This is a genomic window from Chryseobacterium fluminis (assembly GCF_026314945.1).
Lineage (GTDB): Bacteria > Bacteroidota > Bacteroidia > Flavobacteriales > Weeksellaceae > Chryseobacterium > Chryseobacterium fluminis.
This window is the reverse complement of record NZ_CP111121.1, coordinates 4440711-4498381: the sequence shown is the minus strand read 5'-3', so window position 1 is coordinate 4498381 and position 57671 is coordinate 4440711. Positions and strand designations below refer to the sequence as shown.

The 57671-nt window shown below is 39.1% G+C and carries 50 protein-coding genes, 1 tRNA gene and 1 pseudogene (1 of these 52 only partly in view); 26 read left to right on the top strand and 26 right to left on the bottom strand.

The genetic code is table 11. The annotated features are described in order from the left end of the window. Nucleotides 1–48: 48 nt before the first annotated feature. Nucleotides 49–1083, top strand: a complete 1035-nt coding sequence (locus ODZ84_RS20615; RefSeq protein WP_266174291.1) for a pYEATS domain-containing protein — start codon at nucleotides 49–51, stop codon at nucleotides 1081–1083. A 122-nt stretch (nucleotides 1084–1205) separates the two neighbouring features. Then, on the top strand, nucleotides 1206–2264 hold the full coding sequence (locus tag ODZ84_RS20610) for a hypothetical protein (RefSeq protein WP_266174290.1): 1059 nt from the start codon (nucleotides 1206–1208) through the stop codon (nucleotides 2262–2264). A gap of 62 nt (nucleotides 2265–2326) precedes the next feature. Here the strand turns inward: ODZ84_RS20610 and ODZ84_RS20605 are convergent, their stop codons facing one another. Further along, a complete protein-coding gene (locus ODZ84_RS20605; RefSeq protein WP_266174289.1) occupies nucleotides 2327–4588 on the bottom strand; it encodes a polyribonucleotide nucleotidyltransferase in 2262 nt (753 codons plus the stop codon). 501 nt (nucleotides 4589–5089) lie between these two features. Here ODZ84_RS20605 and ODZ84_RS20600 point away from each other — a divergent pair. After that, nucleotides 5090–6505, top strand: coding sequence for a sugar MFS transporter (locus ODZ84_RS20600; protein WP_266174288.1), 1416 nt, complete (start codon nucleotides 5090–5092; stop codon nucleotides 6503–6505). Between the two features lie 364 nt (nucleotides 6506–6869). Here the strand turns inward: ODZ84_RS20600 and rpsO are convergent, their stop codons facing one another. After that, nucleotides 6870–7139 (bottom strand): 30S ribosomal protein S15, encoded by a 270-nt coding sequence (gene rpsO, locus ODZ84_RS20595; RefSeq protein WP_259108071.1) that lies wholly within the window; start codon nucleotides 7137–7139, stop codon nucleotides 6870–6872. A 170-nt stretch (nucleotides 7140–7309) separates the two neighbouring features. On the opposite strand from rpsO, the gene ODZ84_RS20590 reads away from it, so the two are divergent. From ODZ84_RS20590 to ODZ84_RS20565, 6 genes are all read left to right on the top strand, one after another. Further along, nucleotides 7310–7861 (top strand): pyruvate decarboxylase, encoded by a 552-nt coding sequence (locus tag ODZ84_RS20590; protein WP_266174287.1) that lies wholly within the window; start codon nucleotides 7310–7312, stop codon nucleotides 7859–7861. A gap of 131 nt (nucleotides 7862–7992) precedes the next feature. Continuing rightward, on the top strand, nucleotides 7993–8139 hold the full coding sequence (locus tag ODZ84_RS20585) for a bacteriocin-like protein (protein WP_259108077.1): 147 nt from the start codon (nucleotides 7993–7995) through the stop codon (nucleotides 8137–8139). Between the two features lie 165 nt (nucleotides 8140–8304). Beyond that, nucleotides 8305–8454 carry a hypothetical protein gene (locus tag ODZ84_RS20580; protein ID WP_266174285.1) on the top strand — a complete coding sequence of 50 codons (150 nt, stop codon included), beginning with the start codon at nucleotides 8305–8307 and terminating at the stop codon, nucleotides 8452–8454. Beyond that, nucleotides 8435–8611, top strand: a complete 177-nt coding sequence (locus tag ODZ84_RS20575; protein ID WP_266174284.1) for a hypothetical protein — start codon at nucleotides 8435–8437, stop codon at nucleotides 8609–8611. Before ODZ84_RS20580 ends, ODZ84_RS20575 begins: the two co-directional genes overlap by 20 nt. A 312-nt stretch (nucleotides 8612–8923) precedes the next feature. Then, entirely contained in the window at nucleotides 8924–10246 is a 1323-nt protein-coding gene (gene mgtE, locus ODZ84_RS20570; protein WP_266174283.1) for a magnesium transporter, read from the top strand. A 26-nt stretch (nucleotides 10247–10272) separates the two neighbouring features. After that, complete coding sequence (locus ODZ84_RS20565) at nucleotides 10273–11007, top strand: ABC transporter substrate-binding protein (protein WP_266174281.1); 735 nt, start codon at nucleotides 10273–10275, stop codon at nucleotides 11005–11007. Nucleotides 11008–11217: 210 nt separating this feature from the next. Here ODZ84_RS20565 and ODZ84_RS20560 read toward each other — a convergent pair whose 3' ends face one another. After that, entirely contained in the window at nucleotides 11218–11667 is a 450-nt protein-coding gene (locus ODZ84_RS20560; RefSeq protein ID WP_266174280.1) for a GAF domain-containing protein, read from the bottom strand. A gap of 13 nt (nucleotides 11668–11680) precedes the next feature. After that, nucleotides 11681–13108, bottom strand: coding sequence for a TonB-dependent receptor (locus ODZ84_RS20555; protein WP_266174279.1), 1428 nt, complete (start codon nucleotides 13106–13108; stop codon nucleotides 11681–11683). A gap of 54 nt (nucleotides 13109–13162) precedes the next feature. On the opposite strand from ODZ84_RS20555, the gene ODZ84_RS20550 reads away from it, so the two are divergent. Together ODZ84_RS20550 and ODZ84_RS20545 are read left to right on the top strand one after the other, a co-directional pair. Beyond that, entirely contained in the window at nucleotides 13163–13930 is a 768-nt protein-coding gene (locus ODZ84_RS20550) for an MBL fold metallo-hydrolase (RefSeq protein ID WP_266174277.1), read from the top strand. Between the two features lie 74 nt (nucleotides 13931–14004). Further along, a tRNA-Leu gene (locus ODZ84_RS20545) sits at nucleotides 14005–14084 on the top strand. A gap of 218 nt (nucleotides 14085–14302) precedes the next feature. Here the strand turns inward: ODZ84_RS20545 and ODZ84_RS23770 are convergent. Genes ODZ84_RS23770 through ODZ84_RS20535 form a run of 3 tightly spaced genes read right to left on the bottom strand, consistent with a single transcriptional unit; the run spans nucleotide 14303 to nucleotide 15627 of the window. Then, nucleotides 14303–14914 carry an ISAon1 family transposase gene (locus ODZ84_RS23770; RefSeq protein ID WP_323136796.1) on the bottom strand — a complete coding sequence of 204 codons (612 nt, stop codon included), beginning with the start codon at nucleotides 14912–14914 and terminating at the stop codon, nucleotides 14303–14305. Then, nucleotides 14892–15248 (bottom strand): transposase, encoded by a 357-nt coding sequence (locus tag ODZ84_RS23765; RefSeq protein WP_323136795.1) that lies wholly within the window; start codon nucleotides 15246–15248, stop codon nucleotides 14892–14894. The genes ODZ84_RS23770 and ODZ84_RS23765 overlap by 23 nt, the downstream gene beginning before the upstream one ends. Before the next feature lie 28 nt (nucleotides 15249–15276). Continuing rightward, complete coding sequence (locus ODZ84_RS20535; RefSeq protein ID WP_266174276.1) at nucleotides 15277–15627, bottom strand: ISAon1 family transposase N-terminal region protein; 351 nt, start codon at nucleotides 15625–15627, stop codon at nucleotides 15277–15279. Nucleotides 15628–16063: 436 nt separating this feature from the next. On the opposite strand from ODZ84_RS20535, the gene ODZ84_RS20530 reads away from it, so the two are divergent. The 8 genes from ODZ84_RS20530 (at nucleotide 16064) to ODZ84_RS20495 (ending at nucleotide 31578) form a co-directional block, all read left to right on the top strand. Then, entirely contained in the window at nucleotides 16064–17299 is a 1236-nt protein-coding gene (locus ODZ84_RS20530; protein WP_266174275.1) for an exonuclease SbcCD subunit D, read from the top strand. A 1-nt stretch (nucleotide 17300) separates the two neighbouring features. After that, entirely contained in the window at nucleotides 17301–21035 is a 3735-nt protein-coding gene (locus ODZ84_RS20525) for an AAA family ATPase (RefSeq protein ID WP_266174274.1), read from the top strand. A 15-nt stretch (nucleotides 21036–21050) separates the two neighbouring features. Beyond that, nucleotides 21051–23048: an ATP-dependent nuclease gene (locus tag ODZ84_RS20520; RefSeq protein ID WP_266174273.1), complete on the top strand. Its 1998-nt coding sequence runs from the start codon at nucleotides 21051–21053 to the stop codon at nucleotides 23046–23048. Beyond that, entirely contained in the window at nucleotides 23041–24888 is a 1848-nt protein-coding gene (locus tag ODZ84_RS20515) for a UvrD-helicase domain-containing protein (RefSeq protein WP_266174272.1), read from the top strand. The genes ODZ84_RS20520 and ODZ84_RS20515 overlap by 8 nt, the downstream gene beginning before the upstream one ends. A gap of 122 nt (nucleotides 24889–25010) precedes the next feature. Next, entirely contained in the window at nucleotides 25011–26435 is a 1425-nt protein-coding gene (locus tag ODZ84_RS20510) for a DUF3375 domain-containing protein (RefSeq protein ID WP_266174271.1), read from the top strand. A 3-nt stretch (nucleotides 26436–26438) separates the two neighbouring features. Beyond that, the gene (locus ODZ84_RS20505; protein WP_266174269.1) at nucleotides 26439–27008 is read left to right on the top strand and encodes a DUF4194 domain-containing protein; all 570 of its coding nucleotides are present in this window, start codon (nucleotides 26439–26441) and stop codon (nucleotides 27006–27008) included. A gap of 8 nt (nucleotides 27009–27016) precedes the next feature. Beyond that, a complete protein-coding gene (locus tag ODZ84_RS20500; protein ID WP_266174268.1) occupies nucleotides 27017–30421 on the top strand; it encodes an ATP-binding protein in 3405 nt (1134 codons plus the stop codon). Continuing rightward, on the top strand, nucleotides 30418–31578 hold the full coding sequence (locus tag ODZ84_RS20495; protein WP_266174267.1) for a Wadjet anti-phage system protein JetD domain-containing protein: 1161 nt from the start codon (nucleotides 30418–30420) through the stop codon (nucleotides 31576–31578). The genes ODZ84_RS20500 and ODZ84_RS20495 overlap by 4 nt, the downstream gene beginning before the upstream one ends. A gap of 379 nt (nucleotides 31579–31957) precedes the next feature. On the opposite strand, the gene ODZ84_RS20490 is transcribed toward ODZ84_RS20495, so the two are convergent. The 9 genes and pseudogenes from ODZ84_RS20490 to queG form a co-directional block, all read right to left on the bottom strand. Then, on the bottom strand, nucleotides 31958–32380 hold the full coding sequence (locus ODZ84_RS20490) for a hypothetical protein (RefSeq protein ID WP_266174265.1): 423 nt from the start codon (nucleotides 32378–32380) through the stop codon (nucleotides 31958–31960). 120 nt (nucleotides 32381–32500) lie between these two features. Next, nucleotides 32501–33946, bottom strand: a complete 1446-nt coding sequence (locus ODZ84_RS20485) for a TolC family protein (protein WP_266174263.1) — start codon at nucleotides 33944–33946, stop codon at nucleotides 32501–32503. Further along, nucleotides 33927–37048: pseudogene (locus tag ODZ84_RS20480) on the bottom strand (efflux RND transporter permease subunit). The gene ODZ84_RS20485 and the pseudogene ODZ84_RS20480 overlap by 20 nt, the downstream one beginning before the upstream one ends. A gap of 27 nt (nucleotides 37049–37075) precedes the next feature. Continuing rightward, nucleotides 37076–38134, bottom strand: coding sequence for an efflux RND transporter periplasmic adaptor subunit (locus ODZ84_RS20475; protein ID WP_266174262.1), 1059 nt, complete (start codon nucleotides 38132–38134; stop codon nucleotides 37076–37078). 89 nt (nucleotides 38135–38223) lie between these two features. Next, nucleotides 38224–38559, bottom strand: a complete 336-nt coding sequence (locus ODZ84_RS20470; protein WP_266174260.1) for a hypothetical protein — start codon at nucleotides 38557–38559, stop codon at nucleotides 38224–38226. 423 nt (nucleotides 38560–38982) lie between these two features. Further along, on the bottom strand, nucleotides 38983–40272 hold the full coding sequence (locus tag ODZ84_RS20465; RefSeq protein WP_266174258.1) for a cryptochrome/photolyase family protein: 1290 nt from the start codon (nucleotides 40270–40272) through the stop codon (nucleotides 38983–38985). A 144-nt stretch (nucleotides 40273–40416) separates the two neighbouring features. Further along, nucleotides 40417–40983 (bottom strand): murein L,D-transpeptidase catalytic domain-containing protein, encoded by a 567-nt coding sequence (locus ODZ84_RS20460; protein WP_266174256.1) that lies wholly within the window; start codon nucleotides 40981–40983, stop codon nucleotides 40417–40419. Between the two features lie 82 nt (nucleotides 40984–41065). Continuing rightward, on the bottom strand, nucleotides 41066–41743 hold the full coding sequence (locus ODZ84_RS20455; protein ID WP_266174255.1) for a TIGR02117 family protein: 678 nt from the start codon (nucleotides 41741–41743) through the stop codon (nucleotides 41066–41068). Nucleotides 41744–42106: 363 nt separating this feature from the next. Next, complete coding sequence (queG, locus tag ODZ84_RS20450; protein ID WP_266174254.1) at nucleotides 42107–43051, bottom strand: tRNA epoxyqueuosine(34) reductase QueG; 945 nt, start codon at nucleotides 43049–43051, stop codon at nucleotides 42107–42109. 102 nt (nucleotides 43052–43153) lie between these two features. Between queG and ODZ84_RS20445 the strand changes: the two genes are divergently transcribed. From ODZ84_RS20445 to ODZ84_RS20435, 3 genes are all read left to right on the top strand, one after another. After that, nucleotides 43154–44362: an outer membrane beta-barrel protein gene (locus tag ODZ84_RS20445; protein WP_266174252.1), complete on the top strand. Its 1209-nt coding sequence runs from the start codon at nucleotides 43154–43156 to the stop codon at nucleotides 44360–44362. A gap of 86 nt (nucleotides 44363–44448) precedes the next feature. Further along, nucleotides 44449–44748 (top strand): rhodanese-like domain-containing protein, encoded by a 300-nt coding sequence (locus ODZ84_RS20440; RefSeq protein ID WP_266174251.1) that lies wholly within the window; start codon nucleotides 44449–44451, stop codon nucleotides 44746–44748. A 30-nt stretch (nucleotides 44749–44778) separates the two neighbouring features. Continuing rightward, complete coding sequence (locus ODZ84_RS20435; protein WP_266174250.1) at nucleotides 44779–45393, top strand: HD domain-containing protein; 615 nt, start codon at nucleotides 44779–44781, stop codon at nucleotides 45391–45393. Nucleotides 45394–45611: 218 nt separating this feature from the next. On the opposite strand, the gene ODZ84_RS20430 is transcribed toward ODZ84_RS20435, so the two are convergent. The 6 genes from ODZ84_RS20430 to ODZ84_RS20415 all read right to left on the bottom strand — a co-directional run bounded on the left by ODZ84_RS20430 (nucleotide 45612) and on the right by ODZ84_RS20415 (nucleotide 51231). Then, complete coding sequence (locus ODZ84_RS20430; RefSeq protein ID WP_266174248.1) at nucleotides 45612–47768, bottom strand: peptidase domain-containing ABC transporter; 2157 nt, start codon at nucleotides 47766–47768, stop codon at nucleotides 45612–45614. Between the two features lie 87 nt (nucleotides 47769–47855). Beyond that, nucleotides 47856–48767, bottom strand: coding sequence for an HlyD family secretion protein (locus ODZ84_RS20425; RefSeq protein ID WP_266174247.1), 912 nt, complete (start codon nucleotides 48765–48767; stop codon nucleotides 47856–47858). 554 nt (nucleotides 48768–49321) lie between these two features. Continuing rightward, entirely contained in the window at nucleotides 49322–49750 is a 429-nt protein-coding gene (locus tag ODZ84_RS23720; protein WP_408612354.1) for a CPBP family glutamic-type intramembrane protease, read from the bottom strand. 317 nt (nucleotides 49751–50067) lie between these two features. After that, complete coding sequence (locus ODZ84_RS20420; RefSeq protein ID WP_266174246.1) at nucleotides 50068–50238, bottom strand: hypothetical protein; 171 nt, start codon at nucleotides 50236–50238, stop codon at nucleotides 50068–50070. A 247-nt stretch (nucleotides 50239–50485) separates the two neighbouring features. Then, nucleotides 50486–50743, bottom strand: coding sequence for a helix-turn-helix domain-containing protein (locus tag ODZ84_RS23715; protein ID WP_408612445.1), 258 nt, complete (start codon nucleotides 50741–50743; stop codon nucleotides 50486–50488). Nucleotides 50744–50775: 32 nt separating this feature from the next. Then, a complete protein-coding gene (locus ODZ84_RS20415; protein ID WP_266174245.1) occupies nucleotides 50776–51231 on the bottom strand; it encodes a CPBP family glutamic-type intramembrane protease in 456 nt (151 codons plus the stop codon). Between the two features lie 150 nt (nucleotides 51232–51381). Here ODZ84_RS20415 and ODZ84_RS20410 point away from each other — a divergent pair. Beyond that, nucleotides 51382–52739, top strand: a protein-coding gene (locus ODZ84_RS20410) for an IS3 family transposase (RefSeq protein ID WP_408612347.1) whose coding sequence is annotated in 2 segments (ribosomal slippage) — nucleotides 51382–51717 and nucleotides 51720–52739 — 1356 coding nt in all. Because the reading frame shifts where the segments join, the coding sequence is not laid out codon by codon here. Nucleotides 52740–52753: 14 nt separating this feature from the next. Here ODZ84_RS20410 and ODZ84_RS20405 read toward each other — a convergent pair. From ODZ84_RS20405 to ODZ84_RS20395, 3 genes are all read right to left on the bottom strand, one after another. Continuing rightward, nucleotides 52754–52942 carry a bacteriocin gene (locus ODZ84_RS20405; protein ID WP_266174244.1) on the bottom strand — a complete coding sequence of 63 codons (189 nt, stop codon included), beginning with the start codon at nucleotides 52940–52942 and terminating at the stop codon, nucleotides 52754–52756. A 20-nt stretch (nucleotides 52943–52962) separates the two neighbouring features. Then, entirely contained in the window at nucleotides 52963–53145 is a 183-nt protein-coding gene (locus ODZ84_RS20400; RefSeq protein ID WP_266174243.1) for a hypothetical protein, read from the bottom strand. Nucleotides 53146–53390: 245 nt separating this feature from the next. After that, the gene (locus ODZ84_RS20395) at nucleotides 53391–55103 is read right to left on the bottom strand and encodes a helix-turn-helix domain-containing protein (RefSeq protein WP_266174242.1); all 1713 of its coding nucleotides are present in this window, start codon (nucleotides 55101–55103) and stop codon (nucleotides 53391–53393) included. A 269-nt stretch (nucleotides 55104–55372) separates the two neighbouring features. Between ODZ84_RS20395 and ODZ84_RS20390 the strand changes: the two genes are divergently transcribed. From ODZ84_RS20390 to ODZ84_RS20380, 3 genes are all read left to right on the top strand, one after another. Beyond that, nucleotides 55373–55648: a hypothetical protein gene (locus ODZ84_RS20390; RefSeq protein WP_266174241.1), complete on the top strand. Its 276-nt coding sequence runs from the start codon at nucleotides 55373–55375 to the stop codon at nucleotides 55646–55648. Nucleotides 55649–55699: 51 nt separating this feature from the next. Next, nucleotides 55700–56485: a GLPGLI family protein gene (locus tag ODZ84_RS20385; protein WP_266174240.1), complete on the top strand. Its 786-nt coding sequence runs from the start codon at nucleotides 55700–55702 to the stop codon at nucleotides 56483–56485. Nucleotides 56486–56751: 266 nt separating this feature from the next. After that, on the top strand, nucleotides 56752–57567 hold the full coding sequence (locus ODZ84_RS20380; RefSeq protein ID WP_266174239.1) for a prolyl oligopeptidase family serine peptidase: 816 nt from the start codon (nucleotides 56752–56754) through the stop codon (nucleotides 57565–57567). A gap of 88 nt (nucleotides 57568–57655) precedes the next feature. On the opposite strand, the gene ODZ84_RS20375 is transcribed toward ODZ84_RS20380, so the two are convergent. Then, nucleotides 57656–57671, bottom strand: partial view of an alpha/beta fold hydrolase gene (locus tag ODZ84_RS20375; protein WP_266174237.1) — the final stretch only. It continues 770 nt past the right edge of the window; the window shows 16 of its 786 coding nt (coding positions 771–786); its start codon lies beyond the right edge, outside the window; its stop codon occupies nucleotides 57656–57658.

Sequence of the window (57671 nt, the reverse complement as noted above, 5' to 3'; positions counted from 1 at the left end):
GAATAAAGACCTGAAAGTTGAGAAATTTGAAGGTATAAAAACGATACCATGAAAGAATTACCTTTAAAACACAAAAACCAGGATCTGAAAACGATCTGGGACTTTCTCCTGATCTCCATTATTGCAGGTCTTGCGATCTGTTTCCTGGTAGGATTGCAAAAAATCGAAACCAATCTCACCACCTATTTCGAGCTGTCCGGAATTTTCATCCTTATCGGTGGCGCCAGCTTTGGAATCGGTGGTTTATCAGGCTTTTTATTCGGCGTTCCTAAGATCCTGAATCCTGAAGGCAATCATGCTGACAAAAGAAAGATCATCAGCCAGAATGACAACCTGGTCCAGATCAGTGACTGGCTCACCAAAATAATCGTAGGTGTGGGACTGACACAGCTGAATAATATTCCGGGGTACCTGAGCAGGCTGGGAATTTACTTTTCGGGAATCCTGAAAGATAATACCGTAGGCTCCCCTGTCATCATATCCATTATTCTGTATTTTTTAATTCTTGGATTCCTATCGGTGTACTTATGGACCCGGATTCATTTTATCGGGATGGTAAAAAAGGTGGAAGATAACCTGGAAGAGAAATTGGAAGAACAGGAACAGAAAGTAAAAGCCATCGCCGAAGCCGTCAATGATACTCAGCAGAAAATGACTGACATCGGAGGCGGTAAAAGAATTACCGAAAACCTGGAAGCTTTAAGAGCCAATATCAATAAAATGGCCGGAAGTGATTCTGATGATCCTCAGAAAGGAAAATGGGGCGGACTGTCAGAAACGAATGAAAGAAAAGTGACTGCAAAAGTGGAATCCTCCGATATCTCCACCTTATATAAAGTGACCCTTGAGGTCATCAGCACCCATCCGAATTATCCCTTAACAGGATTTGTGAAATTTCACCTGCATCCGTCATTCAATAATTCAGAGCCGTTGATTGCCGTCACCGACGGAAAAGCCACTCTGGTATTAAATACGGTATATGGTGCTTTCACCGCCGGTATAGAAGCAGATGAAGGAGCAACACAACTGGAAATTGATCTAGCCGAACTTCCTGGGATTCCTGAGGAATTTAAAGACCGATAATATCCTGAATGTGAGATTAATCATCTTAATTAATTATTGCTATGATTTTCAGATACTTGAGATCATTCCACCAAGTTATTTGGCATAAAATTGGCACGCAGCAATCTGTAAAAACACATCCTATGAAATTTCTAAAAAAGCTGGTGAAAGGTATTGCCTTCACGCTGTTATTTCTTCTCGCATTACTGCTGCTTTTCATTGTTTTAATAAAAAAAATGCCTGAAAAGGAGTATAGTCAGCTGGATGCCACAGACCGAAAAATGTTTGACGAACTGACTCTTCAGTACAAAAATTTTAGAGAGAAACCTGATGCAATCTGGACTTCTTCTTACCGCTACGATCAGAAACCCCTCATTCTTATCCGGTCTCAGAAAAATAAATCGATCTGGCGGTATGTCTATTTAATCAATGCCGGCAGGTATATTGATCCTAAAAAATTCAAAAAAATTGATTTTCCGGGAAATCCCTATCTCACCGATGTATACGCTGCGACCACCCTGGGAAGTCTGTCTGCAGAATATTGGATTCCGGGAGCGTTTACTTTCAGCCTTCTTAAAGGCAAAAAAGTGCTGGCCTTCAAGTATTATCCTGAACTATTTCAAAAAGAAGGAAGCTTCCCGGATTTTAAATATTTCTCCATGCATGAAGCCTTCCATGGATATGCCCAAAAGACCTGGATGTATGATAAAGACGCAAATGACCACATCATCGATTATCCTTTTAATAAAGAACATTTCGACCTTCTGAAAAAAGAATATGTCTTACTGGATCAGGGTCTGAGAACTGATGATACGATAGAACTAAATGATATCATGAGAGCATGGGTACAGATCAGAAAAGAACGATATAAAAGATGGCCCCAGCTTATTAACGAAGCCAACAGTGAAGCTATAGAGGGAACAGCCAGATATATTGAGTATAAATATGCTGCTCTTATTGGTAAGCCAAAGCAGTTTATTACGGATCATTCGGGGAAGGTATTTTCTTTTTCACAGGGACTGGAAATGATTCTTCATGATGAAGCAAATTATTATCTGTTGACCCGATCCACCTCCTACGACAAAGGCGCTGCATTAGGCTATATTCTCGATAAACTGGATCCTTCATGGAAATACAAAATCGAGGATTCACCTTCTCATAAAGGGATGACTTTGTATGAGATTTTAAAATCACGGTACTGATGTACAGAAAAAATCCCTCAAAAAAAATTTTGAGGGATCTGTTTTATTTAGAATTGATGCTTTTACGCTTCAGTTGAAGGATTTTGATCATCCGCAGGTTTTTCCCCTTCAGGTCTTCTCTGTCCTTCCGGTCTTGCCGGTCTCTCTGGTCTCCCCTGTCCTTCTGGCCTGCCCTGACCTTCCGGTCTTGGTTTTCCTTCCGGTCTTGGAGGTCTTGGTAAAAGAACTTTTCTTGAAAGCTTCATTTTTTTACGGTCATCATAACCCATGAATTTCACTTCTACTTCATCCCCTTCTGCATACGGAACTTTATCCAAACGCGCCCACTCGATTTCAGAAATGTGAAGAAGACCTTCAGTACCTTTCGCAATCGCTACGAAAGCTCCGAAATCCATTACTTTTACTACTTTACCGCTATAAACCTCGCCTACAACAGGAACAAAAGTGATTTCGTTGATTCTGGCTACCGCAGCATTGATTTTCTCTCTGTCGGTACCTGCAATCTCAATACGTCCGATTTCACCTTGCTCTTCAATAGCAATAACCGTGTCGGTATCTTTCTGTAGCTGCTGAATGATTTTTCCGCCAGGTCCGATCACCGCACCAATGAAGTCTTTGGAGATCTCCATTACCACCATTTTCGGAGCATGAGGTTTCACATCAGCTCGCGGTTCAGAAATTGTTTCCGTGATTTTATTAAGGATATGTAATCTTCCGTCTCTTGCCTGCATCAGTGCTTTTTCCATGATATCCATAGAAAGTCCCTGAATTTTGATGTCCATCTGACACGCAGTGATCCCGTCTTCGGTTCCTGTTACTTTAAAGTCCATATCTCCCAGGTGATCTTCATCTCCTAAGATATCAGAAAGTACGGTGAATTTACCGGATTTTGCATCCGTGATCAATCCCATCGCAATACCGGAAACAGGTTTTGTAATCTGTACTCCCGCATCCATTAATGCTAACGTTCCTGCACACACTGTTGCCATAGAAGACGAACCGTTAGATTCCAGAATATCAGAAACAATTCTGATGGTGTACGGGTTTTCTTCAGGAATGACAGCCTGTAAAGCTCTCTGAGCTAAGTTTCCGTGTCCTACTTCTCTTCTTGAAGTTCCTCTGAGAGGTCTCGCTTCTCCGGTGGAGAATGGAGGGAAGTTATAGTGAAGGAAGAATTTTTCGTCATGTTGAGAAATCACGCTGTCTACCATATTGGCGTCTTTTACAGAACCTAAAGTTACGGCTGTTAAAGACTGGGTTTCTCCTCTTGTAAATACGGCAGAACCGTGTGCTCCCGGAAGGTAATCAATTTCTGACCAGATCGGACGGATCGTCTGAGGATCACGGCCATCCAGACGGATATTGTCTTCAAGGATCATCTGACGCATCGCTTCTTTCTCTACGTCGTGATAATATACTTTTACGAAAGGTGTTACTCTTTCCAGTTCTTCTGCATTATCTACATACTGAGCAAGGAATTCTTCGCGTACCGCTTTGAATTTTTCACCTCTTTCTTCTTTTCCGGAAGGCGTTCTTGCCACTTCATATACTTTATCATAAGTTTCTTTCCATACTTTCTCACGAATCGCCTCATCGTGGTTTTCGTGAGAATATTCTCTTTTAGGGAAAGATTTTCCTACTTTTTCTGCCAGTCTCTCCTGAGCTTCGATCTGCTTTTTAATTTCAGCATGACCGAATTTAATGGCTTCTAACATTTCCTGCTCAGAAATTTCCTTCATTTCCCCTTCCACCATTACGATGGAGTCTTTGGTAGCTCCCACCATAATATCCAGTTCTGAACTTTTTAAAGCTTCATAGCTCGGGTTAATGGCTAATTCTCCGTCGAATCTTACGACTCTTACCTCAGACATTGGCCCGTTGAAAGGAATATCCGTAATGGCAATCGCAGCAGAAGCCGCCAAACCTGCCAAATCATCAGGAATTGTCTGTCCGTCATAAGAAATCAATGAAATCATGACCTGAACTTCCGCGTGGAAATCTTCAGGAAAAAGCGGGCGCAGAACGCGGTCTACCAAACGCATCGTTAAGATCTCCTGATCAGAAGGCCTTGCTTCTCTTCGGAAAAAATTTCCTGGAATTCTTCCTCCTGCATAAAATTTTTCTCTGTAATCTACCGTTAATGGTAAAAAATCAACACCTGGATTGGCTTCTTTATTGGCTACCACAGTAGCTAAAAGCATGGTTCCGCCTAATTTTACGACCACAGATCCATCGGCCTGTTTCGCCAATTTCCCCGTTTCTAAAGTAACTTCTCTGCCATCTGCAAGAGTAATCGTTTCTGTAAACGCTTGAGGTATACTCATAAATTTTCGTCTCTGGTACTCCGTATTGAGTACGATTAATATTTAAACTTTTTAAATTTTCGTATGCAAAGGTAATATATTATAATGATTTTTTAAATTTTTAGTGTCAAAATATCAGGTCAAAGCATGAATTTATCCTTTAAAATACACTATTTTATAATGATTGATCCGTCTTCTAAAGTCTCACTTTGAGAAAAACAAATGATGTATCCTTTTATTATAAAGTTTTAAATACTACAGGAATTTCTTTTTAGAATACTTAAATTAATGGGGCAATAATCACCTATTCAAAAATACATGAAATAAAATTTAAGATAAAAACATCATAAAGTTTGCAAAAAAAGATGATGTTCCCCTATATTTGCCTGACTTCTTTATAAAATCATAATAAAAAGTTCGGACTTTTATTAGAGGATCCATTAAAGAGAAGATTATCAACCGGTTGTGATGACTTGAATTAAAAGGAGATCATAAATTCTCTTTTACTAAATATGTATGTATATGACTAATAATGAAGTAAAATCGCAGAGCAGGAACTATACCGTTCCGCTTATCACCATTACGCTTTTATTCTTTATGTGGGGATTCATCACGTGTATGAATGACATTTTGATTCCTTACCTGAAACAGCTTTTCAAACTCAGTTTCTTTGAGTCGATGCTGGTTCAGTTCTGTTTCTTCGGCGCTTATTTTATCGGCTCGTTAATCTATTTTTTCATTTCCATTTCCAAAGGTGACCCGATCAATAAGGTAGGGTACAAAAAAGGAATCCTGTTTGGGATTTTTCTGGCCGCATTTGGATGTATCCTGTTTTATCCTGCAGCCACATTCTCTTACTATCCTCTCTTTTTGGGAGCTTTATTCATTCTGGGATTAGGATTTACTGTTTTACAGATTACAGCCAATGCTTATGTTTCATTGCTGGGCTCGGAAGATTCTGCATCCAGCCGACTGAATATGACGCAGGCTTTTAATGCTTTCGGAACGACGATCGCACCTGTATTGGGAGGCCATCTGATCTTTGAATTCTTTTCTTCTGCCGACGGCTCATTCAGTGCTGTAGCGACAAGAATTCCCTATTTAATCTTTGCAGGAATCTTGTTACTTGTTGCTTTATTAATTTCAAGAGTAAAACTTCCGTCTTTCCAGACCCAGGAAGAAGAGATCGTGAAAGGCTGGGGAGCATTGAACTACAGCCATCTTAAATTCGGGGTTTTTGCCATGTTCTGCTACGTAGGCGGCGAGGTTGCGGTAGGAAGTTTCATTATCAGTTTCCTTGAAGAAACGATGAAATTCAATGAGGCGATCAGTAAAAATTACCTTTCATTATATTGGGGAGGTGCGATGATCGGCCGTTTTCTCGGGGCTATTTCATTGAACCATTCGATCAGTCAGGGCAAAAAAGCTCTTTTTATGTTAGGCGCTGCCGCTGTGGTTTTCCTGGTGATCTTCAGCATCGTAGACCTGACTTTTGCCCAGATCAGTTTCTTCCTTGTATTTATCGTATTGAATTTCATAGCCTTTTTCATTGGTAAAGCGGCTCCGGCAAGAACACTTTCTATCTTCGCGGGAATCAACGTTATTTTACTGATCTCCGCCATGGTAAATCAGGGAGAACTGGCGATGTACAGTATTCTGGGAATCGGGATTTTCAATTCTATTATGTTTTCCAATATTTATACGCTGGCTATCTCGGGGCTTGGAAAATACACGAGTCAGGGATCTTCACTGGTGGTGATGGCCATTTTAGGAGGAGCGATCGTACCGATCTTCCAGGGATACCTGGCAGACCAGTTTGGTGTTCAGCATTCATTCATCATTCCCGTCTTTTGTTATCTGATCATTCTGATTTTCGGTGCGTACTGCACGAAATACCTGGGTCATGTACAGGCTGCAGAATCTAAATCGGGGCACTAATTACGTTAATAACAATTTAAAAATAAAAATGAGATACTTTTCAGTGTCTCATTTTTTTTTGCTCTGATTAATGGATTGTACCGGTATCGGATAGATATTATTCTGTTAATGATCAGTCTGGTAAGTTGAGAGAACAGCTGTATAGAAACAATAATTATGCTCCCATATTGGGTTTAAGATGGATTATTGCCGGATAAAGGCATATCAGAAGAAGTCATGAAAGTTCAGAACCGCGTTAATGACTTTGTTAAAAAACAGATGTTCTTCAGATATTATACCTGCCATAGAATAACAGACATCGCCGTCAGTATAACAAAAAAAGCAACCCCTTTCGAGATTGCTTTTATTTGAAAATCTTTGTAGATTATTTTCTTAAACCTAGTTCAGCAATAATTGCTCTATATCTTGCGATATCTTTGTTTTTAAGGTAATCTAGTAAACTTTTTCTCTTACCTACCAATTTCACAAGGGATCTTTCTGTGTTGAAATCGTGACGGTTAGCCTTTAAGTGCTGAGATAAGTGATTGATTCTGAAAGTGAAAAGAGCGATTTGTCCTTCAGCACTTCCTGTGTCCTGTGCAGATTTTCCGTGTTTTGTGAAAATTTCCTGCTTTTTTTCTGTAGTTAAGTACATTCCAATATTGTTTAATGATTATTATGTAACGGCTGCAAAATTACGACTATTTTTTGATTTCACCAACATTATTGATTTCATAAATGAATTTTGATAGAAAAAAATGTTAAATATTTCTTAAAAAAATTATGCAGTACCATTAAAAGGCAGTAATTTTGCATAGGAAATAGATGATGAAAAAATTATTTACTTTTATTACGTTCGCTATTACTTTATTCATGTGTTTTTCGGCAAAAGCACAGAAAAATACCGATGACAGAATAAAAAAGATCCTCTATTTCAATCCTGAGGTAGAACCTGATATTGAAGAAATTAAAGAACCTACCAACCATGCTTTCTTCAGCGCTGTTTCCGACAACCTGAGTGAGAGGAGAAACCGGATGCTCCGTACGGAAACACAGATTTCTTTTGACAGTATTGATACGAAAACGATCACCGATTATTGCCTCAATAACGATGCAGATTTTGCCGTTGTTCCGAAAGTAAAATATTTTAAAGTCGGTATCGGGAAATATGTTTTTTCCAATCAGGTGATCGTCAGTATGAAACTCTTTGATGCTGCCGGCAATCTTCTTACAGAAGCCGATTATGACACGTACCGTAAAAATATGCGTCTGATGGGCTCTACCGTAAATTCTGTAAAAATAGGAACCAACGGCGCCATTAAAGATGTTCTCAAAAAACTCCGAAAAATAAAACCGTCTTCAGAGGTCGGATTTTAGCCCTCAGTTCCATAAGCCTGTTTTTTCATGATGATACACCCTACGCATTGAATTTCAGCGAATAAAAATCTCTATTTTGTGAATAAATTGAATATTTTTTATTAATTTAGATCAACATTAAATCTAAACCTATGAAAAATTTAAAAAAATTAACCAGAGACGTTCAAAAAGAAATCAATGGAGGCATAAGACCTCCGAGATGTGAATATCATTTTGAATGCCCGGGAGGCTCCTGCTGCCAGGGAATGTGTGTTTATTACAACTGTCCCGAAGTTTAAAAAATTTTAATTCACTCAATAATTTTCAATACCTGCCTGCTAATTCCGGCAGGTATTTTATTTATAAATCTTATAAAATTCTGGTTTCTAAATCAATATATTCATTATATAGTGAATAATATTATTTTTTTTCATTAACTTAGTATTTCATCAAAACTAAATCATATGAAAAATTCAAATCTAAAAAAGTTATCCAGAAAAGCACAACAGCTGATCAACGGCGGAGGTCTGAAGAAATGTACCGATCATTCCCAGTGCAGCATCGGCTGGTGCTGTGGAGGTACGTGTGTAGAATATGCTTGTATTGAACCTTAATTTCAAAGACTATAAAAATCTGAAAAAACTTACCCGAAAAGAACAGGCGCAGGTTGGCGGAGGTGCTATTCCCGTGAGATGCAGAAGCGACAATGACTGCCTGGGATTGTGGTGCTGCTATGACCGTTGCTCAAATATTTCCCGCCCTATCGATTAAGCTGAAAGGAGGCCACGAAATAGGTAAGCCATCAGCAGTAAAGAGAATGATTACGGCGGAAAGGATCGTGAAACGCAGTGCTGTCCAACATGGAATATCACTCTTTCCGGAGATTCCGGTCTGTACCCGTCCTTATACGATGAACTTCAATTTATTTTAAATTTAATTTTTTCAGCACCCTTTTCCCACGGGTGTTTTTTAATTTTCGGACCCGGTATTTAAAGTAATGCTTTAAATAAATCTTAATTTTGCGCCATTGCTGGTCTGTCTTAAAAATTTGAATTATTTTTGCATATCCAAAAATTTCACGTTTTGAATTCCAGAGACGAACTTATATTTAACCCTGCCGATATTGCCGAAACTCTTAGTGAACTTCCCGCTGATGAGAGGTTGCTGGCATTTTTAAAAGTTCCCAAAGAATACAAAGCGGATGTATTTTCACATCTCGAAGCTGATTTCCAGGAAGAAACGATCCGGAGTATCGGCAGTGATGAGGTTTCCGAGATCCTGAATGCGATGACTCCCGACGACCGGACTTCCCTGTTTGAGGATTTTCCGGATGAGCTCATCAAGTACTCCATCAATCATCTGAATCCGCAGGAAAGGAGAATTGCCTTAAAGCTGCTGGGATATGATTCTGATTCCATTGCCCGTCTGATGACTCCTTACTACATCCAGATCCGTAAGGAATGGACCGTGAAAAGATGCCTTCAGCAGATTAAAAAAGTCGGGAAAAGAGTGGAAACCATGAACCACCTTTATGTGGTGGATGAAAGAAACCGCCTGATCGATGATATTGCATTGGGAAGTTTACTGCTTGCCGAAGAAGATACTTTAATTTCAGATATGACCGACAATCATTTTGTAGCGATTACGACAACGACGACAAAGGAAGATGCGGTAACTTATTTTGAAAAATATGACCGGACCGCACTGCCTATTATTACGGAAGCCGGCGTTCTGGTAGGTATTGTGACCATTGATGATATCCTGGATCAGATCGAACAGCAGAATACTGAAGATATCCAGAAGTTCGGGGGTCTCGAAGCCTTAGATCTTCCGTATACGCAGACTTCTCTCATCGAAATGGTGAAAAAGAGAGGAATGTGGCTGATCATCCTTTTCTTTTCAGAAATGCTGACGGCCTCTGCAATGGGTTATTTCGAAGATGAAATTCAAAAGGCGGTGGTACTGGCACTTTTTGTACCGCTGATCATTTCCAGCGGAGGAAACTCAGGCTCACAGGCTGCGACACTGATCATCCGGGCAATGGCACTGCAGGAAATCGGTCTTAAAGACTGGTGGTATGTCATGAAAAAAGAAATTTTCACAGGTTTATTTCTTGGCGGGATTCTGGGTATCATCGGATTTCTCCGAATTATGATCTGGCATGAAGCCGGATTTTTCAACTATGGGGTTCACTGGGCATTTGTTGGCTTAAGCGTTGCGGTATCCCTGGTACTGATTGTGCTATGGGGAACACTTTCCGGCTCCATGGTTCCGTTTATCTTAAAGAAACTGAAATTAGATCCTGCCACTTCGTCTGCCCCTTTTGTAGCTACCCTGGTGGATGTTACCGGATTAATTATATACTTTTCCGTAGCCGGACTTTTCTTAACCGGTAAACTTTTGTAATTTTAGACCACCTCTAAAATATTACAATGAAAGTTGTTTCTTTAGTTCCCTCAATTACCGAGGCTTTATTTGATTTGGGTCTGACTGAGAATGAAGTGGTCGGAAGAACAAAATTCTGTATCCATCCTGAAGATCGGGTAAAGAATGTTGCTGTGATCGGCGGAACGAAAAATATTAATATTGATAAGATTAAGGCATTACAGCCGGATCTCATTTTAGCAAATAAAGAAGAAAACATCAAAGAGCAGGTGGAAAGCCTGATGCAGGATTTTAAAGTGATGGTCACAAACGTTGAAAATATCGAAGACAATTATTATCTGCTTAAAAATCTGGGTCTTCTTTTTAAGAAGGAAGAAAAAGCTCAACTGTTCAACTTAAAAATTTATGACATTCTGAATCAGATTAAAATAAATTCTACTATCAAAGTTGCTTACCTGATCTGGAAAAATCCTTATATGACGATCGGTTCTGATACTTTTATTCACAAAATCCTGTCTGAGATCGGTTTTGAAAATATCTTCCAAAACCGCACCCGGTATCCTGAGATCACTACGGAAGACCTTGCAGATGCTGAGATCATTATGCTTTCTTCAGAGCCCTTTCCTTTTCAAGAAAAGCATGTTGAGGAATTAAAAGAATTCTATCCGGATAAGAAGATCATGATCGTGGATGGGGAAGCATTTTCCTGGTACGGAACGCATATCGCAAAATGTGAAAATTATTTTAAGGAACTGATTACGGATATCGATCCTGCTCTATAAGTTTTGGCTAAAGCCAATGGATTTTAAATACTTTTTAAGCGGTTTAAAGCCCGCTCCTGTTGAATAGTAATATATTGATGTGTTCACTGAATACACCGATTTTCATTCTGTTATTTTTATAATCAGTTGAATAAGAAAACAGATTCATTAACCTTATAACAGAAAACTCCGGCTAAAGCCGGAGTTCTATTTTTCTTAAAGATATCTTTATTACAGAATTTTGGAAACTTCGTTACAAAGCCATTCCAGTAATTCTCTGTCTTCGGCAGTAAAAGGATCTACGGTATGCGAATCGATATCGATCTGACCGATATTTTTACCGTCTTTGAAGATAGGAACAACGATTTCGGCCTTCGTATCGATCGAGCAGCTTAAGTAATTGCTTTCCTGATGCACATCGGGAACCACGAATGTTTCATTGGAAACCGCAACCTGGCCACAGATTCCCTTTCCGTAAGGAATGATGTCATGATCCGTCGGTGCGCCTACATAAGGGCCTAATTTCAGCTCATCTTTATCTCCGTTCTTGAAATAAAACCCGGTCCAGTTAAAATAGGCAATTTCCTGATCCAGCAGGTGGCAAACTTTTTCAAGTTTCTCTTCTGTATTATGTTTTGGACTTTCAAGAATAGAGGAAAGTCTTTTCTTTAATTCTGACATTTTATTTTTGTTTTTAAGAGAATTGTTTAAATGAAAGTTCTTCTTTATAGCCGAACATTCCGCGCTCTTTTATCATTTCTGCAACGCCCTCCGGAACCTGGGATTCCCAGCCTTTAAGGTTACAGGAAATTTTTCGTAATATTTCCCGGGAATAAATTTCCAGGAACTCCGGATTATAGTTTTTAATGTCTACAATACGGTTGTTCAGTTTAAAATATTTGTATAGTTCCTTGAGATTTTCTTCCACCTTCAGATTTTCGGAATCCAGCAGCTCGTGGGTTTCAGGATCTTTGTAAGGATACAGATACACCCTCATCCCGTTTCTGAAAAATTTACCGAAAGCTTCCAGAATTCCACCCGACAGGTTTTTATAATATTTCTCTTCAAATACCATCAACAGGTTGTTAACGCCCATTGCGACTCCGATATTTCCTCCGGTATAGGAGGCAAAATAATCAATCAGTCGGTAATATTCTGAAAAGTTCGAAATAATCACCGTGTATCCCAGCTTTCCGAGGACGTCTACCCTGTCCAGGAAATCTCTTTCATCAATGTCTCCGTCTGCCCGGAGGTTGGAGATGGTAATTTCTATCAGAATTTCGGTTTCCTCATGCGTACAGGTGGCATCTTTCATGAACATATCGATGCCGTTTTGAAGCATATCGATGTTCACCTTCGTTACCGGTCTGAAACTGCCTCTTACGGCAAAAATATTTTTCTTATAAAGGCTGTCAGCCGGAAGCATATTACTTCCTTCCGAATTGAAAATTACGGCATCAGTCATTCCGTTTTTTACCAGCTGTAAAGACATCAAGCGATTATCCACATACGCAAAGGCCGGTCCGCTGAAATCGATCATGTCGATCTCAAGATTGTCCGTTGCCACGTCATCATACAGAGATTCTATAAGTCTTCTCGGATTATCATAGTAGGTAAATGCGCCGAAAATAAGGTTCACGCCAAGATTCCCGAGGGTTTCCTGCTGCAGCGTAGCATCATTTTCTTTGAATTTTACGTGGATGACGATTTCGTTATAATCTTCATTTTCCTTTACCTGAAAACGGATGCCAACCCAGCCGTGGCCTCTGACGGTTTTATCAAAATTAATGGTCGTTACCGTATTGGCGTAGGAAAAAAACTTTCTGTTGGGATTGTTTTCTCTGGAAATTCTTTCTTCGATCAGAGCTACTTCATAACGAAGCATTTTGCGAAGTCTGTTTTGGGTAACATACCTGTTTTTTACCTCTTTTCCATAGATCGCATCACTAAAATCTTTGTCATAAGCCGACATTGCCTTAGCAATTGTACCGGAAGCTCCCCCTGCTCTAAAAAAGTGTCGAACAGTCTCCTGCCCTGCTCCAATTTCTGCGAAAGTACCATAAATAGTAGGATCTAGATTAATGGTTAATGCTTTTTGTTTAGGAGTTAGTTTCTGATACATTAGGACATTAAATTTTTCGTAAATTTACCAAAATTAAACCAACCTCAAAAGAAAATGAAGTTGAAATTTTTAGGAACCGGAACTTCCCAGGGTGTACCCGTTATCGGCTGCACATGCGAAGTGTGTACTTCAGAAAATCCTAAGGACAGTCGATTCCGGTCTTCTGTGATGGTGACGACGGAGGAAAACAGAAAAATCCTGATCGACTGCGGTCCGGATTTCAGGCAGCAGATGCTTTTAAACCATGAGACCCATGTGGATATCGCCCTGCTTACCCATGAACATAATGACCATGTCATCGGTCTTGATGATATGCGTCCGCTGATTTTTAAAAGTGGAAAAAACATTCCCCTGTATTGTTATCCGAGAGTAGGAAACGAGGTCAAAAACCGATTTCCTTATGCATTTGCGGATGACAAATATCCCGGAGCGCCCGCCTTTGATCTGCACGAAATTGAAAATAAGCCTTTCACTGTTTTAGACACCGAAATCACTCCGGTCGAGGTGATTCATTTTAAGATTTCCGTTTTCGGATATAAATTTAAAAACATGGCCTACATTACCGATGCCGGTTTTATTTCCGATATGGAAAAAGAGAAATTAAAAGATCTCGATGTACTTATTTTAAACTGCATCCGGAAATTTGATCCGCATCCGGCTCATTTTATTCTTCCTGATGTGATCAGACTGTTTGAGGAACTGAAACCTAAACAATTATTTTTAACCCATATCAGTCACCACTTAGGTTTGCATGATATTGAAGATAAACTACTTCCACCCGGAATGCACCTTGCCTACGACGGTTTGGAGCTATCTTTTTAAAAAAATTCCCCAAAAAGCTTTTGGCGTATTATAAAAAGTTCCTATATTTGCACACCAATTTAAAACAAACATCAGCCCAGGTGGCGGAATTGGTAGACGCGCTGGTCTCAAACACCAGTTCTTAGGAGTACCGGTTCGATCCCGGTCCTGGGTACAAAAAACCTCTGAAATCATTTGATTTTCAGAGGTTTTATTTTTATCACCTCCTACTTTTTTCCCGACTTTATTTTTTTAGTCATTTTGAATCTATCCTGTACCACTTTATCACACCTCCGACTTTATAAATTATGTGGCGTAAACCGAATTTCTTAACTGCAAAATAGCCGCTACCTATTGGGAGGGAAATGTGGGATCATGAACAAAAGTTGGGGACTATGCAAAAAGTTGAGCGAGTCTGAAGAGGAAAAATGTTTTGTCTTTTACTCCTCGAAGCTGTAATCTGAAGTTTTTAATTTTAGCATTAAAAGATTCTGCTGAAGCGTTGGTACTTCTTCTGTCGAAAAAGTTTAAGATGTCGCTGTAATGATTCATTATTGTTTTCCTTAAAACTGAGAATGATTTAAAACCTGATGTTTCAACATCTCTGAACCAATGCGCTAACTTTGTCATAGCAATAGATTTGGGAATATTCTGATTGTAAATCTTTCTTAATCCATCCGATAACCCATATGCCTTCTTTAAATCAGGATATTCTGTAAATAAAATTTCAGCTCTCTGCATTTGAGAAGGCGTCCACTTTTCCCTGCTTTTGTAGAGTAAATATCTGCTTCTTGCCAGAAGCTGTTTGCGGGTATCACCGTTTTCAAACGTTTCTATCTCAATAGGCTCCCTGTTTTTCTTTGCTTCATCGAGCAGTATATTTTCCCATTCTATAGCTTCCCAACGGTAGTTGATCCTTAATTCCTGAAGGGCTTCAGTGGCGAGCTTCTGAACATGGAACCGGTCTATGACCTTAATAGCATCAGGGGAAACAGCGTTTGGCAATAAGCTTCATAGACCCTGCCATATCAAGGGTAATTTCCTTTACATTTTTGCGAAGCTTCCTGTTTATTTTCAGAAGCTGCTCAATGACCGCTTCACTCTGTGTACCTTTGATGATGGCAACAATACTGCCTTTCCTGCCTTTTGCTTTTTTGGAAGTAAGAACCGTGTATAATTCTCCCTGGGAAAGAGCCACTTCATCCAGAGACAGAGAAGAGGAGCAATTTTCCGGATAAAGAATCCAATCTTTCGCATGGGGCTTTTGGAGCCAGTCTTTGAACCCGCTTAATGATTTTTTGTATTGCCTGCGGAATGTCTTTCCCTGTACCCCATACATCTCACCGATGGTTTCTAAGGGAAGAGCTTTATCGGCTGATTTTTTTTAAGAACTCCGCAAAGTCCTTTGTCATGCGGGTTCCAACGGCGATGAGACTCCAGTCTCTCTGCAGGATCTTACCAGATTTTATATCGGTCCATCTTCTTCGTCTGATGTGAAGTTTTACAGGTTTTCCACGGAGAGGAAAGTCATTAACCGTGATTTCTTCGTGAAAACCTTTGGATTGTAGATGCAAAGAGGAAAGTTCTTTGGGAACAGTATTTTTTTCTTCAAAATAAAGATGGAGCAGTCCTTCCTTTTCTTCAAAATGGGTTATATCAAAGTATTCAACCAGATATTCCGGTAACAGTAATTTTAATAATTCTTTCTCAGATGACATCTTGTAAAATTACAATTATTAATTTTTCTCCCCAACTTTTGATACTGATCCTATAAAATTACATTCTTATTTATTGGATTCTTTTCTGTCCCAATAGCGATAGCTCTTATCAAAATAAACTTCCCAACCTTACGGTTTCCCTCACTGGGATACAGTTTGATGTGCTTAATTTTGGAGTGATACTTTATTAAAGTGTGAAAAAGGAATCATGGGTATATCAATTGTTTTTAAAACGATGATGCTGATTTTAAATTAATTATTAAATTGCGTCAACTAATAACGCCTCCTTATGAAAAAATCAAATAGACCATACCTATTGTATTCTATAATCAGCTTTACTGACAGCGTCACTTAATTTTGCCAGGATATTTTGGCTAAGTTGTTTTAAGCACCCATATTTTTATGTGGTAAATTTTTACCGTACTAAATTCCTTTTATGAAATTCTTGCATACTGCAGACTGGCATATTGGTCAGCTGTTTCATGAATATGATCGTAGCTACGAACATCAGCAATTTCTGAATTGGCTGGTGGAAACGTTGGTCGCAGAAAAAATCGAGGTGCTGCTGATCAGTGGCGATATCTTCGATAGTTCCAATCCGTCGGCAGCCTCGGTGAGGATGTTCTACCGTTTTCTGAATGAGGCAACAACAGCACTTCAGGATCTGCAAATCATCATTACGGCAGGCAACCACGACTCGGCGGCACGTTTGGAGGCGCCCAAACCATTGCTTGAGTCTTCTCATGTTCATATTATCGGACTTGTAGAAAAAGATGCCGAGGGAAATATTGATTATGAAAAACTGCTGATTAAAATACATAATGCTTCGGGAGCCATCAAAGCCTGGTGTCTGGCCGTTCCTTTCCTGCGTATGGGCGACTATCCGGCCATTGCCGATTGCGCCAATCCTTATACTGAAGGCGTGGCAGCTTTATATCAGGACGCTTTTGATTTTGCTCAAAAACATAACGCGGAAAATCAACCTATCATTGCTATGGGGCATTTGCATACCCAGCAGGCAGAGATTACTGATCTTGACAAAACCGAAAGGCTGATCATGGGCGGTGTAGAATGCATTTCAGCCACAGCTTTTCATCCCGACATCAAATATGTGGCTTTGGGACATATTCATAAAGCGCAAAAAATTGGTGGAAAGGAGCATATTCGTTACTCCGGCAGCCCCTTGCCGATGTCTTTTTCCGAAATTCATTACAAACATCAGGTCATTGTTTTTGATCTTAATCAGGAAATCAGCGATCTGAAGGCGATTGAAATTCCGGTATCTGTGCCATTGCAAAGAATTCCACATCAGCATCAGCCTTTGCATGAAGTCATTTCCCTTTTGGAACAATTGCCATCAGCCGATTCCAGTCCGGAAAAGCTTCCTTATCTACAGGTGCGTGTCTTGCTGGATGGACCAGAGCCCGCTTTGCGCCATAAAGTAGAATCCGCATTGGCTGGCAAAGGCGTCAGACTTGCAAAAATAGATGCCCAATATCCGAGTTCAATTAAAGAAACACCGGAACTGATCACACCTGAAAAACTAAATGAACTGCAGCCGCTTGATATATTCGGCAAAGTCTACCAGTCCCGATACAATAGCGAAGTTCCCAATGATTTGTTGCAGCTCTTTCAACAGGTGGTGCAGGAAGTAACTCATAAAGCCGAATAAGATGAAGATTCTCGCCATACGCATTAAAAATTTAGCTTCATTAGAAGGAGTCACCGAAATCAACTTTACGGACGAGCCCTTATGTTCTATAGGGATCTTCGCCATCACCGGTGCTACCGGAGCCGGAAAATCAACCATCCTGGATGCTTTATGTTTGGCCTTGTACGGAAAAACGCCCCGTTATCTCCAAGCCAGGGAAACAGGCGTTGAAATTCAAGATGTACTGGGAAGCACACTAAGCCAGGGCGATGTGCGGGGCATTCTGCGCGACGGCACTGCTGATGGATTTGCTGAAGTCGATTTCAGAGGAGTCGATGGGCAAAACTACCGCGCTACCTGGAGGGTGAGGCGGGCCAGGAACCGTGCCGATGGAAGCATACAATCTGATTCGGTGACGCTAAAAAACCTCAGCACCGCAGTCGATATGCCCGGCAGAAAAGCAGAAACCTTCAATGAAATCGCACGATTGGTCGGTTTGAATTTTGAGCAATTTACCCGGTCGGTGTTGCTGGCGCAGGGTGACTTTACCGCTTTTATGAAAGCCAACCGCGACGAGAAATCTTCTTTGCTTGAAAAGCTGACGGGAACCCATATTTATTCTGAAATCTCCCGGAAGATCTTTGAAAAATACAAGGCCGAAGAATTACACCTACGCGATCTCCATGTCCGTAAAGAAGGTATTGTCACCCTGAGTGATGAAGAACAGCACGCCCTATCTGCAGATCAGGAGCTGCTGGAAAGCCAGATCAAAAGCCTTGAAGCAGAGATCGAAAAATACACTGCCGGGATCGGATGGTACGAACAACTCGTCAACTTTCAACAAAGCAACGATGAAGCACAAAATGTCTTACAAGTAGCTGCTGAAACCAAAACTTCCGCTTTACCGAGAAGCCTTAAATTACATGCAGTCGAACAGGCACAGCAAACCCGAAGCTGGGCAGATGCCTTACAGCAAGCACAAGCACAACAGACCGATCAATCAGCCCTGCTGGTCTCTTTAAAGGAAACCCTGGCTTCACTGCAAGCACAACAGGAAACACTTGAAAAGCAGCTAATAGAAGCCGACCATCAGCTTTCTGCTGAACATAAAGCCCTTGCGGATGCGCAACCCTTACTGGAAAAAGCCAGAAAGCTCGATACGCTGCTGTCGGAGAAAAAAGAGCAGGTCAGCCAGCTGAAAGAAGAGGCTCAGAAAGTAAATGAAGTTAACTGGCAACATCAGGCTATACTTAAAAATAAAGAGGAAGCATTTGTTGCACTGCTGGGAGAAATAGACACCATCAGCCAATGGCAGACTGAACAGGCTTCCCGAAAGCCGGTTGCCGAAAATAAAAATCTCATCCTCTCCAAACTGGAAGATGCACAAAAACTGCTGGAAGCGCTGCAAAATGCTGCGGCAAGTTTAGCACAGTTACAGAATAAAATCCAAACCACCGAAGCCCAAAAAACAAATATTGAGCGGCAGTGGAAACAGCAGTTGCAGGCTTTCGAAAATCAACAAAAAAGCTGCAATGCCCAATCCGAAGCATTACTGCCCATTCCGATCGAAACCCTGAACCGCAATAAAACTAAAACTGACGCTCAGGTAGAAGAGCTGATCAAGGCACAGGCACAATGGCAACTGTACTATTATGCACAGACCGAATGCGAAAGTTTAAAGCAGAAGCAGGTACAGGATCAAACCGATCATCAACACAAACAGACGCTTCTACAAGAGCTTTACCAACAACTGCCGGTCATCAAGGCGGAAAGAGATACAGCTGATCAAATACTGCAACAGGCCCGGCTGGCATCGGCAGAAAATGTAGAAACGTTGAGGGAAGCACTGATCGAGCATGAACCCTGCCCGGTATGTGGCAGCACACACCATCCTTATGTGGTGGAAAACCCCCAACTCGAAAAGGTTTTGGCTCAACTCGAAAAAGCCCATCAGGAAAAAGAACAAATCTATCTGGCCAGCCATAGCAAACATCAGGCCTTAGAGCAGGAATGCCAGCGCCTGCAAACCACCATTCAACGACAGAAGGAAGATCTTCAGGTGAAACAATCCGCCCTTAAGATCCAAAGACAAGCCTGGGAACAATCGGATGCGTCGAAAAACAGTCTTTCTATAACTGATGCGGAAAAAGCATCATGGATTGACACCCAATTGCAGGCTTTTAAAGCAAAACAGGCTGATCTGATCACTCAATTGCAAACCTATGCAGACCAAAAACAAGCGTTGGAAACGGCTAAAAATATGATGGATCAACTAAAGGAAAATACCGACGGCCTGGCGAATCAAATCAAAGATATTCAAAACAACCTGTCCTTATTTCAGGAACAGCAAAACCAGATGAAACGCGAACAGGAAGTAGCTTCGACCCATCTGAAAGGAGTTGAAGCACTTCTATCGCCATATTTCTCCGCATCCGGCTGGATGGAAAACTGGAAGGCTACCCCTGCTACATTTACAGATGGCATTACAACTTTTACCGAACAATGGAAAGCCCATACCGAAAAACTGGATCAATGTACCCGAGAAAAAGCAGCACTGGAAGCGACTCTGAAAGTAATGGAACACCAGGCAAAAGCACTGGCATCAGAAGCCGAAAGGAAAACGGAAACTCATCTCTCTCAACAGGAATTTTACCTGGATCTGAGCCAACAACGTCAAGACCTTTTTGTAGGGCAGCCTGCTGATGAAAAGGAACTTCAACTGAAACAGGCCATCAGCAAAGCCCAGGAAGTATTTGACCATCTAAAAGCCATGCAACAACAGCTGGCCATCGATCGTACCAAAGCCCTTACCCGGCAGGAGGAACTCATGGCCGCGTTAAATACATTGAAAAGCACGATACAGAAAACTTCACAGCATCTGCTGGACTGGCTGGAGGAGTATAACCAAAAGAATGATCAGCCGCTCAGCCTAGAAGCACTCCATAATTTGCTGACATTGGGCAACAACTGGATAGACACCGAACGCAAAGCATTGCAGGCGATTGATGAAGAGTTGACCAAAGCCAACAGCATTCTTGCCGAACGACAACAGGCTTTAGCGCGTCATCAGCAAAATGGTGCATCGCAAATCCCACTCGAAGAACTCATCACCCTCAACGTTACGGTTAAATCAGAAGTGGAAGAAAAGAAGCATAAAAAAGGAGAAAATAGCTTCCGCCTGCAACAGGATGAAGCTAACAAAAACCGGATCGGCGACCTACTGCAAAGTATCGCAACACAGGCAGCCATCACCGAAAATTGGGCAAAGCTCAACGAGATCATTGGTTCAGCCGATGGGAAGAAATTCCGCCAGATTGCCCAAGAATATACCCTGGATGTGCTATTGGGTTATGCCAACATCCATTTGCAGGCCTTGACCAACCGCTACCGGATCGAACGCATTCCGGCATCATTGGGTCTCCAGGTGGTGGATCAGGACATGGGCGATGAAGTGCGTACGGTTTACTCGCTTTCGGGTGGAGAATCTTTCCTGGTGTCGCTGGCTCTGGCCTTAGGTTTGGCTTCGCTGTCATCCAGGCGCATGAAAGTAGAATCCTTATTTATTGATGAAGGTTTCGGCTCGCTAGATCCTACCACACTCAACATCGCCATGGATGCCCTCGAACGCCTGCACAACCAGGGCCGAAAAGTAGGTGTGATCTCGCACGTCCAGGAAATGACCGAACGGATTCCGGTGCAGATCAAAGTGAGTAAGCAGCAGAGCGGCAGGAGTAAGGTGGAGGTTAATCATAAATAAAAATCAAATAAGAATATGGCACAATTTAAAAATCCATACATATCAAGAGTACAAATAAAAAATTTTCGAAACTTTTTGGATGTGGATGTGGCTTTGGATCACAAACAGGTGATTATTGGAGAGAATAATGTTGGGAAAACAAATTTTTTAAGAGCAATCCAATTAATCTTGGATAAAAGTTATTCCGATGCTGATCGAGAATTACTTCCTGAAGATTTTCATGAGAGTATTGAGTCTCCTATGGAAAATGGTGAGGTAATCGAAATTAATCTTGAAATAAGGGGGTATGAACATAATAGTAAACTTAAGGCCCAGTTTGTAGATGCAGTAATATCAGATACTCCTCCAACTCTTAGATTCACCTATAAGTTTAAGCCTAATGTTGATGAATTCGGTAATATCATTAATTATAAATACGAGTTATTTAAAGGGAATAATGAAGAAAAAAGATTTACTAATGAAGACCGCAATTATATTAATATTTATGTTATAAAGGCATTGAGAGATGTTGAACGAGAATTAAAAGCAAACAAAAACTCTCCATTGTATAAACTTGTCAAACAGTATGAAATATCTTCTGAACATCTTGAAGAAATATCGAACGCTTTGAAATATGCAGCGAAGGGAATTCTTGAACTCGATGAAATTGAACATATAAAAAATGTCCTTACGAATCAGTTCACTACATTGTCTGGATTACATACTGATCACCAAATTACATTAAGAACATTCGACATTGATACTGAAAGATTGCTATATACATTGCAGGTATATATGGGATTAAAGGAAAGATCTGTCTCGGAATTAAGCTTAGGCCTGGCCAATATTCTTTATATCTCTTTAATGTTACTCCTTTTAAAAGACAAAACTATATTGCCCATTATAAAACCTGCCCAATTTGAATCATTAGCGGCCGAAGATGGAGGTGGATTATTAGCAGAGCTATATGAAGTAAGTGATAAAGGAAACTATATCTTGAAGCAAGAAATTGAAGATGGCAAGGTTGAATCATTGTATGATTTTATGGATGAACATAATTATAAACATCAGGCATTTACAATTTTAGCGGTAGAAGAACCAGAAGCGCATTTACATCCAACATTACAGCGGTTGATCTATCGAGAGGTATTGCATAACAGTAATACTTCAGTAATATTTACCTCTCATTCAACTTATATTACATCTGTAACGCCACTAAACTATATTGTCCATATTCGAAAAGTAAGTGAAAGCAGTAAAGCTTTCTCAACAGCTAATTTATCTCTTGATGATAAAGAAAAAAAGGATATAGAGCGTTATATCGATGCGAAGCGGGGAGAAATTTATTTTGGCAAAGGAGTTATTTTGGCTGAGGGTATTACAGAGGAATATTTTATTCCTGCTGCTGCAGATTTAATGGATACACCATTAGATAATTATGGGATTGTAGTATGTAATATCGACTCTACGAATTTTAGGCCATACATTCAATTACTTAAAGCATTAAATATTCCATGGGTGCTATTTACAGATGGAGATTATTATGAAATTGAAGAACATACAGATGAAGACGGAAATCATAAGACCAAACGTGTTTATCATATAATGGATCAAAATACAGGTAGGTCTTGGGGGCACAAAGGAAATGAGAATATTGTAAATATTCTTACTATGCTTAGAATAATAGCAGACGGCTCTACATTAGAGGAAGAAGAAATAAGAGATAAAGGAGGTTTTATAGGAGAATATACTCTTGAAGTTGATATGATGAACAATTCAGGCGATGAAGGAATTGAAATACTCAAAACCGTATACGATGAGCTCAAGCCGGGAGGAGATGAAATGCAAGAGAATTTTGAAGGAGCACTTGATAATAAAGATTATTGGTCTGCTCTTAAAAAGATCGAGGGAAATATTAGCAAAGGACGTTTTGCCCAGCGATTAGCTGAAGAACTTATTCTAGAATTAGTTCCGGATTATATAGGCAAAGGTATTGAAGCAATTATTCAAAAGGTTAATGAGTCTTATGAATAGTCAATTTTTTCAAGATTTAGAGCTGATAAAAAAAGATGCTAAACAGTACGAAGCTTATCAATCAATGGAGAGTTCTGTAATTGTTGCAGGTCCGGGGAGTGGTAAGACTCGTGTATTAACTTTAAAAGCTGTAACGCTTGCTAAAAGCCATATTAATAAACCGTCTGGACTAGCTTGTATTAGTTACAGCAGAGAATCTGTTAGAGAGCTTAAGAAAAGATTAAGGGCTTACGGTTATATTCCTACTAACAAAGACTTTATAGGAACAGTTCATAGCTTTAGTTTATTGCATGTTATCCAACCTTTTGCGCATCTATATCCCCAATATAATGTAGCATACCCGATTAAAATTATCCCAGATGATATAAAAGATAATCTCTACAATTCTGTACTTAAGGAACTGAATGTTGAGGATTCTCGTCAATTATCTCTGGCTGATATCAATAAACACAGGTCCCTTTCCCTAAGAGGTCGCAGTATGGTTCAAATGGGCACAACTGACCTCATTGCGAAAGGAGCGGAACTTTATGAAGCTAAGATTAATGAGACTGAGTTTATAGATTTTATTAACATTATCAACTTATCTGCTAAAATCATAAATGAACAGCAATATGTTAGGGAAACATTAAAAAGTCAGTTTCCTTGGCTATTAGTGGACGAGTACCAGGATTTAGGTAAGGCATTACACGAAATGGTGCTTGAACTAGTATTTAATGCTGGAATAAAATTATATGCGGTTGGTGATACAAACCAATCTATTTATGGGTTTAACGGAGGGTATCCAGATTTCTTATTGGAACTAATGTCAAATGATGATATAAAAACTATTAATCTTGTTTCAAATTATAGAAGCTCCCAACACATTATCGACGCTTCCATTGAAGCATTGCAACCAGTTCCTCCTTATCCAAAATATATAGCAGGGAAAAGAAATGATGATATAGCTGATTTCACTTTTATTACTTGTGACAATGGGATGGAACCTCAGTATGAGATTGTAGCAAAAAAGATAATTCCTAATTTGTTAGCTAAAAGTGTTCCTCTAAATGAAATTGGAATTATAACTAGTTCTAATGCTCAAATTCAGCATATGGCAACTTTTATGAAACAAGAAGAAATCCCTTTCTTTATTGTTAAATGGAGTTTTGAAAACAGTGCAGTTGTTGTATGGTTACAAGATTGTGCCCAATGGAGTATTGATAAAGAAACACAATCATTTGATGAATTGTTTAATTTTTGGAGAAGATTAATAAATAATCATAATGATACTAGGAAAGATAAAGAAGAAATATATTTAAAAACAAGATTTTATAAAGTACTTGCTAATAGTTTGGAAAGTAATAATTGTTTTGAATGGTTAAGCCATATTATAAACCAATTAGAGCTTAAAGAGACGCTTAGTAATTCTGAGATGTATCCAAATGAAGTTGATAATTTAAATAAGCTATTAGATGAAGCTAACTTACGCAATTTAAAAGATGCAGAGATAAAAAGATTTGCAAATCTTGGATCTCCCGAAAACGAGGTCACTATTACAACCCGGCATAGCTCAAAAGGATTAGAATTTGAGGCCGTAATATTATTAGGAATGGAGGAAGGAAACTTCCCATATTATTTAAATATAGGTAATGAAATTGCGCTAAATGAAGATCAAAGACTTTGTTATGTTTGTATTAGCAGAGCAAAACAAACATGTATCCTTCTGAGATCGGAGTCATTTACTAGGGAAACTAAGTATGGTGTAAAGACCTTTCCTTATCCTCCCTCTAGATTTTGGGTTAATCTACACGATAAATTTGGAAATGAAAATAATACATTTACCGCGGAAAATTATAAATAATTAAATTTTTATTTATCATGTAATCACCAATCATTAACGCTCCATCAGATTAAAAGAAACCGTTCAATTTTTTGTCTAATCCTAAAAAATAATTCCAACAACTCCCCGAATTCTTACCAAAAATGAACTACGAAAAAGCGCTCTCCCTCTACAAAAACGACAAAACCCTTCAGCTCCTGCGGGCTGAACACTTTCCGCTGCTGGTGAGCTTTTTCCACCTCGTCTTCAAGCAGCAGGACAGGATTTCGTACCTGCAAACCGAATTGCAGAGCATCCTGGGCGATTATATCTTTTCTCTCCAAAGGCTGGGTATTGAAGATTACCAGAAAACGCCGGTAGATTATTTACAGAAATGGGCGGAGCAAGGCTATCTGCGTCGTTACTATGAGCGGGCCGACGAACCTATGTATGAACTTTCCCCGGCGACGGAAAATGCGTTAAAATGGCTCGAAGATCTCAATAAACAACAATTTGTGGGCACCCACAGCCGGCTCATCCAGTTTTTTGATCTGCTGCAACGCATTGTCAATACCACTTCCGGGCCCTATGAGCGCATCCGGCAGTTGCAGGAAGAACGCCGGAAAATTGATCAGGAAATCGAACAGATCCGCCAGGGCAATTATGCGAAACCTTCCGATACCCAGCTGAAAGAAAACTATTTTCTGGCCGAGGAAACTGCGAAACGTTTGTTATCCGATTTCCGGCAGGTCGAAGAAAATTTCAGAGAATTGGATAGCCAGACCCGCCAGACCATCATCAAAAGCAATCTTGCCAAAGCAGATCTGCTCGATAATGTTTTTCAGCAGCAGGATTTCCTCTGGAATACCGATCAGGGCAAGAGTTTTAAGGCTTTCTGGGAGTTTCTGATGAGCGAGCAGATGCAGGAAGAACTCGAAGACTTGCTGGATAAGATCAATACCATCCCGGCGATTGTCGAAATCAAGAAAGAACAGACCGTAGACCGTATCAAAACCAACCTGGTGGATGCCGGGGATAAAGTAAACCGGAGCAACGACGGCCTGATCGAGCAGCTGCGGAAATTTGTGGAACAAAAGAACCTGTCCGAAAGCCGCCATATCCTTCAAAGTATTGAAGAAATGGAAAGTCTTTTGCTGGAGTATAAGGAAACACTTGACCCGCAAGCTACCTGGATGGAAATCGATGAGGTTTTTAAACCCTCCTTTACCATGGACCGGCCGCTTTTTAACCCACCGGTTAAAGTTGCCTTTGCTGCTACCGAAATTGCCGACGGAGTGGCTACGGCTGATACCAACCTTCTGTTTGAACAGTTTTATGTGGATGTGGAAATCTTGCGAAACCATGTGAAAACCCTTTTGAAAACCCGCTCACAGGTTGCGCTTTCCGAGTTGCTCCATCATTACAAGCCCACCAAAGGCGTTGCTGAAATATTGGGCTATATGCAAATCGCGACTAACGAAGGCAAACATTTCGTCAACCGTGATCAATTCGAATATCACCTCATCGAAAACAAATCCACCGGAAAAACCTATCGCATGCAAACCCCGATCATCATATTTAACCGATAAAAAATGGAATACCACTACTCTGTAAGCCTCATTGCCTTATTGAAAGGAATCGTATACAGCCACCAGAAAGAAACCTGGGAAAACCTGCTGCAGTACGAACCCGATGTCAAAAAATATTTTATCCCGATCGGGCTGGAACTCTTTCTGGATAAGAGCGAAGGCTACGCCTTTCTGCGCCAGAAGGAATGGGAAGACGACGAAAGACCTTTGCCGAGAATAGCTGAAAAACGGTCGCTCAATTTCATGACTTCTTTAGTCTGTATCGTCCTGAGAAAATTTTTACTCGAACACGATGCTCAGGGTGGCTCAGTACGTTCCATCATCAGCGATCAGGAAATCATCAACCGGGTGAAAGTATTCTTGCCCAATGTGAATGATGAAGCCAAACAACAGGAAAAGATTAACACCGCCATCAACCGCGTACGCGACATCGGATTCCTCAGAAAACTGGAAGACCATGAAAAAAACTACGAAATACACCGGATCATCAAAGGTTTTGTGAATGCCGATGTGATTGATGAAACCCTGCAGAAGTTCAGGAACTATGCTGCTGAAAACCAATCGAAACAATAAACTCATTTATGGAAGAACTATTTGAGACCCACCCGGAAGACCTCAACCTGGCCGGCTACCGGCTTCAATACCTGGAAGTGCTCAACTGGGGGACCTTTAACCAGGTGCGCTGGCAGATCCAGCCTAACGGACAAAATGCCCTGCTGACAGGCGATATCGGTTCAGGAAAATCTACGCTCGTGGATGCCCTGACCTGCCTGCTTGTGCCTCATCATAAGATCATCTTCAATAAAGCCGCCGGTGCCGAAGGGAAAGAGCGTAACCTGCTGAGTTACGTGAGAGGAGAATTTAAAAAAGAAAAGGAAGAAATCACTAAAACCGCAAAGAAGGTCTACCTCCGTCCAGATGATCATACCTATACCGTTATTATCGGAAACTTTTACAACCAGGGCTATAACGAACACATTTGCCTGGCCCAGTTTTTCTGGATCGGCAAAGAGGGAAAAGTAGAAAAACTGCTCATCATCGGAACAATTCCTTTAACCATTAAAGACCATTTTCAGCATTTCAGCGATATCAATGAGCTGCGGAAGAGCCTGCGCAATACGCCGGGAGTACAATTGTTCAACGATAATTTTTCGCAATACAGCGAGCAGTTTCGCAGGCTTTTCGGAATGAACAGCGATAAAGCCATTGACCTGTTTTACCAGACCGTTTCCATGAAATCTGTCAGCAGCCTGACCGATTTTGTCCGCGAACAGATGCTGGAAAAAACTGATGTCAAAGAACAGATTGATGCCTTACTGAAACGTTTTGATGACCTCAATAAAGCCCACGCTGCGGTGGTACATACCCGGGAACAATACCAGATCCTGAAGCCCTTAGCAGAAGCCAGTGAAACCTATGAAAAGGTTACCCGTGAAATTGAGGACATCGAAGCCATGCTGGAAGTGATGCCCGTCTGGTTTGCAGAAAAGAAATGGGAACTGCTGGAACAGGCCATCATAGATGCGGGTCAGGAACTGGAAAAAACAACACAACAGCTGCATACCATTACCCAGGAAATAGAAGCCTGGGAAGAACGCCGGCAAACGATTATACAGGACATTGCGAGCAACGGCGGAACACGGATCGAACAAATTGCCGGAGAGATGAAACGGCATGAGCAAGACAAAGAAGTCAAGCAAAAGGAATTCGATGATTATGAGCGTCTCGCCTTGAAGACCAGGTTGGCAAGTATAAAGCAGGAAAGTGATTTTCAGAATAACATCAAGCGGGCTAACGAATCAATGGAGAAATGTGGTCAGATAGAAGAAAAACTTCGGGAACAACGGGATAACGAGATTAGTGAACTGCGTAAACAGGAAGGGGTATATCAGGCAGAGCGAAAAGAACTGCAATCACTCAAAGAACGTAAAACCCAGATTCCGGCCTGGCTGATTGCCTTTCGGTCACAACTTTGTGCCGATTTGCGAATTGACGAGGAAGATTTGCCTTTCGCCGGGGAATTACTGAAAGTGAATGAACAGCAAACCGAATGGGAAGGCGCAATCGAAAAACTGCTCCGTGATGCAGGCATCAGCTTACTCGTTCCCGGAAAGCATTACCGGAGTGTCAGCCATTATGTTAACAGCAATCCATTGAAGGGTGCCGACGGAAGGGGCATCAAACTGACCTATTTGGAAGCGGATCTGAATGCTAACACTCGACTTCTAAAAGAATTGGATGAAGACAGCATTGCTTATAAAATAGACATCAAACCTGAAACACCTTTTTATGATTGGCTGGAAAATTACCTGCAACGCAGCTTCGGCGATTATATTTGTACCGATGTCGATGGTTTACAGCATGTTCCTTTTGGTATCACACGGCAAGGTCTGATCAAGAGCGGCCGCATCCGCCATACTAAAGACGACCGCAAACGGATTGACGACCGGCGTAATTATGTATTGGGCTGGAGCAATGCTGAGAAAATAAAAGCACTGGAAAATTCGGTAGATCAGCTGGAGCGAAATATTTATGAGCTAAAATCCAGACTAAAGGATATTGAAGAAAAAGAGAAACAGAACAGCGAACAGAAGCAACTGTTGGGACTTTTACTTTACGTGAAAGACTTTTCCCGCATCAACTGGCAATACCACGTTGCCAAAATCTATGAATTGGAACAGGAACGTGATCAATTACTGAATAACAGTGATAAACTTGCCCAATTGGAACGCAATAAAAGTGAAGTAGACCAGCAGATTAAAGATGGAAAAGCGAAAGAGAAACAACTATCTCAAAACATCGGCGGGTTAAATACGAAAATTCAAAACTATCAGGATCAACAACACCAGGCCATACAGCAAAAGGAACAATTAGTGCCCCACCTGAAAGAAAAATGGTATCCGATGATCGACGAGAAACTCAGGGAAATAAAAATCAATCTACGTGGCATTGAGCAAAGGCAGGAAGAATTCCGCAAACAATTTCAGGGTGAAAACGGCGAATTGAAAAGGCTTCGTGGACGTCAGGCTGGTCATAGAACCCACATTGAGAAAAAGATGCGGGAAATCAAGGAACATTCCCGTGCCGAATACAGTGAAGTTACCGACAGCATCGATGCCCGTGCCGAATATATCAAAAAATTCAGACAACTGGAGTCTGAAGACTTAAAACGGCACGAAGAGCGCTTCAAGGAAGAGCTGAATAAAAACGTGATCAACAGCATTGCTGTATTCGACAGCCAGCTGCAGAAACACGAAAAAGACATCAAACAGAAAATCAGGACCATTAACGACCATCTTTCGAAGATTGTGTATAATGCCGTGCAGGATACCTATATCACCATTTTAATGGATGCCACCCCGAATAAAGAAGTACGGCTTTTCAGGGAGGAATTGAAAAAATGCTATATCCATTCCTTCAGCAGCCATAATGACCTGTATACGGAAGAGAAATACGAACAGGTAAAAAGGATCTTAGACCGTTTTGCCAGTATGGAAAATGCAGACCGCGAATGGACTTCAACTGTTACCGATGTACGCCAGTGGTTTGAGTTTAACGCCAGTGAACGTTACCGCTCTGATGAAACAGAAAAAGAGTTTTATGAAGGTTCTGGCGGAAAAAGCGGTGGACAAAAGGAGAAACTCGCCTACACCATTCTGGCCAGTGCTTTGGCCTATCAGTTTGGTTTGCAGTTCGGAGAGCGCAAGAGTAAAAGTTTCCGTTTCGTAGTGATTGATGAAGCCTTCGGCAGAGGCAGCGATGAAAGTACCCGCTACGGACTGGAATTGTTTAAAAAACTGAATCTCCAACTGTTGATTGTGACGCCATTGCAAAAAATCCATGTCATTGAAGGCCATGTCAGCTCCTTTCATTTTGTGAGTAACCGGGAAGGCAACAATTCGCAGGTCAGTAATTTTACCAAAGAAGAATATGAAATCGAACGCGATAAACATAACGGAATCTTTCCCAATACCCCTGATGCATGATTAGTCCGGCAGAAATTAAAAAACAGGCATTAAAATGGTGGAAGCCTCTGCTGCAAAGCCATATCCAGCAAGAAGTCTTTTTTCCGAAAATAATAGACCGTATCGGAAAAGTAAAATCGGGTCACATCACGGAACGGTTTGAAATCCTTCAAAAGGAAATAGAAGAACTGTATCGTTATTCTAAAAACCAAACCGTTAAAGGCTACCTCGTGCAGACCGCCGGCCGGAATTTCAGGCGGACAGGCAGCCATGATTTGCCGGATACCATTATTTTTGAAAGTATTGAAGACTACCTTTATTTTACGAAATATCAAAAAGATTGGACCGTCTTTCTGAAGCATTATGAACAGGTCATTAGCATCATTCCTGTATTAAAAGACTGGACTTTACAGCATTGTTTATGGCTAACGGATCACCATATCGATTGGGAAGATGTGCTGAAGGTTTGCCTCTATTTTATACAGACGCCCCGCCCCAACCTTTACCTGCGGCAGCTACCTATCGAGATCCACACCAAATTTATTGAAGAAAACAATACACTGATTCAATCCTTACTCGATTTCCTGATTCCGGATCATGTGCGATCACCTCAACAAAAACGTTTCGCCGAGCGTTTCTTTTTGCGGTACGATGAGCCGTTGATCAGGCTCCGCTTTCTGGATGAAAACCCAAATCCGGATTTTAAATTCAGGGACATCAGTATTCCACTCTCCGATTTTGAAACGCTTGAACTTCCTGTGGAAAATATCCTGATCGCTGAGAACAAAATGAATTTTCTAACCTTACCGCTATTAAAATCTACTGTCGCCATCTGGAGTGGAGGTGGCTTTAATATTTCCTATCTCAAAAATGCGGTTTGGCTATCAGACAAAAAAATCCTGTACTGGGGCGATATTGACGAACATGGCTTCCAGATTCTGCATCAGCTACGGTCATACCATCCGCATGCCCAAAGCATCATGATGAACCGGACGACTTTTGAAACTTTTCAAAGCTATGCAGTAAGTGGAGCAAGAAATAAATCCCAAAATCTAAACCTCTTGACCAAAGAAGAAAACGATCTTTTCCAATATTTAAAGACTTTGGAGAAAAACAGGCTGGAACAGGAGAAAATTCCGCAGATGTATGTTGATAAGTGTTTGAAGACCAATATTTAATAGTAGCAGATATTTGTAGATTAACTGATATTTCTTTTCAATCGCCTGTAAATGACTTTAAAGTTGATATTAATGTATTACTGAATAAAAATCGGAATATTTTAAAGTAATTATTCAAATGACTGAAGTTAAGTGGACCTTATAAATTCTGCTTTTATATCAATTTTTCAATTTGATAAATTCTGAGGAATATTTTTGATGTATTTGTTTACCAAATAGGGAAGTTTATCTCAATGATCTTAAATAGCAGGAACGAGGCTTTAGTATTAATGATGTGCCTACCGGTCAGAAATATCGTTTCATCCATTATTTTTAACTGATTGACTTTTCCATAAAACTCTAAAATGAGACTCCCGGATCTCATGTGAAAACTGTTCCCTTATCTTCTGGGAGCTGTAGCAGTAGCGCGATTAGCCATTTCAGGCAGGCCGGGCTGGCGGACAAAAATTTTCCCTTTTCCTTCCATGATATTGATTTCAATCTCAGATTCTTTGTCGCCATAACTATCACTCACCTGATCATAAGAATTGATCTTAAAAATCAGATTGGAGTTCGCAGGATTTCTGAAATTGCATTTCACGACTTTTGCTATTTTATAGGTATTGAGTAATTCATCTTTGTCTTTCCTCATCTCCTTTACTTCAATAAACCCGTCATGAATATCATATTTAAGCGGAAAACCTTTTCCTCCACTGAATGCATAATAGGTTGCGCTTGTAATACACGGTATTTCCTGCGCATTGACAAAAGATCCAAGCATCAGGAAAACGAAACACACCACCACCGAACATCTTTGCAGCATAAAATTTATGTTTGAATGTAAATAATCACCGAAATTAACAAAAGTCGGTGAGAATCATGGGATATTACCTTATAAATTTCCATGAAAAATCCCGGATCATATCTGATCCGGGACTGAAAATTAATTTAATTTTCCGCCTAATGCTTTAAAAAGTAAAACATTATTACGGGTGTTCTGATGTCTGAACTGCAGCAGATCCAGCTCTGCCTGCAGCTTGCTTTTCTGGGAATTGATCAGTTCGAAATAATTGGCATATCCTGTAACATACAGATCATTGGAGACCTCAACGCCCCGATCCAGGAAACCGACTTCTTCTGCTTTTAATTTTAAAACCTTTTCATAAATCCGGGTCTGTTTTAAAATAGACTGCAGTTCATTAAAGGCTGTGGTCACGCTCTTCTGATAATTTAAAAATGCAATTTCCTGCTCGCTGGTAGCGACATTGAATTCATGTTTCAACTGGCCTTTATTGAAAACCGGAACCATCAAACCTCCCAAAAGCTGTCCGGCCAGAGAAGCAGGATTGAAAAATGTGCCTGCAGAAAAAGCATTCAGTCCAAAACCTGCCCCCAGATCGATCCTGGGATAAAAGGCTGCCTTTGCCGCTTTTGCGTCTGCCTGGGAAGATTCCAGGACATAATAGTTGGATGCGACATCCGGTCTGGAATGGATGACGGCTTCTACATTGATGTTTTTGTTCAGAATTTCCATATTCGTTGGCATTAAAACACTTCCCCGCCTGATTTCTCCGCCATAGCTTCCGGTTAAGGTAGTCATCGCCTGTTCTACGGTAACAATCTCAACTTTAATATGTTCAATCTCTGCCAGCCAGTTGTTATTCTGAGCCTTAAACTGCTGAACGGCCAGTTCTGTTGCTTTTCCCACTTCCCGCTGCGCAAGGACAATTTCAAAAGCTCTCTGCTGCAGGCTGTAATTTTTTTCATAAATGGCCAACCGGTTGTCAAGCGCTACCAGCTGGTAATATAAATTCGCAATATCGGTGAACAGCTCCACCTGCAATAACCGCAGTCCTTCTGCCGATGCGAGGTACTTTTTCTGGGCAGCCAGCTTTTTATTCTTCAGCTTTCCCCAGGCATCGATTTCCCAGCTGCTTCTTGCACCCAGCCAGTAATTGGGCGTAAAATCACGGTTTATTTTCTGATCTTCCGTAATATTCGGGGAAAGATTAGTATCATAATTTCCGACGCCTTCCATGGTATACTTTCCGTACCGGTCCCCCGAAGCAGAAGCTCCGATTTCCAGGGACGGAAGCAGGTCCATTTTTGAACGCTGCAGAAAGCTGTTGGCAATTTCCACCCGCTGCCGGGCAATCTGGAAATCAGGGTTGGCCTGTACTACTTTATCGAAAAGCTCCAGCAAATGCTGATCGGTAAAATAGGCCTTTAAATTGATCTCCTGAAACACGACAGAGCCCTGATGTGTACTGACGATTTCACCGGGCAGTTCTCTTGCTTTTCTGAGCCCGGCGACTTTGGGTGCTGCACATGATGCCATAACCAGAAATGCCGTTCCATACCCTATACTTTTATGATTTAATTTTTTCATCCTTCTTTTTATTTTCAAATTTCGCAAAAAATATGTACAGTCCTGGAATGATCACCAATCCGAAGACGGTTCCGATCAACATTCCTCCGGCAGCCGCTGTACCGATCGAACGGTTTCCTATGGCACCGGCACCGGAAGCAATACACAGCGGTATCAGCCCTGCCACAAAGGCAAAGGAGGTCATCAGAATAGGACGGAGACGCTGCTTTGCGCCTTCGATCGCTGCCGGCACAATATCATCTCCTTCTTTATGCCTTGCGACCGCGAATTCTACAATCAAAATCGCATTTTTGGCGAGAAGCCCGATCAGCATGACCAGGGCTACCTGGGCATAAATGTTATTATCCAGGCCGGCCAGGACCAGTGCGATATAAGATCCGAAAATCCCTGTCGGAAGGCTTAACAGAACCGGCATGGGAAGTAGGAAACTTTCATATTGTGCAGCTAATAAAAGGTAAACGAAAAGAAGGCAGATCATAAAAATGTAAACCGTCTGATTTCCCGATAAGATTTCTTCTCTTGTCATTCCCGACCACTCAATATCGAAACCTTTGGGAAGTGTTTCTTCAGCTACCGCTCAACAGCAGCGATGGCATCTCCCGAGCTGTATCCGTTGGCGGCTTCCCCGTTAATCATCGCCGACATATACATATTATAGCGGGTCAGAACCTCAGGTCCGTACACCTTTTCAATCGTGATAAATGTTGAGAACGGAACCATCTCCCCTTTATCATTTTTTAAATATAAATTCAGAATGCTTTCGGGACGGTCTCTGTGTTCGGGACTTGCCTGGACCATCACCTTATACATCTGGCTGAACCGGATAAAATTGGTCGCATAATAAGAACCCAGCATGGTCTGTAAGGTAGACATGGCATTGTCCACCGAAATTCCTTTCTTGGCCGCCATATCATAATCGATATTGATCATATACTGCGGGAAAGTAGCATCAAAACTGGTGAAACTGTTCTGCAATTCCGGCGCGGAATTGAGCTTTTTCACAAATTCCTTCGTGATTTTGTCGGTGTTTTCAACGGTACCGCCGGTTCTGTCGAGTAAACGCAACTCAAAGCCGCTGGTATTTCCGAACCCGGGCACGGTAGGCGGTGCAAAAATTTCTATCTGTGCATCGGAGATTCCTTTTGTTTTTTCGGAAAGCGCTGTGATCAGGTCATTTACCGAGATATTTCTCTCTTTCCAGTCTTTAAGGTTGATCATTGCCATACCGTATGAGGACCCTGCAATTTCCGTTACGATGCTGTATCCTGCGAGGGTGGTGACATTCTCCACTCCCTGAATCTTTTTGGCGATTACCGTAACCTCATCCAGCACTTTTTCGGTCCGTTCTACAGTAGCCCCCTGCGGCGTGGTCACACTTACGTACACCATTCCCTGGTCCTCCATCGGGATAAATCCGGTCGGTAAAAATTTACCGGTCACAACAGTTAATCCGATAAAAAGGAATAACAGCCCGAACGTGACGGTTGTTTTTGTGGCAAATTTCGAAAGAATACCGGTGTATTGACGGGTAAGTTTATCAAAACCGGTATTAAATTTCGAGAAGAACCGATCGGCCACTGTTTTCTTTTTATCATGACGATGCGGTTTTAAGATCAGGGCACATAATGCCGGCGTCAGTGTAAGGGCATTCACTCCCGAAATGACAATGCTGATGGCCAGCGTCAGGGAAAACTGCCGGTAAAACACCCCTACCGGACCATCCAGAAATGCTACGGGAATAAATACCGCAGACATTACAACGGTAATCGCCACAACAGCACCGGCTATTTCCCTGGTAGCACTGATGGTGGCTTCCAAAGGCTGTAAACCTTCTTCCATTTTTACGTGAACGGCTTCTACCACAACAATGGCATTATCCACAACAATACCGATGGCAAGAACCAGCGCGAACAGCGTCAGCAGGTTCACAGAGAAATCAAGCATATTCATAAATGCAAAGGTTCCGACTAATGCTACCGGTACCGCGAGTACGGGAATTAAGGTCGAGCGCCAGTCCTGAAGGAAAATAAACACAACAATTCCTACCAGAATAAAAGCTTCGATAAGGGTTACCAAAACGGCACTGATGGAAGCATCCAGGAATCTCGATACATCATAGGCCATATTGAACTCCATGCCGGGAGGAAAAGAGGAGCCTTTCAGTTCTTCCATTTTAGCTTTAACATTTTCGATGACCTCAGAGGCATTGGAACCCGGTCTCTGCTTCATCATAATGGATGCAGAGGGTCTCCCGTTGGTTTTGGAAACCATTCCGTAATTCATGGCTCCGAATTCCACCTTGGCGATATCCTTAAGCTTTAAAATAGTTCCGTTTTCGTCCGAGCGAACGGGAATTTCTTCATATTGCTTAGGCTCAAAAAATTTTCCTCTGTATTTTATCACATACTGCAGCTGACTTGATGTTTTTCCGGAAGTCTCCCCTACTTTCCCGGGAGCGGCAGAAATATTCTGCTTCTGTAAAGAGCTCACCACTTCATCGGCAGATATACGGTATGACGCCATCTTCTGGGGATCGAGCCAGACTCTCATGGAATATTCTTTCTGTCCCATGATTTCGGCACGTCCCACTCCGTCGATACGTTTCAGTTCCTGGAGAACATTAATATCCGTAAAGTTGTAAATGAACTGCTCATCCTGGCTTTCGTCGGTACTGGTGATATTAAGGTACATTAACATACTGTTCACCTCCTTTTCGGTGGTCACCCCTGCACGGATTACCTCTTCGGGAAGTTCGTCCAGAATCGTTGTTACCCGGTTCTGTACGTTAACTGCCGCCACGTCGGGATCGGTACCTACCTCAAAAAATACCTGAATGAGCGTAAGCCCGTCATTGGAAGTCACCGTCGACATATAGGTCATCCCGGGAACTCCGTTAATCGCCCGTTCCAGCGGAAGCGCCACGGCATTGGCCGAAACCTCCGCATTGGCTCCAGTATATTTTGCGGTTACCGTTACAGAAGGCGGTACAATATCGGGAAACTGGGTGATAGGCATTTTCAAAAGAGCCATCAGTCCCAGCAAAACAAATAATATGGAAATTACCAGCGAAAGAACTTTTCGCCTTATAAACATTTCTACCATCGCTAATTGATTTAAATTTATGAAAGATTAGAGTTTCTTTTTAATAGTAATCCTGTCACCGTCTTTCAGGGACTGTGTACCTTCATAAATAATTAAATCACCGTTCTTAAGCCCGTTTTCTACGAGGTAGGAATCTCTCAGCGTCGTTCCTATCCGGATGTTGGTCATCTTCACTTTATTCTGGCCGTCAACGGCAAAAACATAGGTTTTATCCTGAATGGAAAAAGTAGATTTCTGCGGAATGATAATAGATTTGGGCTGATATTCCGAAATAACGAGCTTTCCGGAAGTTCCGTGCTTGATCAGATGATCGGGATTCGGAAAAACCACTTTATACCGGATTGATCCTGTGGCACGGTCTATTTCCCCTTCTGCGGTTTTTAGTGTCCCGTTATACTCATAGTTAACGCCGTTGGGCAGCGTGAGTTCAATTTTCTGATGTTTTCCGAGCCTGTCGCTTGCCAGCAACTCAAAATACATATTTTCGGGAATGGAGAAATAGGCGTAGACTTCGTTCAGCTGAGATAAAGTGGTCAGGAGAGATCCGTTTTCAACGAGGCTTCCGTCTTTATAGGGAATGGTATCTATGACTCCGTCGAAAGGGGCAACCAGATTGGTAAAGCTGATTTTCTGCAGAACTGTTCTTTTTTCGGCATCGGCATAGGAGCGTTTTGCGCGGGCGGATGAGAGGCGGGCTTTCACCATTTCCAGCTCATTACCGGCTACAAATTTTTTGGCGTGCAGGCTTTCAATCTGCTTCAGTTCCACTTCAGCAATACGCACCTCTGCATCCGCCTGCTTCAGGGCCGCATTGGCTTTCAGCAGTTCCATCTGAAGCTCGGCATCATTAATCTTAAATAAAGGCTGCCCTTTTTTGACAAACTGCCCTTCATTAACGTACGTTTTCTGGATAATTCCTCCAATTCTGGCACGGATTTCGACATTTTTTTTAGCCTGAATATCCGTTACAAACTGATTGGTAACCAGTGTATCTTTTTCCCGGATTTTAAGGACGGGAACATCGGCGGCTTGCTGATCTTTTATTTTTTCGGCTTTACTGCATGACACAGAGAATAATATTGCCATACAGCAAATTATTACGTTTTTAAAATACATGTAATATTTTTTAAGTTATAAAAATTTCGTTAAACTAGACTGAATTTCAATAACTTAATTTAAAAGAGCTGAAGAAGATGGAGAAAGGATTTGGCTCCGCAGACCACGAATTCGGAAACGACAGAAAGTCCTTTTTTCGGAACATCATGAATAGCAGACAGTTTCCCAATGGTTGTCTGACCATCTTCTCTTCGAATGGAATATTTAAGGATTTTTGAAGCAGCAGGCAGCGCATGGGTATTCATATCTGCCTCCTCGTAGACATCCAGTACCGTAATATTAGTCGGCGGAGGAATACATGGTATTTTATTTAATGATTTTTCCGCCCATTTCGAGTTGAAAAGGGTAAAAACCAACATTAAATAAAAAAAGATAAACGACCTAAGACCTGCCATGCCCAATCAGAACATTTGTTTTTGAATAAAAACGGTGAATATGCCGCAAAAATAGGCATTTTTTAAGGAGTACCCCGGCTTTTGAATGTTAAAAAAACTTAATTTTAAAGCTTGGGCAGAGCGGGAAGTAAGTACTTCCGGTTTTTTTGTTGTTCTTACCGCTAATATCACTATGGAAACATTGAAAGAGCATACAATTCATATGTTCTTTTAAAGCATGACCGACTTTGCTGATGTGGTGAGTATTTTAAAGAGATACTGCCACCCTAGCCCTGATCGCAGCATCTGTCTGAGCTCATTTCATGAATTTGGCGGCGCGTCTGCGACGCGCCGCCAAATTCATGAAATAGCGAGTGCGGAGAGCAGGAAAAAGCTCCTTATAAATAAATTTCTCAGCTATGGATGATCCTCGTGTGATATGAATTAATTTTCTTTCACGGCTTTTCCGTACGCATCCAGAGCCCTCTGTCTTGCGAAAGTGTGCTCAACGATAGGTTCGCTGCTCATTTCTTTTTCAGAAAGCCAGGATTTAATATATTTCAGATTTTTATCGAATTTTTTAGTCTGCTCCGAGGGATTGAAAACTCTGAAATAGGGTGCAGCATCACATCCGCATCCTGCCGCCCACTGCCAGTTTCCGTTATTGGATGACAACTCATAATCCAGGAGTTTTTCTGCGAAATAGGCCTCTCCCCAGCGCCAGTCGATCAAAAGATGTTTTGTAAGAAAGCTGGCAACGATCATCCGTACTCTGTTATGCATAAACCCTGTTTCGTTAAGCTGCCTCATTCCTGCATCCACGATCGGATATCCGGTTTTACCTTCGCACCACCGTTGAAACTCTTTTTCATCATTCCGCCAACTGATATTTTCATATTTCTCTTTGAAACAGTGACGGACTACTTTTGGGAAATGATATAAAATCTGCATAAAAAATTCTCTCCAGATCAGTTCCTTCAGCCACGTCTGGTTGTGCTCTAATGCAAAACCCACACATTTGCGAACCGAGACCGTTCCAAAGCGCAGTGCTACCCCCAGATGAGTGGTATGGTCCAGAGCCGGAAAATCCCTGTACTGCTCATAGGTATCAATAATTTTATTTTCCAGCACCGGCTGGATGAATTCCAGGTCTGTTTTTTGGAAACCTATATCTTCCAATTCCGGAAAATGCGATGTATAGGAAAGAAACCGGGAAAAATCGGTTGTGAATTCTCTGAAATTATCTTTATTGAAATGTTCAAGCCACTTTTTTGAATATGGTGTAAATACAGTATACGGTGTTCCGTCATTTTTTACGACTTCACTTTTTTCAAAGATTACCTGGTCTTTATAATCTTTAAAACCGATATGATTATTGTGAAGAAATTTTTCAACTTCCTGATCCCGTTTTATGGCCTGGGGTTCGTAATCTCTGTTACAGAATACCGCTTCAATATCGTATTTTTCAGTCAGTTTTCTGAAAATATCAAGGGGTTTACCATGATAGATGCTTAAGGCACTTCCATGTGATTTCAGGACGGTATGCATCTGCTGCAAAGCCTGGTGGATATAATCTACTCTTTTATCGCTTTTGTTTTCGAGCCTATCCAGGATATCCGTATCAAAAATAAAAACGGGCACTACCCTGGCGCCTGATTTGAGGGCATGATATAATCCTGCGTTATCATTTAATCTTAAATCCCTGCGAAACCAGAAAACATTCACTTTCTCCATTGTACTTATTATTAAAAATATTGTTCTGCAACCTGGTAAGCTCTTTTAACTCCCAAAGATTAACGGCAGAAAACAAAACTCGCAGACGTTTACTATAACTGTCGAGTTGCCATTTACATATGTATGATCTTCCTCACTTACATATCAGTTATAAATCCACATTAAAACCGCTTTCTGCGAATTCTGAATACGGGGATCTATTTCTTTCATGGCATTGTCTGAAACGGTAGGACAGCCCCACCCTTCGGGAGAACCTTCCGGGAAAACCTCCTCATCGCTCATTTTGTTCCAGGAATGAAAAACAATAAATCTTTTTAAAGCATTATTATTGGTTTCCTCAAGGCCGTGCATCAGGTATTTGATATGAATTCCCCAGTCGCTGTGGCCTCTTCCCTGCAGTTTATATTTTCCCAAAGACGAAAGATGGCTTCCGTCTTCATTACTGAACGAAGGATTTTCTTTCGAACCGTCCTGGCTCCATGGATAGTTTCCGCAACCATGTCCCACAAGGTATTTTTTTGAAACTGAAGATGTCTTAAAATCCCAGATTACCAATCTTTTGATACCTGAATGAATGCTCATATCTATTAAAATGCAGAAGTCGGTGTTCAGGTCCCGTGACTGGCAGAACAGCAATGCTTCCTGTGCTTTGGATCTTGTTTTATCAGGATCTATTTCCTGTTTTTCTTCTGTTTTTATGAGTGTGTTCACAGGCTCCACATTATTCTTTTTTTCTGTTTTACACGAAAGAAACAACAGAAATGCAAAAATCAGACTAAAATTTTTCACTGGATTATTTATAATGTAAAAATATGCCATAATCAGAAGGAGTCCAGAAAGCGGCCTTCTGCCCGGCGGCTTTCAGTGCGTCATTCGTCCACGTATTACAGGTATATAAAAAACTGTATTTTCCTTTGGCGTCGTAGAACGCATCATTGTCACCGTAAACGGCGTCGGTAGGAACAAGTATGAAGTTACCGCTGGCATCTCTGTCGAATTTACCTTCTACAAACTCCACCAGTTTCCTGTACTGGTTTTTACTGATCATTATTTTCTTACAGTCGCTGCCTTCTGTCATGGTTTTATAATAGGTGCAGTGCATGGCAGATTTACTCAGCCAGAAGGCCGCTTTAAAAGCAGTGGAAAACTTCAGATCTGCCCATGTAGGTGTATCCAGATAAAAACCTTTGTCGCCCCATCCGATTCCCACATACTGATAATCTGTCCTTTTCGATTTCGTGTTGGCAAAAGGAATTTTAGTACTCCAGTCCTGCAACTCATTTCTGACGGGCATGACCATATCGGTATGAACACCGTTCGTATAAATATAAACGGGAATTTCTTTTTTCTGTCCGTCATCTTTTGCGGAAACCTTTATGAATGGTAATGCAAAAGCTAATGCTATATACAGGACAACAATTCCCAAAACAATTCCCAAAATTTTCAGTACGAGTACAATCATCTTTTTCACAATCCTGTTTTTTTAATGAATTAATAAAATTTAATCTGCAACTTTTCGTAAAAGTATTTGTTTTAATCGAAAAATATGGTAAATTTAAGTAGGAAACATTCACAAATATGCGTAAAAATATCAAATCCCAAAAAAGATTTAAAATAAGAGTAAAAGTAGCTCCGAAAAGAGTACAGAAAAAGCGTTGATTTTCGATGGGATATGGTCTCATGAAAGTCAATTTTCATTTTAAGGAAGACTTTCATTGCCTGCCATCTGAAAAACCTTTCCTCTTTACAGTCAAAAATGTAAAGAATGGCTGTTTACCGCTATTGTTCTGGAATTTAAAAATTCCAGATGAGGATCTGTCTCTGAAGATTAAAGCTATTTTTTATCTGAATCCTTCTCCAGGAACTCGATATTACGCTTGAGTCCTGCAAACTTAGTCCTTTTCACAGGCGACTTTCTGAAAATTTCCGAGAACAGCTCCTGGGTAAGTTCTTTCCATTCTCCTTTTTTAAAGTTTTTAAGAGAATCGTTGGGTTTAAACCTGGCCTGCTGATGAGGTGCTGAAAAGCGGTTCCATGGGCAGACATCCTGACAGACGTCGCACCCAAACATCCAGTCGTCCATTTTATCCTGAAAATAATCCGGAATTTCATTTTTCAACTCAATGGTTGCATAGGAAATGCATTTGCTGCCATCTACGATTTTTTCCGACACAATAGCATTGGTAGGACAGGCATCGATACATTTTCTGCATGTTCCGCAGTGATCGGTGGTCTCATGGTCAGGAACAAGCTCCAGGTCACAGATAATTTCGGCTAAAAAATAGAAAGAACCATTCTGTTTGGTAATTAAATTGGCGTTCTTACCTACCCAGCCGATCCCTGATTTTTTGGCCCAGCTTCTTTCTAAAACCGGAGCCGAATCTACAAAGACCCGGAATCCGAACTCCCCGATTTCATCCTGCAGTTCGGCCACCATATCGCGGAGAATCTCTTTCACCACTTCATGGTAATCTTCAGCATAGGCATATTTCGAAATCTTAAAATTCTCCAGGGTGGATATTCTGTCTTCAGGAAAATAATTATAGGACAGTGAAATCACGGATTTTGAGCCTTCTACCAACAACCTGGGGTCGAGCCTTTTATCAAAATGGTTTTCCATATACTTCATTTCTCCATGAAAATTATTCTTCAGCCATTTTTCAAGATGGTGTGCCTCTTCTTCCAGAAAATCAGCTTTTGAGATTCCACAGTTCTGAAACCCAAAACTTCTGGCTTTGGTTTTAACTAGTTGTGAATATTTCCCGGCATTTGGACCCATTAATATTGCAAAATTAAGATTATTTTATAATTTTGCCGGCGTTTAAAGGCCTCTTATTTAAAAAAGGTGAAAAACCTTTTACAGTACAGTAAAATTAAAACCATGAAAAAACTCACACTGCTTACAGGACTTATTTCTGCCGCCCTGTTTAACGCACAGATAAAATTCGAAAAAGGCTACCTCATCCATAATTCAGGGGAAAGGACTGAAGTTTTCATTAAAAACCTCGACTGGAAAAATAATCCTACGGAATTTGAATATAAAACGGATGAATCGGGCGCTATCCAAAAGGAAAATATAAAAAACGTGCAGGAATTCGGTATGGATCATGGTGATAAATACATCAGAAAAACAGTGATGATCGACAAGTCGTCTGATGAACTGCGCCAGATGTCTGAAACACGGGATCCCGAATTTGTAGAGGAAACTTTATTTTTAAAATATCTTGTTGAAGGAAAGGCAGATCTGCTGTACTATGAAAACTCCAATATAAGAAAATTTTTCTTCAGCAAAGACGATTCTGACGTAAAACAGCTCCTTTATAAACCTTATTATATTAACGAATCGCAGATCAGTTACAACGAGGAATATAAAAACCAGCTGACTGCTTTAACGTGCGGTATTGAAAAAAAGGAACTGCAGCGTGTACGATATCAGCAAAATGATCTTTCAAAGTTATTTATGAACTATAATAACTGTTCAGGCGGTCAGTCTACCGATCATACACAGAGCGCGGAGAAAAAAGACCTTTTTAATCTTACGATAAGACCCGGAATCAGCTCTTCTTCCCTGAAAACAGTATACAGTTCCTATTCTGCATCAGACGAAACGAAGTTTGGTAATAAAACGACTTTCAGAGCCGGTGTTGAACTTGAATTTGTTTTGCCTTTTAATAAAAACAAATGGTCTCTTTTTGTGGAACCTACTTATAACTATTACCAATCGGAGATAGAGACTACCATGTATCCGGGCACTTATTTTGAGCAAAAATCTAAAAGGAGCGTTGATTACAAATCTATTGAAGTTCCTTTCGGAATAAGACACTATTTCTTCCTTAACGATCAATCAAAGATCTTCGTTAATGCTGCTTATCTGGTTGATTTCGGATTTAAATCCAATCTAAAATATGATTATCTTGACCTGGAAGTCAATTCCGGAAATAATCTTATCCTGGGAGCCGGGTATAAATATAATGACCGGTTTGGAGTCGAATTCCGGATCGGAACGCCCAGAACTTTACTGAGAAATTATATGGTATGGGATTCAGATTATACTACTATGTCCCTGATCTTCGGATATACTTTATTTTAACCGGCAGAAAAAAAATAATCAATAGAAAAAACAATTAAAATTTTGCGTATTTTCGTTAATATTTAATGTTTAAAAATAAAACAGCTATGTCTTTAACAGAAGTAATAAAATCAGGAAATTATGAATTAATTGATGTTCGTGAACCTATGGAATTGGAAATGGACGGAAATATTGAAGGGGCTAAAAACATTCCATTGGGAGAGGTAGAAGCCAGAAAAGATGAAATTTTATCGATCGAGAAGCCGGTAATTCTGTTCTGCAGAAGTGGCAACAGAAGCGGTAAAGCACTGGATTATCTTAACGCTCAGGGATTGAGAGAAGGATATAACGGCGGTGGCTGGACGGAACTGAAAGCTAATCTGGAAGCAAATCAAGGAACTTTTTAAAGTTCCTTTTTTTTATTTAAAATAATACATATGACTCTAAAAGAAAGATTCCGGCAAAACTGTCTTTTGTTTACCCGGGAAACCGATACTATTGAAAAATTGTGGTCTGAGATTGAGAAAAGGTATACAGAAAAAAGCAGGCATTACCACAACTTTGCCCATCTTGAAAGTATGTTTGCAGAGCTCGACTCTGTAACTGCCAGGGTTGAAGACATGAACAGTCTTTCTTTTTCTGTTTTCTATCATGATGTTATTTATGATGCCTCATCAAAAAATAATGAAGAAAAAAGCGCGACGTTTGCAGTAAGCCAACTTGCAAAAATAAATATCAGCTCCGGTGCGGCCGATAAAATCACCCGACAGATTATGGCGACAAAATCTCATCAGCAGTCCGATGATCCTGATACCAATTATCTTCTGGATGCCGATCTTTCTATTCTCGGAAAAGATCCGGAAACCTATTTTGAGTATACCAGGAAAATCCGGAAAGAATATTCTGTTTACCCGGATCTACTGTATAAACCCGGAAGAAAAAGAGTCCTGAAGCACTTTTTGGATCTTGAGTATATTTTTAAAACTGAATATTTCAGAGAAAAGTATGAACTCCAGGCTAGAGAGAATATAGAAGTGGAAATAAAAAGTTAGCTGCATTTCACAGATTATTTTTCAGAAAAATTTAAAACTCCGGTGCAGAGATATCTTCACACAATGTTCCGTTCTGAATCCGGCATAAAATCTGCCGGAAATTTTAATTTGGAATTTCCCCGTTCTCTCCTTTTTCATTGGGTATATAATTTTACAAATACAAGATTCTGATTATATGATATATATGAATAAATAATAATGTTACAAACAACATAAGGCTATAAAGTTAAGGTCTGTTTTTCCCACATAGATTGATAAACAGAATCTTTATTTAGAAGTTCATTGTGGTTTCCTTTTTCAATAATCTGTCCGTCCTTTATCACCAAAATAGTATCTGCATTCGCGATAGTACTCAGTCGATGGGCAATAACAATCATGGTTTTTCCCTGATTTCTGAAATCCTGTAAAGTATTTTGAATTACCAATTCCGATTCTGTATCTAATGAAGAAGTGGCTTCGTCCAATATCAGAATTTCAGGGTTTTTGTATAAAGCCCTTGCAATGGCAATCCTTTGTTTCTGTCCGCCGGATAACAAAGCTCCATTTTCCCCCAAGTATGTTTGAAAACCGTTGGGTAATTTTTCAACGAAACTTAATATCCCCAAGTTTTTTGTGATGTTTAAAATCCTCTGTATATCCGGAAAATCCTCTCCAAGAGCGATATTTTCAATCACATTTCCGGAGAACAAATCGATTTTTTGCGGAACTACGGATACTAGATTCCGTAAAGAGTAGTTGGAAATATAATTGATGTCATAGTCTCCAATTATAATTTTTCCTGCTTTGAGTGAATATAAATTTTGAACCAAAGAAGCTAAGGTGGTCTTACCACTGCCGCTTTCCCCAACAATAGCAGTTGTTTCTCCTTTTTTTATAAGGCAATTGAAGTCTGTAAAAACTTCGGTTCTGCTTCCATAGCTAAAACTTACCCCCTTAAACTCAATGTCTCCAATATTTTCCTTTGTTAATTCTAATTTACCGGTATTTTCCTCACGTTCCAGATCCATGATTTCAAAAAGACGGTCGGCTGCGATTAAAGCATTCTGAATCGTTTTATTCATCCCGATTAATTGTGATACAGGATTGGTAAAATATCCGATTAAAGCATAAAACGACAGCAATTCTCCGGGAGTGATCACTCTGTCAATCACATAACCTGAACCCACCCAAAGCAATACAATGGTGAAAATCCTGGATAAGAATTCAGAGGAGTTTCCTGAAAATAAAGCATTCATTACCGAAACATAAATTGTTTTTAACAGTTTTGAAAAAGCATTATCCGTTTTATTATTGGCAAAAATTTCTACTCCGAATTGCTTAATGGTTTTTACAGATGTTATTGATTCAACCAAATGAGATTCCAATTCGGCACTTTCTTCCATTAATCGCCTTTCTGCTTTTTTATTTAATGTATTGGTGATCCAATACACCAAAAAATAAAATGGAATCACCAATGCTGTAATCAAAGCCAGCTTCCAGTAATAGGTGAACATTAATGCAAATGAAAAAATAATGATAAACAAGTTTACAAAAATCTGTATGGAAACATCATTGATGAACGTTCTGATTTTGACGGCATCATTCACCCTTGAAATGATCTCTCCTACTTTCATGGTATCGAAAAAGCGCTGCGGAAGTGTTAGCAGATGTTTGTAATACCCGAGAATAAGGTGCTTATCCATTTTCTGCCCGGTCTGTAAAACCAGTACACTTTTCATGGCTCCAATAAATATTTGAAATAGCAGTATTATAATCATTCCTACAGAAAGCAGGTTTAAAAGCCGTTTGTTACCATCTATCAGAACATAATCTGTTATTTTTTCAATATAAATAGAGGTTGATAATCCTAAAACAGTATATACCAAGGCTCCCAATAAAGCCTGGATCAAAATACTTTTGTGTGGCTGAACCAAGTTCCAGAATCTTTTGTAGAGACTTGTTTTTTCATTTCTCTGTTTAAAATACTCATTAGGTTCCAATAGAATAAGAACACCTGTCCATATTTTTGAAAAATCTCCTATTTTGTAATCCTCCAGTTTTCCTCTTGCCGGATCCATTACGGTAATTTTATGTTTCGCAACTTTGTAAATGACCACATAATGATGCATCTGACCGTTAACTATAATATGGGCAATTGCAGGTAACGGAAGCTCCGGTAAAGCGTCAGTACCTCCTTTTACGCCTTTGGCATTAAAGCCCATCTGCTCCAACCCCTGTATTAACCCTAAAACATTCGTTCCTCTTGTATCGGTATGGCAGATCTGACGGATTTTAGCAATAGGCATTTTTAATCCGTAATGGATGGCTACCGATGCAAGACATGCAGCACCACAGTCTTTGATGTCATGCTGTTTTATTAGTGTATTTTTTTTCACTTTTGTATTTTTTTGTATTCCGTCGTTTTTAAACCTAACAGGTTTTGGAAACCTGTTAGGTTTGATGGGAATGCAGGTAAAATTTTATCATTTCAATTTTGGATTAAACCAATCATCTGCTCTGTCAAACAACAATTGCCATAATGTGCTGTCGATGAGATGAAAACGTGCTGTGAAAGTCATTCCTTTATCAACCTGTCCTTGGTATCCGTTTTTTAATTGTAAATGATTTTTATCCATTTGGCAAATAACTCTGAAAAAGGCCTCCCCGGTTTGCTCGTTAATTTTAATATTCTGATCAACTTCAGAAACCCTGCCTTCCAATAATCCCCATTGGTTATAATTATACGTGTCGATTTGGTATTTTACGTTCTGGCCTGTATGAATAAAACCTATATCTTTGGGTGAAACCAAACATTCTGCAACCAGAGAAACCTCCGGGGAAATTTCTCCTATATTTTGTCCCTGTGCTAAAAAGTTATTTTTCTGAATTCCGGAGAAGTTGACAAGCCTTCCGGAAATGGGAGCTGTAATGATATAGTTTTTTTGTTCCTGGTTAATACGCTGTACTTCTGAACCTAAAGAACGGATTTGTCTTTCTACTTCTCGTTTCTGCGTTTGCCATTGGGCAATTTGCTGTTCCCTTATTCCGGCAATCTGGTTTTTAAGCCCTTGCAGAGTGTAGAAAAATTTATCATATTCTGCTTTGGGGATTACTCCCTGGTTATAAAGGGTAGCCGCCCTGTCAAAATCTTTTTGAGCTAAAGACAACTGTGTTTGTACCTGAGCAATTTTCTCCTGCATGGCGGATAATTCTCTTTGATATTGCCCGGTTTGTAAACCTGAAATTTGTCCTCTTGTCAGTTGAGTTAAGTCCTGCAATTGTGCTGAATAATCTGAACTTTGGCTGTTTTGCAAATTCTTTTGGGTATCCAGCTGTTCTGCTGTTACGATGAGCAAAGTATCACCCTGTTTGAGTTCCTGGTTATTTTTGTCCATTTTACTATAAATAATTCTCCCTGAAACAATTGCGGAAATTTTGGTGTTCTCCTGAACAGATCGTATCACACCTCTTGATGAAGAGGAAATGGGGACTTTTATTATTGGTAAAATGCATAGGAAGGCCACTACAAGAATTAATATTCCTATATAAATTGATTTTTTGAACATTGAAAAAAAATAATTTTTACATTATAAATAAATAACCGTAAAGATTAAATAACGCATGGAAGAAAACGGTACTTATTATTGTACCATATGGAAATAACCGGTAAAATGCTTAAAGCGATCGTAAAAGGATTAAACTCCTGTGTAAATAATTTTTTTATTTATGTTTTAATTTCCAGTACGCAAAAAATAAAATAAATGCTGTTATAAATTGCCTGAAAAGTTCCTGGGTTTTAGAAATAGAATAACCGAGAAAGTTAAAAGCATGACAATCTCGACAAACTAACGTTGAAATGCCATCAATAAAATAAATTACTCCTACTATAAGGAAAATAGAATTATATTTTGTAGAATTCATAGACTAATATTTTAAGGAAAAAATTCAGTTATACAACAAATAGGTAACCAAATAAATTATAAAGTGAATGTAAAAGAGCGGTTAGTAACACCGCAAGCAACATGTTTACTTTAGAGGTTTTAATATAAAAAAAATTCAACGCGATACTGCTACAAAAAACCATCAGCATATAAAAACTGCTATATAGGTGAAAAGATGCAAAAACTAAACTCATTAAAACTATCTGTGTCCACCCGTTTCTGATTTTAATATACACTAAAATATGATGCATAATGTATTGAAAAATAATAGTTTCAATGAGAGGCGCGATACATATTATTAAAACTAATCCAGGTGGCTTTTCACCGTTGATATCTTGTTCTTTAAAATGAAAAAATCGATGATTCAGACAAACGAATGTATAACTTGTAGCAATAGAGATTGTCAAGCAAGATAAAAATAACTTAAAAGTTTTCATACTAAAACCTCCCTCCTATTAAGAGGGAGATGATATAAATTATTTATCCGCCCAAGATCCTACATGCACATTGTCAGAGGACCAATCTCTAAATCGACGTACTCCGTAAGCTATCCAATACCAAGCAGATTCACCTGCATTAATTGATAGACATTCATATTCAGTTAAATTTATTAATTTTTTATTATTCATGTTGTTAAATTTTGTTATTCCAAGTAATAGGCTAACAGTAAAATACTATTAAGCAAAAGAAATTGCTGATACAGATTTTGTAATAAAAAAACCATATTCTATTTTTCCAGGTTTTATCATTATTGTTAATGTCTAGGGTGCCCCGTTCCTCCATCATGCCAGCCTTCCCGAATATCGCCCCAGTTGTTGATCGCGGATAAGGCTAATCCTACTACAACGGGAATAATCCATCCCCCTTCTGTCTCGTGTAATTCTTTAGGATTTAACTCTACTAGATTTAAATTTTCTAATTTCATTTGTTTAATTTTTTTAAATTTTAAAATTCCTTTTTGTCATATAAACCCTGACATGGGTTTTCGCTGATCAGCTCTATTTATACTTTTCATACTGCGCATTATGAAAAGAAAATATTGGTGTTTTTACCTGAGACAAACTTAAGCAAGAGTTGAACGTAAAAAAAGCAATAGGTATCAGGATTTATAAATCCATAGTACGGATTTATAAATTATTAAAATTAAAAATAATTGTAATCAGTTAATTAAATTACTGTTGAGCCTCAATTTCTTTAATGTAAATTGCAGGGGTAGTTCCTGTTTTTTTCTTAAATGCAACCGCAAATGCCTGCACATTGTTATAACCAATTTCTTCCGCAATGGCCGGTAATTTATAAGACCGGAATTTCTTATCTTTTACAAGCCGCTCCAAAACATAATCAATACGCAGGTCATTAAGATAGGAATTGAAATTCTTTCCTTTATGGGTATCAATAATTTCGGATAAATAAAAAGTATTGATTTTTATACTTTTTGCTAAACTGGTTAAGTCATACCCTTTCAGAGAAGTAAGTTTAAAATAAAAACAAAAATATTGTATATACCATGCATTAAAAAAACACCTGTAAAACCAAACCTACTTTTCTTTTCTAGTGTGTAAAATAAATCAGCCATAAATAATCCGGTTATAGATGTTTCTATTATATAATTTATGTTATAATAATGGCTAAGACCAAAAGTGATTGAAGAAAAAAGGATATAAAGGTTTTTTTTATACTTTAAAAAATTTATCGCATTGATAATTTTGTAAGTGAGGAAAAAAAATATTACAGTTTCAATAAGAGGAGCAAAAATAAAAGCAACAAAAATTTCAATCCATGCATTTTCACTCGAAAATCCGTTGTATTCAATAGGATTTATTAAATGTAATAAGTAAGATATAATGGATGACAGAAGAAAAGCAATAACCGTTCTTCTAAAAATTAATTTTAAGAATTCGCTATATTTTTTTTCCATAGTAAAAAGGCCACTTTTCAGCAGCCTTGAATTCAGCTTTTATATTATTTATCTTTCCAAGTTGCATAGCTAATGTAAATCGTCAGCAAAAAGTGGACATTAGACATTAAAAATTTAAGGAGTGTTTTCATAAAAAGAGTAATTTTAATTATGGCAACACCGAAAAAGAAACCGACCGAGAAATTCGTAAAAGATATTCGGCAGAACACCCGCAGAATATTCACTGCAGAGCAAAAGATTTTAATCGTGATGGAAGGTCTTCGAGCGGAGACTTCCGTAGCCGAACTTTGCAGGAACCATAATATTGCACAGTCGCAGTTTTATGCCTGGAACAAGGAGTTTATGGAAGCAGGAAAGAAGCGCTTAAATGGAGATGTCGCTCGCGAGGCTACGAGTGATGAAGTATCAGATCTGAAGAAGGAAAATGCACGTTTGAAAGAGATCGTAGCTGATCTGGTCGTTCGCTATGACATTGTAAAAAAAAGTTTAGACAGGCTGGATTAATCGATAAATACAGGAAATATATGAGATTATCGGCAGCTGAGAAATACGAGATCATTCAAACGGTAACCACAAGTGAACTCGGCGTGAAACGAACCTTGGAAAGTTTTGGAATTGCTAGAAGCAGCTTTTACAAATGGTATCAAAGCTACTTGGAAAACGGCTATGATGGCTTGGAAACTACGAAAAGAACAAACCATAGGCAATGGAACAGCATTCCTGAAAGACAGAAAGATCTGGTAGTAGAGATCGCTTTGGAACACACCGAATTATCTGCAAGGGAACTGGCCTACAAAATTACCGATGAGCAAAGTGTTTTTATTTCAGAATCTAGTGTTTACCGGATTTTGAAGCAAAGAGACTTAATCCCGGCACCGAATCATTTTCTTCTTTCGGCAGCAAATGAGTTCAAAGACAAAACGGAATTTGTGCATCAAATGTGGCAGACAGATTTTACTTATTTCAAGATCATAGGCTGGGGATGGTACTATCTGAGCACGATCTTGGACGATTACAGCCGCTACATCATTCACTGGGAGCTATGCGACTCAATGAAAGCCGAAGATGTGAAACGAACGGTGGACACAGCCATTAAAAAAGCAAAATTAAAGACCAAAGCCAAACCGAAACTGCTCTCGGACAACGGTTCCTGCTACGTCTCCAATGAGTTGAAAAGCTATCTGAAAGACGATTTAAGGATGAAACAGGTTCACGGAAAACCAATGCATCCGCAGACCCAGGGCAAGATTGAACGTTATCACAGAACGATGAAAAATGTAGTGAAACTAAATCATTTTTATCATCCCGAGGAACTCATCCAGGCACTGGAGAAGTTTGTAGAAAACTACAATAACAAGCGCTATCACGAGTCGATAAATAACCTCACTCCAGCAGATGTGTACTTCGGAAGATCAGAACAGATTTTGGAAAAAAGAAAGCAAACAAAAGCGGAATCCATCCGAAAAAGAAGACAAATATATAACCAACAAAAATTAGTAAGTTTATAAATCGAAAATCCTCCTTAAGGATTTAAACTAAAATGTCTAAGTTGGTTTGAAGACGTACAATAGCTAATTCCCCGATGAGCATCATTCACATTATGTAAAACGCCCGCCACATAACCCACAGCCTGACCAACTCTATACCAAAATGATTCTCCACCATTAATCTGTTGTAATTCAGATAATGATAATTCTTTTAAATTTTTCATAATAATTTAATTATTAAAGTTTAATTACGTGCAGTATTATAACCATTAGAAAATCCCTTTTCGATGTCATCCCAATTTGAAATTGCTTCTGATACAATATATCCTACAATTCCTCCTTTTACCCATTTAGGAAGACCTCCTCCTTCTATTGTTAGTACTTCCTGAGCATTAAGCTCCTCTACATTTAAATTTTTTAAATTCATTTTGTTAATATTTTAAATTTAGTAAATTACTTTGTCATATAAACCCTGACATGGGTTTTCGCTGATCAGCTCTATTTATACTTTTCATACTGCGCATTATGAAAAGAAAATATTGGTGTTTTTACCTGAGACAAACTTAAGCAAGAGTTGAAAGTAAAAAAAGCAATAGGTATCAGGATTTATAAATCCATAGTATGAATTTATAAATTATTAAAATTAAAAAAACTGAAAATCAGTTAATTAAATTATTGTTGAGTCTCAATTTCTTTAATGTAAATTGAAGGGGTAGTTCCTGTTCTTTTCTTAAATGCAACCGCAAATGCCTGCACATTGTTATAACCAATTTCTTCCGCAATGGCCGGTAATTTATAAGACCGGAATTTTTTATCTTTTACAAGCCGCTCCAAAACATAATCAATGCGCAGATCATTAAGATAGGAAGTGAAATTTTTTCCTTTATGATTATTAATAGTCTCAGATAAATAAGCTGTATTGGTTTTCATATTCTTTGCAAGACTGGCTAATGTAATCCCATTTTTTAAAAACAGTTGTTTATTTTCAAAAATTTCCAAGTCTTTTAGAATGGACACGGTCACTTCTTCCGGAACAGTTTTAATTATTGCATTTTGTGTTTTAACATTTTCGGGCACTAGAGGCAGCTCGGGAATTTCTTTTTTATCTGTAGTAGATTCAAAATTTCTTTTTTCAATATTTTGGATGAGTTCCTGGGCAATTTTTCGGTGTTCTTTTGCTGTTTTCTTTGCTTTAAAATAAAGGAATAAAACCAACAAAAGTATTATAGCTAAAATACTGATGGAGACATACAAAATTTTTTTTCTGTTTTTTAAGTCATTAATAATACTTTCCTTTTCCTGTAAAAGGTTGGGGGTATCATATTTTTTAGGAAGTTCCGTAGCTAAGTATTTAAATTGTTCATCTAATTTTTTATCTACTTTTAAAAAGTGATCAATGTAATACAATTGCTTTTCTTTATCATTTTTTTCTTTATAATATTCTATAAGAAAAGTGTATACTTCCCGTAGTTGAGGAAAAGTCTTATTTGTTTTTTGCACATTGGAATCTAGTTTAATAAAATACTGTACCGCCTTATTATTATCTTTCAAGCCAATATAAGATTTACCCAAACTATATAGTGCATAATTCGCATTATGATCATGGATACTGGAAAAAAAATCATATGCTTTTAATAGCTCTGTTATAGCAGATTTATATTTTTTTTGCTTGAGATAAGAATATCCTGAAAAATAAGAATATTGGCTAACACTATACTTACTTTTTCTTGTAAATGACGATGTTTGTCCTTCTTTGATTAGAATATTGGCAGAATCCAGTTTACCAAGCTCAATATAACAATAAATAAGACTTACACGTATTTGATTATGTTGGGAATCGTTGGTTATATCATTTGAATTATATAAGTAATATCTAAATGTCTTGGCAGCTTCTGTATATTTACCCAAGTAATTATTTAAATAAGCAATATTTATATTAGCATAGGCAAACTGTTTTTGATCTTTCCTGTCTTTCGCATATTGTAAAGCTATAATATAATTGTCTAGTGCTTTCTTCAGATAATCATGCTTAAAATATAGATTTCCTCTCATCAAATATGTTCGGGTGGGGTATAAACTTCCATTTATATTTTTTGAAATAATGGCAAGGCTATCAATATATTGCAAAGCCGAAGAGAAATTTTCATTAAAATGTGCTAATATATAGCCTTCTGCAATTTGGAGATTGTTTTTTTCTTTCTTTGCTTTATTTAGATAACATTGAGCAATGAGCTTGGTTTTGAAAACATCTTCATTTTCGTAAGATTCATAAAACTTATTCTTCAATTGAGAATATGTAAAGTTATTTAAAGTGTCGGCTTTACTATTTTGAGCATATAGTAATTTGCCTAAAAGTAGTACAATAGGATACATAAACTTCATCATTTGTAAATGTTTACTACAAATTTACATCTTTCTTAATCTTAAAAAGCAATAAATACATAAACAAACATCAAATCAATCAAAGCATTGATAATCAATATTTTGTATAATATTTTCGCAATATAGATTTATAAATCCTTATACCTATTGTTTGTTTTTATACTTACTTCTTATCTAAGTTTACTACAGATATAAAATGCTGATCAGCAAAAACCCATGTCAGGGATTATATGACAAAAACTAATTTTTAAAATTTATTTAATTAAACAATTATGAAAAAAGTAATTCTTTTAGCAGCTTTCGGAGTTGCAGGATTTATTAATGCGAAAACCTCTGAGGTGAAAGTTTTAGAAAACAAAACTGAAGTTTCTGATGTTAAACCTTTTCAACTTTGTGGTGTGAGTGTGACTTACTATGATGGTGATGGAAATGTTTCAGGCTATGATATGATAACATCCGATCAATCTTCTTTACAAAACTGCCAAATGTGGCAAAGTTTGGTAATACACAGATTACAAAAAGCGGGTTTTAGCGTATCAATGAATTAAAAACTATCATTATGGGAAATTATTCGTAGTTTCCCATATATTTCAAATTATATGAAAAATATTTTAATTTTAAACATTCTAATTTTATCAAATTTATGCTTTTGTCAAAAAATTCATGTCAAATATTTGTATGTCCGCTCAGAAATTGCAACACTTTATGAAGATTTATATATTGACAAGAATAAAGTAATGTCCAGACAGGATTCTGTTATCCAATTTAAGAATCAAAATATGTCTAGTGGAAATATCACTGCTTTTAAGCCTTCAAAATCAACAAGAGCATTTTATTATATTTCTACAATAAATGATCAAGATAAAATCGAAAGAGACTTTTTCTTTACATCTCCTGTTAATGGAAATAATCCTAATGATAATTACTTCATTCATGATGTAGTTCTTAAACCTAAATGGAGTATTGATGAGAAAAGCACAAAAAAAATTGCAGGATATAATTGTATTAAAGCAACAACTAATTTTAGAGGGTCAAATATCATAGCTTATTTTGCAAAAGATTTACCCTATTCTACTGGACCATTTAAGTTTTTTGGCTTACCTGGATTAATTTTAGACTTAAGGGTCGAGAATAAATCATATAATATTTGGAAAGCAGAAAAGGTGGAAATTGATTATAAGGAAAATATAAATTTAGTCCCCTCTTTTAAACAATATCCGAAAATTGAAATGAAAAAATTTGTTGAATTAAAAGATCAATTATTGTTAAAAAATAATAAAGAAGTTTTAGATAATCTTCCAACTGGTACTAGAATAGATTATAGTAGTAATAGACTGGGTATTGAAAAAAATTATGAATGGGAATTAAATGAGCCTATCGAATAACTAAAGGTGGGATTTACTATACTACAACAAAAAACGGAGTAGAAGCAAAATTATATTTATACAAAGGTGGAAAAGATATTCCTATCCGACTCCCATATCCATCAGGAAATATTACTTTTGAAAATAAAGGAGTAAATTACTCTGATTTTTGGATAACGTGCTCAGGCTGGGCAAATGAGGGACAACGTTTTAAGTATGATGTAGAGACTAATGCTCTGAAGCCTGAGAATCTTACACCTATTACAGAGTATCCTGAATTCAAAAAGATGACAGTCGATGAAATTTCCATAAAAGCTAGGGACGGAGAAGAAATACCGGTATCATTAATATATAATAAGAATCTCAGAAAAGATGGGAAAAATATGTTGCTTATTGATAGTTATGGTTCTTATGGAATATCCTATACTCCTTTTTTCGCAAAAATGTATTTGTTATGGATTAATCAGGGAGGAATGGTTGCGGTATCTCATGTGAGAGGTGGCGGAGAAAAAGGTGAACAATGGCGTTTGGGAGGATATAAAGAAACAAAACCCAATACCTGGAGGGATTTAATAGATTGTACAGAATATCTGATAAGAGAAAAATATACCTCAAAAGATAAAGTAGCTATTTGGGGCGCCAGTGCTGGAGGAATTACAGTGGGCAGGGCCATGACTGAGAGACCAGACCTTTTTAAAGCTGTTATTGCAGAAGTTGGCGTAATGAACCCTCTTAGAGATGAAACAACACCAAATGGCCAGCCCAAAGAATTCGGAAGCGTAAAAGATCCCAAAGAGTTTAAGGCTCTGCTGGAAATGGATTCTTACCACCATATAAAAAAAGGAGTAAAATATCCTGCAACTTTTATATCTGGAGGAATAAACGACCAAAGAGTTACCGTTTGGGAACCTGTAAAATTTGCAGCAAAATTAATGGCTAATAACGCTTCTCATAATCCTACTTTATTGAAAATAGATTTTGAAGGGGGCCATGGAGGTAATATTCCTCCAACACAACGATATGCTAATTTAGGAGATATGTTTGCTTTTGCATTATGGCAACTTGGGCACCCCGATTACCAGCCGAAAAAAACTAAAAAATAGTTATCATTAAAGACTCAGGACAGTATTCTTAAGGATCAGATACTCACGCTTAAAAAAGAAAATAAAATTTAAAAAACAGGATTTTATCTTAAATTTTTAAATCC

Bases quoted from the DNA above. Each gene is read 5' to 3' on its own strand.
- ODZ84_RS20615 (WP_266174291.1), top strand. From the start codon at position 49: ATGAAAGAATTACCTTTAAAACACAAAAACCAGGATCTGAAAACGATC.
- ODZ84_RS20610 (WP_266174290.1), top strand. From the start codon at position 1,206: ATGAAATTTCTAAAAAAGCTGGTGAAAGGTATTGCCTTCACGCTGTTA.
- ODZ84_RS20605 (WP_266174289.1), bottom strand. From the start codon at position 4,588: ATGAGTATACCTCAAGCGTTTACAGAAACGATTACTCTTGCAGATGGC.
- ODZ84_RS20600 (WP_266174288.1), top strand. From the start codon at position 5,090: ATGACTAATAATGAAGTAAAATCGCAGAGCAGGAACTATACCGTTCCG.
- rpsO (WP_259108071.1), bottom strand. From the start codon at position 7,139: ATGTACTTAACTACAGAAAAAAAGCAGGAAATTTTCACAAAACACGGA.
- ODZ84_RS20590 (WP_266174287.1), top strand. From the start codon at position 7,310: ATGATGAAAAAATTATTTACTTTTATTACGTTCGCTATTACTTTATTC.
- ODZ84_RS20585 (WP_259108077.1), top strand. From the start codon at position 7,993: ATGAAAAATTTAAAAAAATTAACCAGAGACGTTCAAAAAGAAATCAAT.
- ODZ84_RS20580 (WP_266174285.1), top strand. From the start codon at position 8,305: ATGAAAAATTCAAATCTAAAAAAGTTATCCAGAAAAGCACAACAGCTG.
- ODZ84_RS20575 (WP_266174284.1), top strand. From the start codon at position 8,435: ATGCTTGTATTGAACCTTAATTTCAAAGACTATAAAAATCTGAAAAAA.
- ODZ84_RS20565 (WP_266174281.1), top strand. From the start codon at position 10,273: ATGAAAGTTGTTTCTTTAGTTCCCTCAATTACCGAGGCTTTATTTGAT.
- ODZ84_RS20560 (WP_266174280.1), bottom strand. From the start codon at position 11,667: ATGTCAGAATTAAAGAAAAGACTTTCCTCTATTCTTGAAAGTCCAAAA.
- ODZ84_RS20555 (WP_266174279.1), bottom strand. From the start codon at position 13,108: ATGTATCAGAAACTAACTCCTAAACAAAAAGCATTAACCATTAATCTA.
- ODZ84_RS20550 (WP_266174277.1), top strand. From the start codon at position 13,163: ATGAAGTTGAAATTTTTAGGAACCGGAACTTCCCAGGGTGTACCCGTT.
- ODZ84_RS23765 (WP_323136795.1), bottom strand. From the start codon at position 15,248: ATGTATGGGGTACAGGGAAAGACATTCCGCAGGCAATACAAAAAATCA.
- ODZ84_RS20535 (WP_266174276.1), bottom strand. From the start codon at position 15,627: ATGTCATCTGAGAAAGAATTATTAAAATTACTGTTACCGGAATATCTG.
- ODZ84_RS20530 (WP_266174275.1), top strand. From the start codon at position 16,064: ATGAAATTCTTGCATACTGCAGACTGGCATATTGGTCAGCTGTTTCAT.
- ODZ84_RS20525 (WP_266174274.1), top strand. From the start codon at position 17,301: ATGAAGATTCTCGCCATACGCATTAAAAATTTAGCTTCATTAGAAGGA.
- ODZ84_RS20520 (WP_266174273.1), top strand. From the start codon at position 21,051: ATGGCACAATTTAAAAATCCATACATATCAAGAGTACAAATAAAAAAT.
- ODZ84_RS20515 (WP_266174272.1), top strand. From the start codon at position 23,041: ATGAATAGTCAATTTTTTCAAGATTTAGAGCTGATAAAAAAAGATGCT.
- ODZ84_RS20510 (WP_266174271.1), top strand. From the start codon at position 25,011: ATGAACTACGAAAAAGCGCTCTCCCTCTACAAAAACGACAAAACCCTT.
- ODZ84_RS20505 (WP_266174269.1), top strand. From the start codon at position 26,439: ATGGAATACCACTACTCTGTAAGCCTCATTGCCTTATTGAAAGGAATC.
- ODZ84_RS20500 (WP_266174268.1), top strand. From the start codon at position 27,017: ATGGAAGAACTATTTGAGACCCACCCGGAAGACCTCAACCTGGCCGGC.
- ODZ84_RS20495 (WP_266174267.1), top strand. From the start codon at position 30,418: ATGATTAGTCCGGCAGAAATTAAAAAACAGGCATTAAAATGGTGGAAG.
- ODZ84_RS20490 (WP_266174265.1), bottom strand. From the start codon at position 32,380: ATGCTGCAAAGATGTTCGGTGGTGGTGTGTTTCGTTTTCCTGATGCTT.
- ODZ84_RS20485 (WP_266174263.1), bottom strand. From the start codon at position 33,946: ATGAAAAAATTAAATCATAAAAGTATAGGGTATGGAACGGCATTTCTG.
- ODZ84_RS20475 (WP_266174262.1), bottom strand. From the start codon at position 38,134: ATGGCAATATTATTCTCTGTGTCATGCAGTAAAGCCGAAAAAATAAAA.
- ODZ84_RS20470 (WP_266174260.1), bottom strand. From the start codon at position 38,559: ATGGCAGGTCTTAGGTCGTTTATCTTTTTTTATTTAATGTTGGTTTTT.
- ODZ84_RS20465 (WP_266174258.1), bottom strand. From the start codon at position 40,272: ATGGAGAAAGTGAATGTTTTCTGGTTTCGCAGGGATTTAAGATTAAAT.
- queG (WP_266174254.1), bottom strand. From the start codon at position 43,051: ATGGGTCCAAATGCCGGGAAATATTCACAACTAGTTAAAACCAAAGCC.
- ODZ84_RS20445 (WP_266174252.1), top strand. From the start codon at position 43,154: ATGAAAAAACTCACACTGCTTACAGGACTTATTTCTGCCGCCCTGTTT.
- ODZ84_RS20440 (WP_266174251.1), top strand. From the start codon at position 44,449: ATGTCTTTAACAGAAGTAATAAAATCAGGAAATTATGAATTAATTGAT.
- ODZ84_RS20435 (WP_266174250.1), top strand. From the start codon at position 44,779: ATGACTCTAAAAGAAAGATTCCGGCAAAACTGTCTTTTGTTTACCCGG.
- ODZ84_RS20425 (WP_266174247.1), bottom strand. From the start codon at position 48,767: ATGGACAAAAATAACCAGGAACTCAAACAGGGTGATACTTTGCTCATC.
- ODZ84_RS23720 (WP_408612354.1), bottom strand. From the start codon at position 49,750: ATGAAAACTTTTAAGTTATTTTTATCTTGCTTGACAATCTCTATTGCT.
- ODZ84_RS20420 (WP_266174246.1), bottom strand. From the start codon at position 50,238: ATGAAATTAGAAAATTTAAATCTAGTAGAGTTAAATCCTAAAGAATTA.
- ODZ84_RS20415 (WP_266174245.1), bottom strand. From the start codon at position 51,231: ATGGAAAAAAAATATAGCGAATTCTTAAAATTAATTTTTAGAAGAACG.
- ODZ84_RS20405 (WP_266174244.1), bottom strand. From the start codon at position 52,942: ATGAAAAATTTAAAAGAATTATCATTATCTGAATTACAACAGATTAAT.
- ODZ84_RS20400 (WP_266174243.1), bottom strand. From the start codon at position 53,145: ATGAATTTAAAAAATTTAAATGTAGAGGAGCTTAATGCTCAGGAAGTA.
- ODZ84_RS20395 (WP_266174242.1), bottom strand. From the start codon at position 55,103: ATGATGAAGTTTATGTATCCTATTGTACTACTTTTAGGCAAATTACTA.
- ODZ84_RS20390 (WP_266174241.1), top strand. From the start codon at position 55,373: ATGAAAAAAGTAATTCTTTTAGCAGCTTTCGGAGTTGCAGGATTTATT.
- ODZ84_RS20385 (WP_266174240.1), top strand. From the start codon at position 55,700: ATGAAAAATATTTTAATTTTAAACATTCTAATTTTATCAAATTTATGC.
- ODZ84_RS20380 (WP_266174239.1), top strand. From the start codon at position 56,752: ATGACAGTCGATGAAATTTCCATAAAAGCTAGGGACGGAGAAGAAATA.